The sequence below is a fragment of the Ruegeria sp. HKCCD3925 genome, assembly GCF_057221175.1.
In genome coordinates, this window is the sequence record NZ_JBWVBI010000009.1 from 110,807 (window position 1) to 165,782 (window position 54,976).

A 54,976-nucleotide genomic window follows, 5' to 3' on the forward strand; every position below is an offset into this window, starting at 1 on the left:
GACCTTTTTCGACCGATCAATCAAACGGCCATGTTTTGCGAGACGGGTGCTCATGATGCGGACCTTTCGCAGGCGGTATTTTGGATGGCTGTACAGATCATTTGTACTCTCTCCACGTCCAGCCGGGACGCTTGGCGGTGATGGCGTCCTTGATCTCTTGGGGCGGCTCGGTTGTCTGCGCCGAATAGGTGCCAAAGACCTCAAGCGTGTTCGTACAGCGCGCGGCGTGGAACCACTTGCCGCACCCATTGGCATGGCGCCAGCGTTCGAAATGGACGCCTTTGGGGTTTTCGCGCATAAAAAGGTAGTCGTGGAACTCATCATCTGACGAGCCCGGGCCATAACGCTTCAAATGCGCCTCGCCACCTGCAGCCAGTTCAGTTTCTTCGGCTTCGACGCCGCAATAAGGGCATTTCAAGATCAGCATGTGATCATCCTCTTGGCAGCAGGCGAGACGTATCTGCCTGCAAATTCTGCGTGACGGGCGTGCGAGATTTTTCGACGAAAAATCTTCATCAGTGCGCCACCCCGGCCGCGACGCTTTCGTCGATGAAGCGGCCTTCTTTGAAACGATCCAGCGAGAAGGCTTCGGTCAGTGGTGAATGCCCCGTGGCCATCAGCTGAGCCATGCCCCAGCCCGATCCCGGAATGGCCTTGAAGCCGCCGGTGCCCCAGCCCGCGTTGATAAAGCAGCCATTAAGCGGTGTTTTCGACAGGATCGGCGAGCGGTCGCCGGTCATATCCACAATACCGCCCCACTGGCGCAGCATTTTCAGGCGCGAGATCATCGGGAAAGTTTCGACCAATGCGCGTACCGTTTCCTCGATATGATGGAAGCTGCCACGCTGGGTATAGTTGTTGAACCCGTCCGTGCCACCACCAATCACCATCTCGCCCTTGTCGGACTGAGACATATAGCCGTGTACGGTGTTCGCCATCACAACGACATCCATGCAGGGTTTGATCGGCTCGGACACCAGCGCCTGCAGCGCGACGGCCTCAAGCGGCAGACGGAAGCCCGCCATCTCAGCCAACTGGCCGGAATGCCCCGCAACCACGATCCCCAGCTTGTCACAATCGATGGCCCCTTTTGTGGTATCGACCCCGACAACACGACCGTTTTCGGACCGGACGCCGGTGACTTCGCATTTCTGGATGATGTCCATACCCATGGCCGAACATGCGCGGGCATAGCCCCATGCCACCGCATCATGGCGCGCGGTCCCACCACGTTCCTGCCAAAGCCCGCCCAGAACCGGATAGCGCGGGCCTTCCAGATTAATGATCGGCACCAGCTCTTTCACGCGTTCGGGCCCAATCCATTCGGTCTGAACACCCTGCAGCGCATTCGCATGCGCAGTACGCTGATAGCCGCGAATCTCGTGCTGGGTCTGCGCCAGCATGATTACGCCACGCGGGCTGAACATGATGTTATAGTTCAGTTCCTGGCTCAGATCTTCGTAGAGACCGCGCGCCTTTTCGTAAATCGCCGCTGACGGATCCTGCAGATAGTTCGATCGGATGATGGTCGTGTTCCGACCGGTGTTGCCACCGCCCAACCAGCCTTTTTCTATTACGGCAACGTTCTGGATGCCGTAGTTCTTGCCAAGATAGTAGGCTGTTGCCAAACCGTGACCGCCGGCCCCGACGATAATGACGTCATAGCGCTTCTTAGGCTCCGGCGAACGCCATGCGCGCTCCCATCCGGTGTGATAGCGCAGCGCTTCGCGCGCTACAGCAAAGGCTGAGTAGTGTTTCATGTGCGAATCCGTCCGGTCTTCGATGATTGGGCGCAGGTATGCCGTGCCCATACATTTTAACCCTGCCGCGCAACGCCGCAATAATGCACTATTGCGACATGAGCGCCCTTCGCGGCTATTTGTCCCTTTTTTCCATGCGCCGACAGGTCTAAGTCAGGGCAACCATTTTGGAGGGACCATGCCGTTCTGGGTTCTCATCTTCTTGATCGCGCTGCTGATCGCGATTTTCCTGGGTTACACGATGCTGCGCGGTCGTCGCGGCACCGGCCCGACAGCTGCTTATGATCTGCGAGTCTATCGTGAACAGCTAGCAGGCGTTGACAAAGACTTGGCGCGCGGCGTGATCGCGAAAGCTGATGCCGAGCGTGTACGCACGGAAATCTCGCGCCGTATCCTGGCCGCAGACGCGCAGATGCGCAATGAAGACAAAGGCACCGGGCCATCACGCTTGGTTACCATAATTGCGTTCCTCGCCATGGCCGCCGTTCTGGTTGGTGGCGGGTTGGCGATGTATCGTCAGTTGGGTGCTGCCGGTTTCCCTGACATGCCCCTTTCAGTTCGTCTGGAAATGGCAGAAGACCTGCGCGAAAATCGACCCAGCCAGGCTGAGGCCGAGGGCATTGCCACACCGGTCCAGACGCCTCCGCTGGACGAAAGCTATGCAACTTTGCTGAACCGGCTGCGCGAAACTGTGGCCGAACGCCCCGATGATCTGCAAGGCCATACCCTGCTGGCACAGCATGAAACCAATGCGGGGAACTTCAAAGCAGGGTATGAGGCACAAACCCGTGTGATCGAACTGTCGGGTGACAACGCGTCGGCTCAGGCCTATTCGGATCAGGCAGAGATGATGATTTTGGCCGCTGGCGGCTACGTCTCACCGGAAGCGGAAGCCGCCTTGCGACAGGCGCTTGAGCGCAATCAGCGCTTGGGTCCTGCCCGGTATTATTGGGGGCAGATGCTGGCACAGACCGGGCGGCCTGATATGGCTTATCGCGTTTGGGTCGAAACTCTGAATGACGCCCCCGCCGGCGCGCCATGGGCGAATGCCATCCGGTCACAGATCGATGAATTGGCATTCCGCGCAGGCGTGTTTAACACACCCGACTTTTCTGCTGCATCCGGCCCCAGCCAGGACGATGTAAATGCTGCCGCCGAGATGTCGCCAGAGGAACGACAAGAAATGATCCGCGGCATGGTCGATGGCCTTTCGGACCGCCTTGCGACCGAGGGCGGGACACCCGAGGAGTGGGCTCGCCTGATTGCCGCCTTGGGCGTGCTGGGCGAAGGCCAACGCGCCATCAAAATCAGGAACGAAGCCAAGGAAGTATTTGCGGGTAACGCTGCAGCGTTGGAGATGATCGACGCTGCCGCGCTGCAGGCCGGAATCGCTCAATGATCCACGACGCGTTCGAAGACTTCGCAGCATCCCTGCCCCCAATGTCAGCCCTGATGGGGCTGGATCTGGGAGAAAAGACCATCGGCGTTTCCGTCTCGGACCGGATGCGCGGCGTGGCCACCCCGCTTGAGACGGTACGACGCAAGAAATTCACACTGGATTCCGCGCGTTTGATCGAGATTGTGACCGAGCGTGAGATCGGCGGCATTATCCTCGGACTGCCGCGCAACATGGATGGCAGCGAAGGGCCGCGCTGCCAGTCAACCCGCGCCTTCGCGCGAAACATGACCCGCTTGACCGATCTGCCCATCGGTTTCTGGGACGAACGACTAAGCACCGTTGCGGCAGAAAAAGCACTGCTTGAGGCGGATACGACACGAAAACGTCGCGGACAGGTTATTGATCACGTCGCAGCAGGTTATATTCTGCAAGGCGCGCTGGACAGACTGCGCTTTCTTTGACGGATCGGAAAACGCCCATGACGAATATGGTTTGGAAACGGGACGAGGTCGAAAGCCCTTGCATCCAAATCTGCGTCGTTCACCCGACCGAACGTATCTGCACCGGCTGCTACCGCACCATTGACGAGATCACGCGCTGGTCAAAGATGGACAGCACCGAACGGGCCGAAATCATGCAGGATCTGCCGGAACGCAAACCCCGTCTGGCAAAGCGCCGTGGTGGCCGTGCCGCCCGGCTGCAAGGGTCCTGATCCGCAAGCCTAGTATTTTGGCGACCGCGTAGGCTTAAGATCACTCAGAGATTCGTGATCCCGCAACTCAGAACCGAACAGTTCAACCAGCTCGTTCTGGGTTGTCGTCTTTGCAGGTCGCGGGCGCAACTCAGCTTCCAACTCGTGGCTTTCAGCCTGTTCGGGGGTGTCCTTCGAAAGAATGCGCTTTAGTACTGAGCGAAAAATCATTGCTCTTCCAATATGTAATAAACGACGCGCCACTGCGGGACCGTTCCGAACACCGAGGGGGAAGAGTCCGGAAGCTGTGTTTGAGTGAGTGGTGGCCCACAGCGACGCGAAACAGCTTTTTGCCTCTCCCTCTAAATCCGGGACAGGTAAGGACTTTTTAAGTTATTTGACCAACCAGTCAATAATAGCGCTAACTTAAAGTTGCATTCCGTAACGTCAACGCAAAAAAGAACAATGCCTATGATTACAAGGCATTGTTTCTGAACCATTTTTAGAGCATTTAGCCAGTCGCAAGCCAGGTTTTTGCATTCTCGTATTCCTCAGCCGGGAAATACTGGGTCCGCGTTCCCAGAACATGGCTGGCCATGCGTTGCGCCATTTTTTGCCATGTCTTGTCACCGACAATCGCTGCACGATCCAGCATCCCAATATGACCAGCCGCCAGTCTGAAATGGGCTGCCATTGCAGTCAGACCCTGCCAACCATCGAACTCGCGCAGATCGATCAACAGGCGAAACCCGTCACGTTCGCGCAACAGCGCATCAAGATCGGTTTGAGCCTGACCGTATTCCTGCGAATCCAGTTTGCCCATCAGGCTGATCTGCACGCAAGGTCCGCCCAGATCCGTCACGTGGATCGCCCCGAGAGATTCGCGCATCCAGCGACGCGCTTCCTCCACCCCATCCATTCCAAAAACGTGCACCGGGCAAGGCAGGATCGGCGCAGCCAGGCGGACGCTTGTTTGCACCCATCCCTGGTCCGCCACAACGCCAATCCGGTCGAATCCGCGCCAATGGCTGAGCCCCAACTTGGTATCAGACCATGCGGCGCCCAGATCGTATCCTTTGAACTCGGACCCAACGATCGCCAGCAGTCGTATGGCGTCGTGCTCTTCCAATGCGGCCTCAATAGCGGGAACAAGCGTGCTCGCGTAATCTGCGCTAGTGACCTCGCCCGAAAGCTCGACCTCAATAAGGGCACCATCTGCATTCGTGTGAACCGTAATCATCGAACCAACTCTCCAAAGCCAAACAATGGCAGGAGGTTACGGGGATTCGAGCCATTGCGCTACACCACCAGGCAACTGAGGGCGGAAATAGGCGATCATCCGTCCATCCGGTCCAGCGCTGGCATTCGGACCCCATGGTGCAACACCATGCAGACAGTGGCGGTGCAACAGATAGGCTTCGCCTGGGCGTGCTGGTAGTTCGAGGCGCGGACAGGTCTCGAATACTTCGCGGCGCGCAGCCTGATAGACATCTGTGATATCGGCCTCGCCCAATTCATGCCGCGGCACCTTCTTCATCGCGGACCGAAAAGCATCGCCGAGGATTTTGTGGCTTCCCTCCCACAGCACCATTGGTGCTGCGTCCACACTGGCCTCGGTAAGTGGGATACCCAATATCCAGGCATGAGGTTCATCCACCCGCCGTCGTCGATCAGGGCCAGCTGGCTTGAGCCCGTCCACATGCGCCGCATCTCGCCGCGCACGATACCGCGCCGCAGCCTCGCTTTCGCCACGCCGGGGTTGAGGGTAGCCCGGATATATTACCGACACCTGCCCTTTGTGCAGATCAATCGATCCAAACTGCTGATGTGCCAGTTCGATGGCCGCGCCCGCCAGTGCAGGCGAACCCGCGACCCTGCCCTGCGCATCATTGTCCAGTGCATCAACGCCAATGAACCACGTGCCATCGCAATCGTGCCAAGCTGCATGAGCCGGATCGCTGACGGACGCACGCGCAGTGGGAAGAGCGTGCGCCACCCAATCCGCCAACGCTCCATCATAAGGAAACTTTACCCAACCTAGCTTGTAAAACGACGCTACCACCCCAACGCCTTTCTCAGCATATTCAGGGCAACCAGGGTAAGGAATACCGCGAAGACCCGCCTGAGCGGCTTCGGATCCATCGCATGCGCCAGCTTAACGCCCCACGGGGCGGTGATCATAGTCATCGCAACGACGATACCGAAAGCCACCAGATTGACCGCGCCAATGGTCAGCGGCGGGCGATGCTCCGGAGCGATGTTGAGAAACAAAAAACCCAGCACCGACGGTACAGCGATGATCACGCCAAAGCCCGCTGCGGTCGCAACCGCCCGGTGGATCGGAGTGTTATAAAGGCTCATGAGCGGAACACCGAAACTGCCCCCGCCAATTCCCATCAGTACCGACAGAAACCCGACCGAAGGCGAAAGCACAGCGCGGCGCAATCCCTTGGGCATTGCATCCCCCAACCTCCACTCGGATTTTCCCAAACCAAGATAGACGCCGATGACCATGCCAAGCATGCCGAACAGCGCCTGCAATAACTCTGTCCTCAGAGCTGAAGCCACCAGAACACCGATCACCGCACCCACCGCTATGCCTGGCCCCCAGCCGCGCAGGATGCCCCAATCCACCGCGCCTTTCTTGTTATGGCTAAGAACCGATCGGATCGACGTTACAATGATCGTCGCCAGCGAAGTTGCGAGGCATAGCTGCATCAGCTGAGGCCCGCCATATCCAAGTGTCTGAAACGCATAGAAAAACGCAGGCACCAGAACGATTCCACCGCCAACGCCCAAAAGTCCAGCCAACACCCCGGCCAAAGCGCCGATCACAAGCAAAAGGCCCAGCATCTGGGCCAGCAACATCGTCTCGGGCATCATTCCCCCATAGCGGCTCGAAGCCGTCTTAGCCTACCTGTTCCACCTGCGATAGCGCTGCGACAGAGTCCAGAGCCTGCAGGATCACTTCTGGGCCGGCATTCTCGCGCACAGCACCTTCGGAGAGCATCCGCCGCCATCCCCGCGCACCGGGACGCCCCGCGAACAGGCCCAGCATATGCCGCGTGATCTGGTGCAATCGACCACCGTCGACAAGATGCGCCTCGACATAGGGCAGCATATTTTGCACCACTTCAATGGGATCCGCGACGCTGCCCGTTCCAAAGATCAACGGGTCCGCAGCCGCCAGAATATCTGTCGGTTGGTGATAGGCGGCACGACCGATCATGACACCATCAAGCCCAGCCTCCAGATGCTGTTGCGCCTGAGCAAGCGACGTAATGCCACCATTGATCGAGATATGCATGTCCGAAAAATCAGCCTTCATCCGATGCACCAGATCATAATCCAGTGGCGGAATATCTCTGTTTTCCTTGGGACTTAACCCCTGCAACCAAGCTTTGCGCGCATGGATCGTCACCCGCCGACAACCGGCCTTGCGAATCTGGTCGAGGAATGCAGGTAGCACTTCTGAAGGTTCCTGTTCGTCAACACCGATACGGCATTTCACCGTGACTTCGACCTTCACCGCCTCGCGCATCGCCGCAACGCATTCCGCGACCTTTTCTGGTGCGCGCATCAATACCGCACCGAATGTCCCTGATTGCACACGGTCAGACGGACACCCACAATTCAAGTTGATCTCGTCATATCCGGCTTCCGCGCCCAGCTTGGCCGCCTGCGCCAATTCCTGCGGGTCAGAACCCCCTAGCTGCAACGCAACCGGGTGCTCCTGAGGATTAAAGTCCAGCAGATGCAGTGCGCCGCCGCGCACCAAAGCAGGCGCTGTGACCATTTCAGTATAAAGCAAGGTCTCAGAACTCAGCAAACGATGCAGAAACCGGCAATTCTTGTCGGTCCAATCCATCATCGGCGCAACAGACAGTCTCGCACTTCTACGGATGTCTACAGGTTTCTTATCCGGCATATTTAGCTCATGTCATCGGAACGCAGCTTTCGCCAAGTACCGGGTATACAGAAAGACCTGCAACCGGCAAACCGTTCTTGGGTTTTGGGAGATGGTACCGCCTCCCTGGCTTGAACAGGGGACCTCTGGATCCACAATCCAGCGCTCTAACCAACTGAGCTAAGGCGGCACTTGTGAGGGGCGATTTAGCGAAGGCGTACGGGGATTGCAAGGGGATTAAAGCTGAATTCGCCAGCTTTGTTCGACCAGATCGACACCGAACGAATGCACCGACTTGCTGTCGACAAGCTCCCACCCAAACGCACGATACAGCCCACAAGCGGCGGCGTGACTCTCATGGGTCCATAGCACCATCTGGCGATATCCTGCGTCGCGGGCGAAACCCATGCAGGCAGTCAGTAGCCGCTTGCCCAGCCCCTGTCCACGAGCCTCGGGCAGCAGCAGAAACAACCGCAGCTTGGCGGTTTGATCATCCAGCCTGACACAGAAAATACTACCCAAACGATCCCCGTCGCACTCGGCGATCCAGCCTTGTTCGCAAGTTGGATCATGATCCGCGATGAATTCCGTCAGAATGCGGGCAACCAGCGGGCCGAAACTGTCATCAAACCCTTCGTCGCGGGAATAAAGCACTCCATGCTGTTCAACCAGCCACGGCGCATCCTCGGCGTGGAAAGGTCTGAGCGTTGCCGTCTCCATGCCCTATCTGAACTCATAGTCGGCTTGATTCTCAACCCATCGCGCGTTAGCACCAAAGCGCATTTCCCGGAGGCGAACATGAGCATCAATACCGAACGCGATATCGAAGCGAACCTGCAGATCGGCCCCACCGATCATGGTATGGTGCGGCTGTTCATTGAAGGTGCCGGTATTGAGATTCCAATGGATTTCGACCCCGAAGAGGCCGAAGAAATCGCCGAGGAAATCCGCGCCGCAGCCCAAGCCGCGCGCGCCATCAAAAGCTAAACCCTGGGGTCGCGCAAGGCCTGCAACCGACGTGCAGAATCCATCGCGAATTTCTGAACCATCTTTTTGCGCCGCGCCGGGGCCAGCTTGCTTTCTGGCCCCATACGGATGATTTCGGCATCATAGGCATCGGCGATGATCAAGCCTGTTTCCGCAGGCAGAAGCTCGGTCGGGAAATCCGTATCAACCGCCCAAAAGAATCGGTCACACCAGTCAAGATAGCCCTGCCATTTGGAATCCGACTGATAATCGGCGCGGCTGGATTTACACTCGACCACCCAAATCTCACCCTTTGGGCCCAACCCCATCACATCGACCCGCAGCCCTCGGGTAGGGACAAATTCTTCAATCGAAACATAGCCGTGGGTCAACAAGTGACGCGAAACACCACGGGCCAGCTTCTGTCCAGGCTGCATAATTAGTGTCATTCCGAGAATGTGAACAATTCATGAACAAAAATCAAGCAGCTTGACATAGTACCATTTGGTATCGCAATAATATGAAACCAAATGGTATCTAATAAGAGGTGCCCGATGAAGACACAGACCCAAAACGCATTTCGCGCCCTGGCGGACCCGACCCGCCGCGACATCGTTCAGATGCTAGCAGCGCAGGATATGACGATCGCTCAACTAACCGAACGTTTCGACATGACCCGCGCGGCCGTCAAAAAGCATCTGACCGTTTTGTCCGACGGAGGATTGATCACCGTCGAAGCTCGTGGACGCGAACGCATCAATCGCCTTGAACCCAAAGGAATGGCTCCGGTTCTGGACTGGCTCAGCTACTTCGACCGGTTCTGGGATGATCGCCTCGCAAATCTGAAGAAAGCTATCGAAGGGAATAAGAAATGACAGACGCAGTTTTGCAGAAAACAATCTTTCTCCGCGCTACACCAGAAATCGTTTGGGACTATTTGACTGATCCCGACCGGTTGGCCCAGTGGTTTCACAAACCCGAACGTCCCCTTGCTGCTGGACAAAAGCTTGAGATGTTCGGGACGACCAGTGGCGACCTTCTGATTTGGGGTGAAGTGCGTGAAGCGAGACGTCCAGAGTATCTTGAATATACATTCACCATAAAACCGATGGGCGGCGCCGAAAGTGTGGTCAAGTGGACGCTGGAACCCGTCGCCGGCGGTACACGCCTTGGACTGCTGCACGAGGGCTTACCTCAAGGGGCTGACGCCTTTGGCCTGATCCTTTCGCTGGATGACGGATGGGATGAACATTTCGGCAAGATGCGCACCGCATTGCACGAAACTGTTGATGCTTAACCCCTTGTGCGAACCTGCTTCAGGCCCTACTTAGGCCCGTGGCGGGTTCTGCCCTTCTTGTGACAGGTAGCATTCTGGTGGCCTTAAGCAATTCCGAGGGGGCTGGCTCTGTTCAGGTCCTGGCCTGATTACCTGGCGCCCACCTGTACATACAGGTCCTCGGGAATCAAACCGCACGGTTGACTGGTGGTCCCGCCACATATTTACCTAATAAATCAGCGCCCTGCGCGCACTTCCTGTTTGATCGGCGCAGGCTTCAAACCATGAGCAATCGGTGTTCCACCACGTGGTTTGTTCGGCTTCTCAGCCATGCTCATGATAGCATAGGCGAACTGCACACCCGCAAAGACGATCCCGTTCATGAACCAGATCATGGCCAACGCGATCAGACCAATTTCCGAACTGGTGATTAGATGCCGTAGATTGGCCACGTTGAGCGCCAGCAGCACCCCGACAAAGACGGCCGAGATCACAAAGCCCCAGATGACTTGCGTAATGTAGAGACGGACCAGTTTGGGCATGGCGAACCTCCTTGCGCTGTGATGGTGAGTCTAGCGCATGCAGGGTCGCGGTAAAGGCGTCAGAACGCCTCGGGCTGGGCTTCGCGCGCCATGTGATCCAGCACAGCGTTCACGAATTTGGGCTCTTTGCCTTCCGGGAAGAACGCACGTGCGACATCGACGAATTCGGTGATCACGACCTTTGGCGGCGTGTCGCTCTGGGTCAACTCAGCCCCGGCCGCGCGAAACACAGCGCGCAGGGTCGGATCGATGCGCGCAATAGGCCATTTGGCGACCAATGCACGATCGGTCATCTGGTCGATGGTGGCCTGATAGTTCACGGCGTCATCCACCAACTTGCGGAAGACACTAATATCGCCATCCAGCATCTCATCCCCCTCGTAGACCGCGCCAAACCGATGATCCAGAAACTCATTCACAACCTGTTCAGTCGTCTGGCCCGACTGCTCCATCTGGAACAGTGCCTGCACGGCATAAAGCCGGGCGGCGGATTTCATAAGGCGTTTCTGGTTGGCCGGTTTCGGCGCGTCTGTCTGGGTCATGCTGTCGTGGGTCCGTTGCTGTCGCCCGCCACAAGGATGGACTCGGACGGTGGCTTGAAGCCCACGCCCTTTTTGGAAGAGCCCCACTTACGGCTGAGCGCGATCAGATGCAAGGCCGCAGCCGCCGCTCCACCGCCTTTATTCATCTTTTCGGGGTTTGCACGTACCTCGGCCTGTTCGTCGTTTTCGACAGTCAGGATGCCATTTCCGATCAGCAGGCCCTGCAGGCCCATCAACTGGATTGCACGGCTAGAGTCGTTGCAGACGGTTTCATAATGCGTCGTCTCGCCCCGAATGACACAGCCCAACGCGACATAGCCGTCGTAGTTACACTGGCGGTCGGCCATGGCGATAGTGGTTGGGATTTCCAGCGCACCGGGCACTTCGACCACGTCGCAGGTTCCGCCTGCGGCCTCGATCTCGGCCTTGGCACCAGCGACCATGTTGTCAGCGATGGCACGGTAGAACGGAGCCACCACCAGCAGCAGTTTCACCGGCTTGCCGAAGCTTGGAGTCGGCAGAATGCCATGTTTGTCTTTTTCAGCCATTATCAGTCTTCCTTGAGGATCGAGCGGGTGCCGACGATTGACAGTCCAAACGCGTCGAGCCCCAGATACACGGTTTCAGGCGAGTCTGTCAGCAGCACCAGTTCCTGAATACCCATCTTGGACAGGATCTGCGCACCCAGACCGGTTTGCTTGATCGTGCGCGGGCCTTCGTCGTCTGCGGCATACAGCGAATTTCGCGGCTGACGGAAAAGGCAAACGACGCCGCGCCCCTCTTCGGCGATCTTTTCCATCGCGCGGGGCAGCTCTCGCGAAGATTTCGGGCCAAGACCCAGAATATCGGGCGCTTCATGCAGGGCGTGGGTCCGGGTCAGGACCGGCTCGGGCGTTGTGATGTCGCCCTTGATCATGACAACGTGTTCAATACCGTGGGTCTGGTCGGTGAAAATCCGCATCTCCCATTCGCCACCGTATTCGGAATTCACTGTCTCGCGCGAAGTTTCAACCACCAGATTGTCGTTACGCGAGCGATAGGCGATCAGATCACTGATCGTGCCGATCTTCATTTCATGCTCTTCGGCGAAGGCGACCAGATCAGGCAGGCGCGCCATTGTGCCATCGGGCTTCATGATCTCGCAGATCACGCCCGAGGGGTTCAGCCCGGCCAGACGCGAGATATCAACGGCGGCTTCGGTATGCCCTGCACGCACCAATACACCGCCCCTTTTGGCGCGCAAGGGGAAGACATGGCCTGGGGTCGCTATGTGAGCCATAGTGTTTTGCTCGTTGATCGCGGTCGCCACCGTTAGTGCGCGATCAGCGGCCGATATTCCCGTCGAAACTCCCTCGCGCGCTTCTATCGACACGGTGAAGGCTGTCTCATGACGCGACGAGTTGTTCACCGCCATCATCGGCAGGCCCAGGCTATCGATCCGTTCCGCTGTCATCGGCAGGCAGATCAACCCGCGCCCATGGGTCGCCATGAAATTGATCGCCTCTGCGTCAGCGAACTCAGCCGCGATCACCAGATCACCCTCATTCTCGCGGTCCTCATGATCCACAAGAATGTACATCCGGCCCTTTCGGGCCTCGTCGATGATTTCTTCGATCGGACTGATCGCCTCGCGCAATTGGGCCTCTACCGGTCCGGGGGTCTCAAAACTCATAGGGCAGCCTTTCGCACAACGGGTTTGAATGGCGGGATAGACCAGAGTGGACGCAAAGACCAGCCTGTAAGCACTGCGAGATAGATTGATATGCCCAGCGCTATAGGGCCAGCGATGAAATCTGGTGCCAACTCAGTTTACCAATCCTATGCGCCAGTTTTGACTTAGGCCTTTTCCGCGCATTGTCGCCAATAGCTGAACCTTTAGGCCGGTTGCGTGAACTTTGTCCACAAATTGCCCCAATTGGGCCCTTGGATCGCCTGATATCCTGGGCACCAGTCATTGTATAATGTCCTAGCTAGACGAGAATTTGAGCCCAGTGTCTAAGACCGCTGATCTGCCCGCTGCAAATTTCGTGCGTTTAAGCGCCCTTCGGCGAAACAGGCTGCTGCTATCACTCATTGCACTGCAGATGGTCTATGCCATTGCCGTTAGCATCTATGTAGGACGGTCATATTGGGATTTTTCGACCTCTTCCCTGATTGTCATCTCAGTTCGTCTGCTTGGTTTCATGTTCGCAAATTTCGTTCTTTGGCGACTTGGCGTTGCCATGTTCGTCGTGCGACCCAAAAAGCCAATTCAATGGATGTTGCAAGATCTGCGATCCAAGATGGCAGATGTTGGAAAAGCGACCGATGCGGTTATCTGCTTTCTCAGCATCGTCGCTCTTATCCTGACCTATACCTTCCTGAAGAACGAAATACATGCTGTGAATCCGACACTCTGGGATGAGCAATTCGTGCAATGGGACCGGTTTCTGCACGGCGGCGTCGATCCGTGGACCTTGCTATGGCCCATTTTGGGATCCCCGATCGTAACCACTGCGATAAATGGCGCCTATCACATCTGGTTTCCCATGATTTACATCGCGGTTTGCGTCGCCTGTCTGGACCGCAGTGACCCGAACCGCAGCACCGTTTTTCTGGTAGCGTTTGCTCTGTGCTGGTTTGTAGGCGGCAATGTGATTGCAACCATCTTTGCCTCGGTTGGTCCCGTTTACTACGAACCCTTCAATCTTGGCTCTGACTTCGTTCCGCAGATGGAGTTGTTACGCAAATCACACGAAATCAGCCCGGTCTGGGCGCTGAATGTGCATGAAATGCTGTTGGATGGTTATCGGAATAATGGGCTAGCAGGCGGAATCTCGGCGATGCCCAGCATGCATGTTGCCTCTACTGTGCTGCTGGCGTTCTACGGCTTCACCTATTCGCGTTGGCTCGGCTGGGCGCTGTCGGTGTTTGCCTTCATCATCTTATTAGGCTCGGTTCACCTCGCCTGGCACTACGCCATCGACGGGTATGTCTCAATCCTGCTGGCTTCATGCTTCTGGTGGCTGTCCAAGAGGCTGACGGCCAAATTTGGACCTTCCACCTGAAGGTCAGGACATCTCGGCCAGTCGCGCGACGTATCGGGCCAGAGTATCGATCTCAAGGTTCACGCGATCACCAACCGAGACGTCACCCCATGTGGTGACCTCTTTGGTGTGGGGAATGAAGTTGATACCAAAGTCACACCCGTCCACATCATTAACCGTCAGCGATGTGCCGTTCAGCGCGACGGACCCTTTCGGAGCGATAAACCGGGCCAGATTGGCCGGCGCCCGCAATGTCACCCGCGTGCTGTCACCCTCGTCTATCACAGAGACCACCTCTGCCACGCCATCCACGTGGCCCGAGACGATGTGCCCTCCCAATTCATCCCCGACTTTCAAGGCACGTTCCAGATTGACGCGCTTGCCCACCTGCCAACTGTCCAGATTGGTTTTCGAAACCGTCTCAGCGCTGATCTGCACATCATACCAATCATCGCCCAACGCGATGACGGTTAGGCAGACGCCATCACTTGCGATTGAAGCGCCAATATCAATGCCCGCCGTTTCATAGCTTGTCTTGATCCGTGCCCGCAGGTCGCCCTGCTGGTCCAGTTCGGTAACGGTGCCAATATCGGTGACGATCCCTGTGAACATATCATTAACCCTCTGAACCTAGCTTCAATAGCCGAGGTAAAGGCACGCAGCTCTACCGGCAAGCCCTGCCTTGCCGTGAAAACGACAAAGAGGCATAATTTTATACAAACGCACCACAAGGCCACTAGACGAGCAGATTGCATGGCACCCTTGACCGCTTGCCCCGACCAGCGTGTGTTCCTGTTTCTACAGGGACCGCATGGTCCGTTCTTTAACGCGCTTGGTCGGATGCTGCGGGCTGCGGGTGCTCAGGTCTGGCGGGTCGGCTTCAACGCGGGCGATCAGGCTTTCTGGGGCGACAAATCCAGTTACATTCCATATCGCGGCGCGCCAGATGATTGGCCGGAGACCTTAAGCGAATTGCTCACCCACTATGATGTGACCGATATCGTGCTCTATGGCGACACCCGGCCCGTGCATGCACGAGCAGTTGAGATTGCCAAAGCACACGGGATCACGGTTCATGTGTTTGAAGAAGGCTACCTGCGCCCATGGTGGGTGACGTATGAACGAAACGGGTCGAACGGAAACTCACGCCTGATGGAACTGGATGTGGCGCAGATGCGGACGGCGCTGGAACAGTCCGAAGGGCACGCACCCCCACCGCCTTCCCATTGGGGCGATATGCGCCAGCACATCTTTTACGGTGCCCTCTATCACTGGTTTGTGCTGTTTCTGAACCGCAGATATCAGAAATTCCGACCCCATCGAGAGCTGCCGGTCTCGAAAGAGTTTCGTCTATACTTCAAACGCCTGACACTGATGCCCATTCACAGGCTACAGCGGGGCTGGGCCACAGCTCAGGTCAGGTGGAGCGGTTTTCCCTATCACCTTGTGCTGTTGCAATTGGGGCATGACAGCTCGGTCCAATATCACTCGGATTTTTCCGGTATGTCCGATTTTCTCGAACAAGTGATCGCCGGATTCGCCAAAGGCGCCCCTGCGCATCACCACCTTGTCATCAAGGAACACCCGCTTGAGAACCACCGTGAACCGCTGCGGCTGCGGGCGCGCCAGCTTGCAGCACAGCACGGCATCACAAACCGAATTCACTATGTGCCCGGTGGTAAGCTGGCCAGGTTGCTAGACGATGCAAAATCCGCCGTGACGGTGAATTCCACGGCAGGCCAGCAGGTTCTATGGCGTGGCATACCTTTGCGAATTTTTGGGCAGTCGGTTTATGACAAGCCCGAATTCGTATCTCGGCAATCGATTGAGGCATTCTTTGCCCAGCCAGATGCCCCGGGCGGCAAGGCCTATCGGGCCTATCGCCAATTTCTTCTGGAAACCTGCCAAGTCCCCGGGGGGTTCTATTCTCGCCAAGGGCGTCGTCAATTGCTGCGGCGGGCGGCTGACATGATGCTATCGGCTCAGGACCCCTATCAAGGGTTGCTCTCCGATAAAGAGGCCACAACGCCACAGTTGCGCGTTGTTGAATGATCGCGGGCAACCTGCTGCTGGATGTTTCGAAGCGATGCGGGTAACCTTCACAAAACAAAGACGATTGAGGTAAATCGGCAGTGCAGCGCTTTCCTACCCGATGGATCCGGGGGGTTTCCCTTGTGGCGACCCTTGGCCTGCTGGCAGCATGCCAGCTTCCCAAATCCGGGCCGAACAAAAACGAAATTCTAGCCGGGTCGGTCGAAAACGGGGGTAACGCCTTTGTGGTTGAGGTCGACGACCGTGTTGCGCGGGCCACATCGGTGATTCCGCAATACGGGTTTTCGAAATCCTTCCGCAGCGCGCAAAGCGTCGCATCCGATACCGTACGCCCCGGCGATATTCTGAGTCTCAGCATCTGGGAAAATGTCGAGGATGGGTTGCTAAGTTCCGCAGCCGGTGGCGCAACCGTTCTGGATCAGGTGCAGGTCGACAGCGAAGGTTACATATTTGTTCCTTATGCAGGGCGGCTGCGTGCAGCGGGCAATACGCCCGAACAGCTCCGCACGTTGATTTCCTCGAAGCTGGAAGAACAGACTCCGGATCCGCAGGTCCAAGTGTCGCGTACTCCGGGCGATGGGTCGACCGTTTCTCTGACCGGAACTATCGGCGCGCCGGGAATCTATCCGATTGAGCGACCAACTGGCTCGTTGTCGACCATGCTCGCGCAAGCAGGCGGGGTGGCAGTTGCATCCGATATCGCATTGGTCACTGTGATCAGGGGCAAGCAAAGAGGAACCATCTGGTACGACGATCTGTTCCGCAACCCGGAAACCGATATCGCCCTGCGCGGCGGCGATCGCATTCTGGTCGAACAGGACAGCCGCTCATACATCGCGCTGGGCTCGACCGGTGGACAGTCCCGCGTGGCCTTTGAAAGTCAGGACTTATCTGCCCTTGAAGCGCTGGCACAGGTCGGAGGCTTACAGCCGCTATCCTCAGACCCGACCGGTATTTTTGTCCTGCGTGAGGAAAGACAGGACGTGGCGCGCAATGTCATGGGACGTCCGGAGTTGAACGGCGACCAGCGCATGATCTACGTGCTGAACCTAACCGCGCCCAACGGCCTGTTCGTCGCCCGCGATTTCGTGATCCGCGACGATGACACGATATACGTTACCGAGGCCCCGTATGCACAGTGGAGCAAATCTGTCTCCCTGATTGCCGGTGGTTTGACGCCATTTGCGAACGTGGCGACACTTACGGGTAACTGATTGGATGCTCTCTGAATCGGAGAACACGGCCGGGGGCGAACGCTCCCGGCTTTTTGTTTACAACGGTGGGTTCCTGACACAGCGGCGCGTGCGGCGCATATTGTCGCTGGCTGGATATGATATTCGGCTTGGACTGCCACAGCCTGATGATCTGGTCGGGGTCTGGGGCAACAGCCCAACAGCCCATCGTGGCTTGGGTATCGCGCAGAAACGCAATGTTCCCGTCCTGAGGGTCGAAGACTCGTTCCTGAGGTCACTGCACCCTGGACGGAACGGCGAAGCACCAATGGGGCTGCTGCTGGATCGATCGGGCCTGCATTTTGACCCGAGCTCACCTTCGGATCTGGAAACTCTGTTGGCCATGTATCCGCTGGATGACACCGCCCTGCTGGATCGTGCGCGAGGCGCAATCGCGCGCATCAGAGAACTGCATCTAAGCAAATACTCGGCCTTTGACCTTGACCTGACGCCTCCCGATCCGGGCTACGTTATGGTAATCGATCAGACGCAGGGAGATGCAGCCGTCACCGCAAGCAACGGCGACTATGCACGGTTCCGCGAGATGCTGGTCATCGCGCAAGAGGAAAACCCCGGTGCGCGCATCCTCATCAAAAGCCATCCTGAAACCACGGCAGGCCACCGCAAAGGCTATTTTTCCGATCAAGACCTGAGTAACAGGGTGTCGATCCTGGACAGCCCCATCAGCCCATGGTCGCTGCTTGAAGGGGCGATCGGGGTTTACACGCTGTCCTCGCAGATGGGATTTGAGGCGATATTGGCCGGGCACAAACCTCGCGTGTTCGGGCAACCATTCTACGCTGGGTGGGGGCTGACGCAAGATGATGCACCCCTGCTCCGTCGCCAACGGAATCTTACGCGGGCGCAGCTTTTTGCAGCTGCGATGATCTTGTATCCGCGTTGGTATGATCCCTACCATGATCGCCTGTGCGAATTGGAATGCGTGCTCGATACGCTTGAGGCGCAAACCCGGGCCTGGCGGCAGGACCACAAAGGCTGGACCGCCTCCGGGATGCGGGTATGGAAACGCCGCCACCTGCAACGCATTTTCGGCCAGCACCATAAGGTGCGTTTCGTGGCCGAGCAGCCAGAGAACACCAAACAACCCCATATGGTCTGGGCCAGCCGGGCCGGTGAGACGCTGAATGCAACCCGGATTGAGGATGGCTTTTTACGATCCCGTGGGTTGGGCGCGGAGCTGGTTCCACCGCTGTCGCTGGTGACCGATGATATCGGCATCTACTACGATCCAACGCATCCCAGCCGCCTGGAAGAATGGATCACCACGCGCGAAACCTTGCGCCCTGATCAGAGGCTCCGCGCCGAGCGGCTGACAGCCCGGCTGCTGACCGAGGGCCTAAGCAAGTACAACATCGGCCACCCCGCCCCGGACCTACCGACGGGGCATCGTATTCTGGTGCCAGGTCAGGTAGAAGATGACGCCTCGATCCGGCTGGGAGCAAGCAATATCCGCACCAATCTGGACCTGCTGCGCGCGGCGCGCGAGGCCAATCCCTACGCGGTTTTGATCTATAAACCGCACCCGGATGTCGAAGCTGGTCTGCGCGACGGCAAGATCGAAACCGATCTGGCCGATGTCATTGTAGAAGGCACCGATCCTGCCACCCTGCTTGGACAGGTGGATGAGGTCTGGACTATGACCTCTCTGCTGGGGTTCGAGGCTTTGCTGCGTGGCGTCCGGGTCACCACTCTCGGTGCGCCGTTCTATGCCGGTTGGGGGCTGACGAATGATCTGGGGGCGGTGCCTGCGCGACGTGGCGCGCGGCCTTCGTTGATGGGATTGGTGCACGCAACGCTGATCGACTACCCGCGCTATCTCGATCCGGTGACAGGACAGAACTGCCCCGTCGAAATCGCGGTCGAACGGCTTGCGCAAGGTACGCCATCCCCTACCGGACCCGTAAATCGCATCTTGTCCAAATTTCAGGGCGCACTGGCGACGCATGCGCATTGGTGGCGCTGAAGGCTAGTGCGTCACGCGCGCCCAGCGATGTAGGATATCGCCGCCAACGACCTGTGTTTCGATCAGATCAAATCGGGGGGCAGTATCCAGAGTATCAAGCCTCAGTGCGCCGATCGCGGACAGACCTTCGGCCCCGATGGTCAGCCCCGCTGTAAAACCGACCAACTCATCGACCAGATCGCCCTTTAGCAAAGATGCAGCCAATGCTGATCCGCCTTCGCAAAAGACACGCGTCAATCCGGCCTGCCCAAGCTGTTGCAACAGATCAGCCGCATCCACGTGATGACCATCCAGCGCACAAGGGATCAGACGGGCACCCAACCCCTCCCACGCACGCGCACGCTCGGGGTCTGGGTGGGGGCCGTGACAGAGCCAGACAGGGATATCGGACGCGGTTCGCGCAAGTTGCCCCATCAAGGGCAAATCCAGATGGCGCGAGACCACCACGCGCACCGGCTGATGCTGCACGCCGAGATCACGAACCGTCAGCGACGGGTCATCGGCGCGCGCTGTCCCTGCCCCAACCATCACCGCATCGTGGCGCGCACGCATCGCATGCACCGCGCGGCGAGCATTTAGACCTGTGATCCACTGACTGTGCCCGGTTTCCGTGGCAATCCGTCCATCAAAGCTGCTGGCCATTTTCAAAGTCACAAACGGGCGGCCTTGCTCGGTTTTCAGAAAAAACCCTGCGTGATCGCGGGCCGCCTGTTCCGCCAGAACGCCGGTGGTGACCTCAATCCCGGCCTCGCGCAACATGGCAAACCCTTGCCCAGCGACCCGAGGATCGCTGTCTTCGATCGCCGAGACCACACGGGTAACACCGGCCGCAATCAGCGCTTCGGCACAGGGCGGCGTCTTTCCGTAGTGTGAACAGGGTTCAAGCGAGACATAAGCGGTGGCACCTCGCGCGGCCTTACCCGCCTGCGTCAGAGCCATAGGTTCTGCATGCGGACGACCCCCGGGCTGCGTCCAGCCGCGACCAACGATGCGTCCATCGCGCACGACGACACACCCGACGGACGGATTCGGCCAGCAGGTGCCTTGGCCGCGCCGCCCCAATGATAGGGCCAGCGCCATATATCGCTTATCTGTATCGCTCACTCATCCGTCGAAGGTTGCGGCGGGCGCAACTCGTGGACAAACTCCTCGAAATCATCGGCCGCCTGGAAATTCTTGTACACACTCGCAAAGCGAACATATGCGACCGTATCAATCCGGGCCAGCGCTTCCATTACAATTTCACCGATTTTATTCGAAGGGATATCGGTTTCCCCCATGCTTTCAAGACGGCGCACGATACCGGAGATCATCTGATCAATCCGATCGGGATCAATGGGCCGCTTCTGCATCGAAATACGGATCGAGCGTTCCAGCTTGTCGCGGTCGAAGTCTTCGCGCTTACCGTTGGTTTTGATGACGACCAGATCACGCAGTTGCACGCGTTCATAGGTGGTGAACCGTCCGCCGCAGGCCGGGCAGAACCGCCGTCTACGGATCGCGACGTGATCCTCTGCCGGGCGTGAATCTTTGACCTGAGTATCGATATTTCCGCAAAACGGGCAGCGCATCCGCCGTCTCCTCGTCCCTAGCTGGCCACTTTTTGTAAGCGCTGCGGCTTACTTATCCACAACTATAGGACAGCCTCTAGGGTTTGGGTAGTCGGAATTTTCCACCCCAATATAAAGCGTCACCCAAAATGCGCAGCGACCTTTCTTTCATGCGGCGCGTTGCGGTGTTCAAACAGATATATCCCCTGCCATGTGCCCAGCGCAGGTACCCCATCTGACACCGGTATCGACAGCGATACAGGCATCATCGCGGCCTTGATATGGGCTGGCATGTCGTCCGGCCCCTCATAGGTGTGGCGCAGATAAGCCATCGACGGATGATCCGATTGCGGCACCAGCCGTTCAAAGAATGCGCGCAGATCAGTCTGCACCTCGGGGTCGGCGTTTTCCTGAATAAGCAGCGAACAAGAAGTGTGGCGCACAAAGAGCGTCAGCAAACCGTCCGAAACCGGCCTCAGCCAACTGCGCACAGGGGCGGTAATCTCATAGAGCCCCACGCCCTGTGTCTGGATCGAGAATTCTGTCTGCATCGCAGGTCAATTGATAAACGGACGGACGCCGCACCGTGCATTTGCGCCCTGTACCGACATGCTGTCACCCGGCTGGAACCCGGCTGTGACCGAAAAGCTGCCTTTCTGCGGGACATTGGCGGGTTGTTTCAGTGTGAACTGTACCGCCGTCCGGCGTCCCGTTGTCACGCTGGGGCCGTAGCCGCGCAGAACGTAGATTTGTTGCTGCCACCCAGCACCCAATTTCCGGCGGGCAAAATCAGCAGCGGCGCACCAATATCCATCAGTATCCTGACGTGTCCTTGGAATGACCTCGAAGTCTGTGCCGCTCATCGGTTCTGTTCGATAACCGTTCGGCGCTGCATCGACGACGCCCGCAGAGCTGGTCATAAGCATTGCTGCAAATGCGCAAAGTATAATCTGTTTCATCGTGACCATCTTCCTGTTTCCATGTGAAATATAGACTAGTGCGTCGCCATCGTCAGCACAGCGAACTAACGATCATGTCAGCTTGACCCACGTGGTTCGTGAACAGGCTCTAACCATCCCTGATAGCGGATCAGGTGTCCCAATCCCGGTGCTGTCGCCGAAATGTCAAAGCGAAACCTCAATTGTACGTCCTCAGCCTCGGTCGATCCGGAACGTGGCAAAAGAAACCCCGGACACGGAATACCAAACAAAGCGAGGCGGCGGATCTCAATGGTCAGCCCCTTATCAGTTCTCACCGGCTGCAACCATATTGTCAGCCCGCCGATCTGTTCCCGCACCATGCCACACAGCGGATCAAAAGTGATCCGTGAACGCGTTTTGTGGCCTGCGAAATCCCGTTCCCATTGCCAATATGCGCCGGGCTTTCGGATCGTAAGGGTGACCGGCAAATCTTCGCCCGCAGGTGGAAATCGCCCGATGCGAAGTGCCAGAGCGACCAAAACGCCTCGGCCACGCTGAATGCTGCATCGACCAGAGTAGCGACCTTCCCCGCTGTGCAAATCCCTGACCAATCCAGGCACAGCTTCATCTATACCCAGCGCCTGCAGGAATGGATCACGATCAGAATCCATCTTGGGCAAACCGCGATCGGAGAGAAGGATCAGGAACTAGGCACTCATCCCGCCGCCCAAATAGCGCATATCTGTTACGGGCAATCATCCGGTACAGCGGGTTCTTCAGAAACCTCGGCAGGTATCGACACAAGGACAATACCCGCCACGGAACATATAATGCATGCATCGCAGCGGCAAATGCGTCGAGATTTTGGTGCACCTTTCCTTTGACGATCACCAAATTGGTTTCAAATTCGTCTGTCGGCAGGTTCAGGAGAGTATAAAGCTGCTGCCCAAGCGGTGACTGCGCGGTTGCAAATAGAAATTTCTGATCTCGATCATGGCGCAACATGAAGTGAAAAAACCCTGAACACAGCACGCATTCACCGTCGAAGACGATCAAATCTGTATCGATGGAAAGATCATCAGCCACGAGAGATCAAGAAATAACAAAAGGTTCCCCGTGATGCTGTCACGTCGAATGCGCCGCAGCAATGCGACATGACTGACCAGAAGAATGAGAGGGGCGTGCCGGGGAACCCGTTGAAACGGCTTGGTGGACCGCTCGCTCAGGCTCTGACCTTTTCCCCAAAAGGCGCTGACCCGACAACACCGGTCATGTAGCTATTGGCCAAGGCTACGGACATGGCCATTTCTGCCATATCTTTGCGAGTTGCGGTCAATTCCTGGGTATCAGCACCGAGGCTGGCGCATTGCCACGGTTTGCCGCTAGGGTAACGGTATTACAGTAACGCGTTTTTTGGGCTGGGTGATGGACGTCGACATTTCACGCATTCAATTGCTGACACGGACCCTTGAGGATCACGCAAGCGCGACCGTGGTGGAACAAGTCCTGAGTGACTGCGCATTGACCCGCAGCGATATTGAACCGCCTGCCAAAAGGTACAGCGCCCACAAAGAAGCGCTGTTTGTCCGACACGCCTGCGATGCACTTGGCGATATCACCTTTGGCGCACGGGCGGGTCTGGAATTCAGTTCTTCTTCCAGCATTACGGCCTATATCAGCAAGTACTCTCGTGATCTGAAGCAGGTGATCGAGAATACGGCGCGGTTTCATGGCATTATCGACCCGGCCCTGGCCTTCAATCTGCGCCTTTCAGGTAACGCTGCCTCGCTTGAGGCCGATTGGAAAGACCCGAGCTTTTCTCGCTATCATCGGCGGACCGAGTTCCTGCTGTTTGGCGCGATCGCCCGGATGCGGGCGTTGACTCAGTTGAATCTGAATCCGATTGAGATACGGTTTCAGCACACAGTTGGGCAACACCAAGCCACCTACCAGAAGATCGGAGGTTTCCCAGTTACCTTCGGGGCCGAACGCTTGGAAATCATCCTGTCGCTACCCTCGCTGGAAACACCGATCCCAACTTACGACCCTAGCCTGCGCGCGCATTTGGTTGAATTTGGTGAACGCCTGCTGGCCGAAAGACAGTCGCCAAGACAGAAAACCCGAGCACAGATCGAAGGGTTGATCACAGATGCGATGCCGGGGGGAATTGTACAGGTGGACGACGCCGCCACCCAGCTCGGCCTAAGCCCTCGAACACTGGCTCGCCGCCTGGCTGACGAAGGCACTTCATATCGCGAGATTGTTGAAGATTTACGATGTGACCTGGCGCAGACCTTCATCAAGAACGGTATGCATCTGTCCGAAATCTCGTATTCGCTCGGTTATTCCGATCAGGCTGCGTTTTCCACCGCCTTCAAACGTTGGACGGGTCAGGCCCCGACTGCTTTTCGCAAACGTGTCTCTCATCCGCTTTCATGAAGCTACAACGTGGCCGGGGGTCATCAGCCCAATCACCTCGCCCCGGCCTGTCCATGAGTGGACAGCGGCGATATAAAGATGGCATCGCCGGACTCCTTGCGAATTCCCGCCAATTTGATTTGAAGTTCAGTCATTGTGAGCGGGCGAAAGAAAAAAGCGCCTCGGGATGAGGCGCCTTTCGATTTACTGATCTAGGAAGGACCGCAATTTACGCGACCTACTCGGGTGTTTCAGCTTACGCAGCGCCTTCGCCTCGATCTGGCGGATACGTTCGCGCGTCACGCTGAACTGCTGACCGACCTCTTCCAGCGTGTGGTCGGTGTTCATGCCGATGCCAAAGCGCATCCGCAGAACCCGTTCCTCACGCGGGGTGAGAGAGGCCAGAACCCGTGTGGTGGTCTCCTTGAGGTTTTCCTGAATGGCGCTGTCCAGCGGCAGCACGGCATTCTTGTCTTCGATGAAATCGCCCAGCTGGCTGTCTTCCTCGTCACCGATTGGTGTCTCAAGGCTGATCGGCTCCTTGGCGATTTTCATCACCTTGCGCACCTTCTCAAGCGGCATTTGCAGCTTTTCGGCCAGTTCTTCCGGCGTTGGCTCGCGGCCGATTTCGTGCAGCATCTGACGACCTGTCCGGACCAGCTTGTTGATCGTTTCGATCATATGCACCGGGATACGGATCGTGCGCGCCTGATCCGCGATCGAACGCGTGATCGCCTGACGGATCCACCAGGTTGCATAGGTCGAGAACTTATAGCCCCGGCGGTATTCGAACTTGTCCACCGCCTTCATCAGGCCGATGTTACCTTCCTGAATAAGATCAAGGAATTGCAGGCCGCGGTTCGTGTACTTTTTGGCAATCGAGATCACCAGACGCAGGTTGGCCTCGACCATTTCCTTCTTGGCTTGCCGCGCCTCTTTCTCACCCTTCTGAACCTGCTGCACGATGCGGCGGAATTCAGGGATATCGAGACCGACATATTGGCCGACTTGGGCCATGTCGTTGCGCAGTTCCTCAACCTTTTCGGTCGAGCGTTCGATGAACATCTGCCAACCCCGACCCGGCTTTTCAGCCATTTCAGCCAACCAGTTCGGATCCAGCTCGCGCCCACGATAAGCATCAATGAACTCGCGACGGTTGATGCGAGCCTGGTCAGCCAGTTTCACCATCGAGCTGTCCAGTGACATAATCCGGCGATTGATGCCATAAAGCTGGTCGATCAGAGCTTCGATCCGGTTGTTGTGCAGGTGAAGACCGTTCACCAGTTCAACAATCTCAGCGCGCAGCTTCTGATAGGTTTCTTCGTCCTTCGCGCTGAAAGTGCCATCCTCGTTCAGCGTCGCAGAAATCCGGCTGTCCTGCATTTCGGACAGCATCGCGAAGTCGGTCGAGATGCGTTCCAGCGTGGTCAGAACCTGATCCTTCAGCGCCGCTTCCATCGCGGCCAGGGACATGTTGGCCTGATCGTCGTCATCATCGTCATCATCATTGGCAATCGGGTTGCCGTCAGCGTCAAGCTCCGGCCCCTCATCCTTGGCAGGCTTGGCCGCCTGCACCGATGAGGTATCGACAACCGGCTCTTCAACCTCGCCGTCTTCATCCATCTGGTTGCCGAAAGTGGTTTCCAGATCGATGACGTCCCGCAGCAGAATGTCTTCGGACAAAAGTTCGTCATGCCAGATGGTGATCGCTTGGAAGGTCAGCGGGCTTTCGCACAGACCAGCGATCATGGTGTTCCGACCGGCTTCGATCCGCTTGGCGATAGCAATCTCGCCCTCGCGGCTCAGCAGTTCGACTGAACCCATCTCACGCAGATACATGCGTACGGGGTCATCGGTGCGATCCAGCTTTTCGGTTGCAGCACCAGCCAGCGCAACCTCGCGCGGACCTTCGGTGGTGACCAGTTCGGTCGAGCCTTTGTTTTCTTCTTCTTCGGCTTCTTCATCTTCGATGATGTTGATGCCCATCTCGGACAGCATCGACATAACATCTTCGATCTGTTCCGAGCTGACCTGATCAGGCGGCAGAACCTGATTGAGCTGGTCGTAGGTGATGTAACCTTTCTCGCGAGCCTCGGCGATCATCTTCTTGACCTGGGCCTGGCTCATGTCCAGCGAGATTTCCTGTTCCTGCTCGTCGGATTTGCGGTCTTCGTTCGTATCCTTGGCGGCCATTCAATGCTCCTGCAGGGATGGGTGATTCGTTTGAACCGAATCATTAGCGCGTAGAAGTGATTCGGCCACCCGTTTACCCGTTTTTCTTTTCCAGTGCCTTACGAAAACACCACTTCATCGATGTTTCCGTTCGAATTTGATGCCAGACGTGATGGCCTCAAACGCGTCTTTCTCATCGCGGTTGATTCGCGCACCATTGTCGGCGATGTCGAAAACGGCCCTGTCTTCGTTCTGGCTGCGGCTTGTACGGTTGCGCTCTTCGGCGGCTTGCGCCAGCCGATATGTCAGCGCCTCATCGGCCAGATCAGACAATTCCTCTGCCGCTTCGGCAATCTCAGCATCCAACCCCCGGAGCGCTTTGATCTTTGCGAGTTCCTCGGCCAGCGTCATCTCGGCCTTTTCAACGTCGCCCGGTTTGTACACACAGGGGATCACTGCGACATGGCGAAGGGCCAGCAGGTTTTCAAGGGGTTCCGGTCCCAAAGTTTGCATGATGTGATCCTGCAGATTGTCCGGATCGTCGATGGCATGGCGCAGGATTGCTCCCCGCAAGGCCGCATGATCAGGGTCGTGGCAATCCATTTCTTCCAGCTGAGTTTCGAATTGCACGACAACTTGTGGATTCAGGATGACAATCGCGAGAATTGCCGCTTCGCGCAGTTGAATATCCGCATTCTCAGCCGAGGCCAGAAATGACGCCCGTGCGCCTGGCGTGGCAGGCTGTGCCTGCGGCTGCCATTTTCCGCGCGGTTGCCACGGACGATTTTGCGATTGTCGCTGTGGGCGAAACAATTGCCAGCGCAGGTCCTTAATTTCCTGCCCGTAGTGCGATCGGATCGAGGGGTCGCGGATCAGCTTGATCTTCTCTCGCAGGGATTTATCCAGCGCCGCTTTGCGTTCGGGGCTGTCAAAGACCTTGCCTTCCGTCTCGCGTTGCCAGAGCAGTTTGACCATCGGGATTGCAGCATCCAGCACACCCTGCACCGCTCCCGAACCTTCGGCGCGCAGCAAATCGTCGGGGTCCTTGCCTTCGGGCATCAGTGCAAAGCGCAAGGATTTGCCCGCTTCCAGCAACGGCAGCGCCAAGTCGACCGCCCGCATCGCCGCGCGCAGCCCTGCCGTATCGCCATCCAAAGCGATGATCGGCTCGTCAGAGATGCGCCAAAGTAGTTGCAACTGATGCTCGGTGATCGCAGTCCCCAATGGCGCAACCGACGCGCCAAACCCGGCCTCAGCCAAAGCGATCACGTCCATGTAGCCCTCGGCCACAACCAAAGGCTGCCCTTTGCCTGCCGCCTGTCGTGCGGGGCCATGGTTGTAGAGGCTGCGGCCTTTGTCGAACAGATCGGTCTCGGGCGAGTTCAGGTATTTGGCGTTGTCATTGGGATCCATCGCCCGGCCACCAAACGCAATGCACCGCCCGCGCGGGTCGCGGATCGGGTACATGATGCGGTTGCGGAATGTATCATAGGGTTTCTTACCCTTGTTCGACGGCTTGGCCAGCCCGGCCCCAAGGATCAGGTCCTCGGAGACATTCTTACCGGTTAGATGATCCCACAGAGCCTGCCAGCCCTCGGGTGCGAAACCGATTTCCCAACGGTCCAGCGCCTTCGCGTCAAGACCGCGACGTGTCAAATAATCACGTGCCGCCGCCCCTGCCCCAGTCTTGAGTTGCAAACGAAAGAACTGCACAGCCTGTTCCATCACCTCGGCCAGCTGTGAACGGCGGTCATGCTTTTCCTGCGCCTTGGGATCACGCGCGGGCATCGGCATCCCGGCCTCGCGCGCCAGAATTTCCACGGCTTCTATGAAAGAGACATTCTCGGTCTCTTTCACAAAACTGATCGCGTCCCCTTTGGCGTGGCAGCCAAAGCAATAATAGAATCCCTTTTGGTCATCGACGTGGAACGAGGCGGTCTTTTCGTGATGAAAGGGACAAGGCGCCCACATATCCCCCTTGCCCTGATTGGATTTGCGCTGGTCCCACATGACCTTACGCCCAACAACCTGAGACAGGCTGAGGCGCGTTCGCAGTTCATCCAGAAATCCGGGGGGCAAAGACATGGGTCAAACCTGCCAGAAATGAAAACGCGCGCCAAGGGGATGGCGCGCGGTTGTCCACAGAGAAATGATCTGACTGTGGATTATTGTTGTAAACACAACTCCAGCCACGCAGCTCCGAGATCCTTCTTACGCACGTCGCGCATCTTCTGCTCATATACCCAAGGCGTGATCAGCGGAACAGCGGCATTGTAGTTCTCGGGCCAGGTAGGACCACTGTCGGCCACCGCCTGCGCCACATCGCGTTCCTTGACCCGGTCAAGTCGTGCTTTCTGTATCGCTGCAACAACGTCGGCCTGATACTTGCAGCTCTGTTCCTTGGTTTCCTGTGCAACCACTGGCGTGGCCAGCACGGCCGCAACGATAGCGATACGCAACATGGGGATCTCCGAAGATTCGTTTCTTTCAGCGCAGCTTACCCGCGCGCGGCGATGCCTTCCATCGCCCTTTTCAAATCGTGAACCAGTGTCTCAGCCATGGATCGGAAGACCATGATCTGAAACGTGTTCTCCCCAACGCGCGTGATCGAAGCGGTCATGTGGAACAGCAGGGTCCGGGCGGAGTGGCCGCGCTTGAAGTTCGCCTTACGCAGATCAATAGGCACTACGCGCGCCAGTACGTCTTCGACATCAGCACCCTCTAACCGGACCACAGCCCAGGCATCTGATTGGTCCACAATGGCCGCATTCTTGGTCAGGGTCGCATCAGGAGACGGCCCGATCAGCATCGCATGCGCCGGGCCGAACCAGATCGCCCGCGCGCCAGCCTTACCCGTTGCGCGATTGGCCGATGGATAGGCCATCCCGTGCGCTGCTTTCAAAGCTTCGGATAGCGCCTTTTGCTTACCCTTGAAAGGTGAGATCGAATGGATCGCCCCTACATCCTCTTCGCTGAGCGTTACTGAGCCGATAGTCAAAGGCAGCAACCCGTCGCAGGGTGTTTTGGCGGTCAGATTATCCACGGACGCGCCCTCCTTCGGGGTCAAAGAAAACCGGGTTCACCACTTCACACAGGGTTGTCACGCCGCGCAGATGATCGACCATTTTCACGATTTCTCCATACCTCTCAGGCCCGTCCGCCAGGAAGCCCAAGCCCAACATCGTTTCCAGCGTCGGGGAATAACACACGGAGGTCAGATAGCCCTGATCATTGGTACGCACCGGCTCGGCCTCTTCCCGATACAGATGCGCGCCCGCAAGCAATTCCCTGCTTTCGCCAATGGGCTTGAGTCCGACTAACCGCTCGCGCCCCGGCTCTTCAAGGCCCGGACGTTGCGACGTGGTTTTGCCGATGCAATCCTTCTTCTGCGACACCATCCGACCCATGCCGATATCATAGGCAGTCGTCCGTCCGTGGATCTCGGAATGCGTAATAAAGCCCTTTTCGATGCGAAGAACGTTCAGCGCTTCCATCCCATAAAGACCACCGCCCAGCGCTTCAGCCCGCTCGGTCAAAATATCGAACAGGCTCGCGCCATAGCGCGCAGGCACGGCGATTTCATATGCATGCTCGCCCGAGAACGAGATCCGGAACAAACGCCCCTGCACACCCAGCACCGAGATCGATCCGCAAGCCATGAAGGGCCAGCTTTCTTCATCAAGAGGTGCGCCCAGCAGATCGTTCAACAATTCACGCGATTTTGGTCCGGCCACGGCAAACTGTGCCCACTGTTCAGTGACCGAGATGAACGAGACATCCAGATCAGGGCGCAGGCCCTGATGAACGAACTCCAGATGCTTCATTACATCGCCAGCACCTGCCGTGGTGGTGGTCATCAAGTAATGCGTCTCTCCCAGCCGCGCGGTGGTGCCATCATCCATGACGAATCCATCCTCACGCAACATCAGGCCATATCGCGTTCGGCCAACTTTGAGGGTCGAGAACATGTTCGTATAAACGAAGTCCAGAAACGCCCCCGCATCCGGCCCCTGTATGTCAATCTTGCCAAGCGTCGAGACATCGCACACCCCGACGGCCTGACGCACCATGTTGACCTCACGGTCACAGGATTGCCGCCACGTGGTTTCTTCATCCTTTGGGAAATAGCTGGGGCGATACCACAGCCCGGCCTCAACCAACGGAGCTTTCCGCGCTACGGTCGCTTTGTGCGAAGTGATAAAGCGTTGCGGCTTGAAACCCTTGCCTTCAGCCCCAGCACCCAACGCGGCAATGGCGATAGGAGAATACGGAGGGCGGAACGTCGTGGTTCCGGTTTCGGGTATCGCGCGCCCGGTGACGTCCGCTAGAATGGCCAACGCCGCCACGTTCGAATTCTTGCCCTGATCCGTCGCCATACCTTGCGTCGTATAGCGCTTCATGTGCTCGACTGACCGGAAGTTCTCAGTCGCGGCCTGTTTGACGTCTTTCACTGTAACATCGTTCTGGAAATCCAGCCACGCGCGCCCTTTGCCGGGAACGGCCCAAAGCTGCGTGATCTCGTATGGCGTATCCTCGGCCTGCGGTGGCACAGTCTTCGAGGCCTTGTAGCCAAGATCGCCAAGCACGCCTTTGGCTGCCTCAATCCCTTCACGAAGGCAGGCTGTAGTTGAGAAAGATCCGTTGCACGCACCCGCTGTCACCATGCCCGGCACGGCCCCTGGCCTTGGCACAAAGGCTTCGATCTCACGCTTCCAGATCGGGCGGCTATTCATATGACACGTTAGATGAACCGAAGGATTCCAGCCCCCTGTCATGGCAAGGCAATCCGTGTGTATCCGTTCTTCTCCACTGGCGCGGCGCACTGTAATCGCCTCCAGCCCTTTACGGCCCGAACTGTTACAAACTTGCGCCCCGCGTAGAACCTCGTAATCGTCAGACAAGGGCGCGTCATGGCGGCTATCGATCACAGCCGCCACATGGACACCAGCATCCAACAAATCACGCGCAGTGCGATGGATATCGTCAGTATTTCCGAAGATCGTCACATTGCGGCCCGGGCTGACACCCCATCGATTTAGATACGCCCGCACCGCGCCAGCGGTCATGATCCCCGGGCGATCATTGTTGCGGAATGCGACCGGGCGCTCCAGCGCGCCTGCCGCCAGAACTGACCGCTTGGCCACGATCCGCCAATAGGTTTCCAACGGCGCCCCGTTCGGGCGTTGATCCGTATGGTGAAAAACGCGTTCCAACGCCGCAAAGGTACCTTGGTCATAGGCACCTGCGATCGTGGTCCGGGTCATGATGCGGACATTGTCCATCGCGGCTAACTCGGCCAGCACTTCGTCAACCCAATCGGGACCCGGTTTTCCGTCGACCTCATAGGTCTCGGCCAGCAGACGCCCACCCACGCGACTGTTTTCGTCGGCCAGAATGACGTCCGCGCCGGCACGACCAGCGACCAGTGCGGCCATCAGCCCCGCAGGCCCTGCCCCGATAATCAGCAGATCGCAAAAGGCATAAGCGCTTTCGTACTTGTCGGCATTGTCTTCGCCCGACAGTGCTCCCAATCCGGCGGCACGTCGAATGATCGGCTCGTATAGCTTTTCCCAGAAGCTTTTCGGCCACATGAAGGTTTTGTAGTAAAAACCCGCGCCCAAAAACGGGGAAGCCAGATCGTTGATCCCCATCAAATCGAAACTCAGGCTGGGCCAGCGATTCTGGCTGCGCGCTTCAAGTCCCGGATAGATCTCTTGCATCGTGGCGCGAATATTTGGTTCTTGACCTGCGCCTGCCCCCAAGGTCATCAGCGCATTCGGCTCTTCGCTGCCTGCGCTCAGCACACCCCTAGGCCGGTGGTACTTGAACGAACGCCCCATCAGTCGCACGCCATTCGCCAAAAGCGCTGAGGCCAGGGTGTCGCCCGCATAGCCGCTATAACTGGCACCATCGAATACAAACGGAATCGACTGCGTACGATCGATAAGACCCTTTCCATCGATCCTCATGCCCGCTCCTCCGATGCCGGCTGCGCGTCGATCATCTCATGCGTGACCGTGTTTCGTGTGACCACGATCCATGCACCGCACCCGCCTTCGTGATACCAAAGCTCTCGTGTCGGCCCTGCCGGGTTTTCCCGTTGGTAGACAAAATCATCCCAAGCCGCCTCACCGGCATCCGGGGCCGGTCGGTCCAGATCCACTGCCGCCCCGCGATAGTAGAATTCGCGCCGATCCCGCTCGCCGCAATATGGACAGGTGATCCTCATAGCCGCGCGCCCTTCTTGATCTTTTCAATAATACCCAAATCCAACATCGCGCCCCTCAATGCAGATTGTGCTGAGAGCCCTTGCCCTCTTCATCGATAATCCCACGCCCGGTGCGGAAACGATCCAGTCGGAAGCCGGTGGCATTCTCGTGATACCGATCCGTCGCAATCAGATGCGCAAACACATTCCCCGAACCTGGAACCGCCTTGAAGCCACCATAGTTCCAGCCGCAATTGAGATAGAGCCCATCAATATCCGTTCGGTCTATGATCGGAGAGCCATCGGGCGACATATCCATGATCCCGCCCCAGGATCGCAGCACCCGCGCCTTGCCGATCATCGGCATCAGCGCCATCCCGGCCTCCATCACGCTTTCGACGGTAGGTAAATTACCTCGCGCCGCATAGGAGGCGTAAAAATCCAGATCACCGCCAAAGACCAGACCGCCCTTATCTGACTGGCTGATATAGAAATGCCCCATGCCAAACGTCACCACATGATCGATGCAGGGCTTCAGACCCTCGGTCACGAAGGCCTGCAAGACATGGCTTTCAATCGGCAGCCTCATTCCAGCCATCGCCGCCACCTGACCTGAACGCCCGGCAGCAACCATCGCCACCTTCTTGGCCCGGATCGGCCCGCGCGAGGTCTGAACACCGCGCACCACGCCATTCTCGATATCAATACCGGTCACTTCGCAGTTCTGGATCAGATCCACGCCGCGCTGGTCCGCTCCGCGCGCATAGCCCCAGGCCACTGCATCGTGTCGCGCTGTACCTCCGCGCGGGTGGTAGAGACCGCCATACAGAGGGAACCTAAGGTCATCGAAATTCAGATAGGGCACCATCCGCCTCAATTCATCGCGATTGAGAAGGATAGCATCGTCACCCTGACTGATCATCATGTTGCCCCGGCGCGCAGCGGCATCACGCTGCCCGTCCGAATGGAACAGGTTGATGATCCCGCGTTGCGAGTGCATGACATTGTAGTTCAGATCCTGCTCAAGACCTTCCCACAGCTTCAATGAGTGCGAGTAGAACTCAGAATTGCCCTGCAAAAAGTAGTTCGCGCGCACAATGGTGGTGTTGCGCCCGACATTGCCCCCACCGATATAGCCCTTTTCCAGAACAGCGATATTGGTCAGACCATGTTCCTTGGCCAGATAATAGGCCGTGCTCAACCCATGACCTCCGCCGCCGATAATGACGATGTCATATTCGGATTTCGGTTCAGGCTCGCGCCAGTGCGGCGTCCAGCCTTTGTTGCCGGTCAGGCCCTCTTTCAGGACACGTAAGCCGGAGAAACGCATTCAGAACTCCCTACAGGTGTGTCGGCATCAAACCAACTTCACCCAGCAGTAACAACGCCGGAATCCGGTTCCACTCCTGTTTTCGACGAAAACTTGTCGCTGGGCGACCAATCCACACACTCTGACGACTTCGACCTAAATGAAAAATGGCCAACCCGATGGTTGGCCACTCAAGAATCTTCTGTTGTCTGTGCGCTCAGAGGCCCTTGGCGCGATAGCTTTTTGAGACGCGGTCGATCGCAACGATATAGGCCGCCGTGCGCAGATCGTCGACATCCGCGCGATCATGCCAGACTTCGCTCATCGACTGATAGGCAATGCGCATCGTGTCATCGAGACCAGAACGCACCAGCTCCAACTCGCCAGCGCCCTTTAGGTACTTGGCCTTGAAATCCGGAGACATCGACCAAGCGTCACCCAGATACCGATCCAACCGTTCCAGTTCGCTGACGATCAACTCATGCCGGGCTTCTTCCTGACGCCGTTGCATCCGGCCAAATCGGATGTGGCTGAGGTTCTTGACCCATTCGAAATAGGACACGGTCACACCACCAGCGTTTGCATACATGTCAGGGATGATCACCGTACCTTTCTTGCGCAGAATCTCATCCGCACCCGCCGTGACAGGTCCGTTGGCGGCCTCGATGATCAGCGGTGCTTTGATACGTTCGGCGTTGGACAGGTTTATTACCCCCTCCAGCGCCGCCGGGATCAGGATGTCACACTCTGCCTCAAGCACAGCTCCACCCTCGGCGGAATGCGTGGCGTCAGGATAGTCTTTCACGCCGCCATGCTTGACGATCCACTGCCGCACGGCTTCTACGTCAATGCCGTCGGGATTATACAATGCACCATCCCATTCGATGATGCCGACCACACGCGACCCGTCTTCCTCGCTGAGGAATTTAGCTGCGTGATATCCAACGTTACCCAAGCCCTGTACGACGACGCGCTTCCCATCAAGCGAGCCTGACATGTTCGCCTTCTTGACGTCTTTCGGGTTTCGGAAGAATTCGCGCAAAGCGTATTGGATGCCGCGCCCGGTTGCTTCGACCCTGCCCGCGATGCCACCGGCGTTCAAAGGTTTCCCCGTCACGCAGGCTCGCGCGTTGATATCGGTCGTATTCATCCGCGCATATTGGTCAGCCATCCACGCCATTTCGCGCTCGCCTGTTCCCATATCGGGCGCAGGCACGTTCTGTGAGGGGTTGATCAGATCGCGCTTTGCCAGCTCATAGGCAAAACGACGGGTGATCTGTTCCATCTCATGTTCTTCATACTGGCGAGGATCAATGCAAAGTCCCCCTTTCGAGCCACCAAAGGGCGCTTCGACCAGTGCACACTTGTAAGTCATGAGCGCAGCGAGCGCCTCGACCTCATCCTGGTTCACCGCCAAGGCATAGCGAATGCCACCCTTTACCGGCTCCATATGTTCCGAATGAACCGAACGATATCCGGTAAAGGTGTGGATCTGCCCCCGCAGACGCACCCCGAACCGAACGGTGTAGGTGGCATTACAAACCCGTATCTTCTCTTCTAGCCCGGGCGGCAAATCCATCAGAGACGCCGCTCTGTTGAACATCAAATCAACACTCTCACGAAAGCTGGGTTCTTTAATGCCGGTCATAAAATCCTCCGTGCCGGTAGACGAGATACGTCATGACTTTTTGTCGCACTGCTTGCCAAATACCGCAATCAGTAACTGCACGTATTTTCATCAGTTTGTGAACTTTACTTTTGAGCTCCATTGGTGAGTCGGGCGTTAACGAAAGCCGCGCGATTGTCCAAAGGCGCGAAACAAAACCACCAATAACACCGGGAATAAAGCTGAATCTCGTTAAAAACGAGCAGCATAGTGTCCACTGCGCCCAAATCTCGCCACGATCCGTGAGTAAATTATTAAAGTTGCGAAGTGCTGGCATCAGTGTGTCTGATCGACCGAGGAACCAATTATGCGCAAGTTTGATTTGAAGGCCCAATTCAACCGTCTCTGCCGCGAAAACAGTTGTTCGCGGCACTTGCGGCACTTTGTTTCTTCGACAGAAGGCACGATGACGATCCTTGCCCTTTTCCTGATCGTGATAGTCTTCACCGTGGCCGGGTTCGCGGTCGACGTCATGCGGTATGATCGCGAAAGGGTAAGGCTACAATACGCACTGGACCGCGCGGTCCTTGCCGCAGCTGACCTGGACCAAGAGCTTTGCCCACGGGTCGTGGTGAATGATTACATTCGCAAAGAAGGTTTCGATACGAATATCATCAAAAATATCAAGGTCGAGCCCGAGACATGCACGACAAACGACGACGGAACCGTGACTCAGGTTGCAGAACTTGAAGGAAAACGGAAAGTCGAAGCCAGCGCCGACATGAGCATTGAGACACACTTCATGAAATGGAGTGGCGTCGATTACATTGATACAACCGCCACCAGCATCGCCGAAGAATCGATTGGTAACGTCGAAATTTCGTTGGTTCTGGACGTGTCGGGTTCGATGCGCGGGACAAAGCTGACCAACCTCAAAAGTGCCGCTGAGGACTTTATCGATGAGATGATCCTGAAATCTGAGGATGGTAGATTGTCGATCTCAATTGTGCCCTACTCGGAACAGGTGTCGGTGCCTGACTACCTTATGAATGCTTTGAACACGATCGGGGCTAACGAAAGGGCCAATTGCATCGATTTCCAGGCTTCGGACTACACAACGACCGATTTCAACTATTACGACATCGTGGACGACGAAGGAAACATCATCACAAAAGGTGACTATGTCCCGCAAACTCTTCATTTCAAGGATAATGGCTCCAGCGACAAAAGGTTCAGCGACACGTTGGTAACCAGCAATACGTGCCGTCTTGAAACCACCACAGATCGGCGAGAGATGACGGTAATCCAGAATGATCCTGACATTCTGAAAGGTCAGATCCAGAATCTTGTGGCAAGCGGCTGGACTTCGATCGATGTGGGCCTCAAGTGGGGTCTTACTTTGCTTGACGATAGTATCCAACCGCTGATCGCTCAGATTGCGGACAGTTCAGAAATTCCGGACTCGTTCGCAATTCGGCCAGCCCCTAACAAGACCACGGACACCCTCAAGGTTCTGGTGCTGATGACGGATGGCGAAAACACTTATCAGCACAAAGTGAATCCGCCTTATAATGACGGCCCCTCGGACATCTATTGGAATGAAGATGCCGAAACGTATTCTATCTACGATGAAGAGTATGACCGCTGGGCTTGGCCTAATGTCGCCACAACTGTAAGGGACAGTTCGTATAGGCGCTGGACCCGCGACAAATACCAAGATCATGCCCATGGCAATGGGACTTATATGCGCTACCGCTGTACGGATTACTACAACGGCACCTGCTATTCGATGGATCGATCGCAAACACGCGAGGACTCTGAAGGGCTTTCAACAGATTCCGATCCGGTAGAACTGGAATGGCCCGATGTCTGGGCGCATACTGAAAAATACGCAATTCGGAATATGTTGCGTCACGCTTATGGCTGGGATCGCGGCGAAGAATTTGCAGCTGACTCCACGACCGAAATTGGTCCTTCGACCAAAAATCCAAATGTTGTAGATCTCTGCGAAGAAGCTGAAGAAGATAATGTCATCATCTTCTCGATCGCTTTTGAGGCACCCTACGGTGTTAAGCAGATGCTGAAAGACTGCGCGATCAAACCTGCCCGTTACTATGAAGCGACCGGCAATCAGATTGAACGCGTCTTCGATTCAATCAGCACCTCCATTCAAAACCTGAGGCTGACCCAATGACAAAGACACTGCGGAATCGGCTTCGGAGATTTCGAAAGAATGAGGATGGAAACTCGTCTATCGAGTTTATCTTCTGGTTTCCATTCTTCCTGTATGTCGCTTATTCAGGCATGGATCTGGGATTGCAGTCCTTCCACCATGCCGATCTTGAACGATCTCTGGATATGACAATTCGGGAAGTCCGGCTTAATCGCCTCCCCGAAGGAGAAGATGAATGGGATCACGCGCTGCTGAAGAAAATGATCTGTGACGAAGCGCTGATAACCAATTGCTCGGAAAACCTTGCGCTCGAGATGAAGTCTATTGATCCGCGGGTCGGCAATCAGTTGGATCCAACCCCCTATTGCGTCGACACTCCGGAGACAATTCGTAAGCCGGACGAAGTTGTTTTTGAACAAGGGACTTCAAATGAGCTTATGATTATCCGCGCCTGTCTTGAGGTTTCACCTGTTTTTGGGCTTTCGATGCTGAGCGGCATTGCGAAGCAGGACAACGACGGCCAATGGGAATTACAGGCGACGACCGTATTTGTTCATGAACCATTTGGTGGTTCATCAGCTGATCCTGACGATTCATCTGACACAACAGTGGATGTGGCCGATGCCTCGAATTAACAAAGAAAATCGCAACCTTCCCAAGGCACTGCTGAACCGCTTTCTCAAACGAGAAGACGGTGCCTTATCGGTCGAGGCAATGCTGATATTGCCGCTGCTGTTCTGGTCAATGTTTGCGTCATACACCTATTATGACAGCTATCGCCAAAGCGCGATCAACATCAAAGGAGCCTACGCAGTTGCGGATGTACTCTCACGCGAAGCTGAAGATGTTAACGCCGCGTATATCAACACTATGTACGACCTTCTGGAAAACATGGTTGATACCAGAGCACCGGTCTCGATGCGTGTGACCTATCTGACCTATGATGGTGATAACGATCTCCACGATGTTCTATGGTCCTGCGTGCGGGGCACTGGATATCAGAAATGGACCGACGCAGAGATCGTGAAAATCAAACAACGGCTTCCGGTAATGCCTGATAACGGCTCAATGATACTGGTCGAAACCAACAATACATACAAAGCGCCATTCCAGATGGCATTCAAATTTGCTGACTTTGAAATGGATAATCTGGTCTTCACACACCCGCGTGTTTTCGACCAGATCGTCAATACCGACCCTGCTTGCTTGGGTGTCTAACTCTTTTCAGCAAGCATCGCCGACAGCATTTCCGACATGTATTTGGTCTCGGCGGCGGCTGTCATGCCGCCTATGCCAATCCTTCGTCCGACACGCCACCAAAGACCGGGCGCCCACTGGTTTGAGCTTCGTGCATGAGTGATTACCAAGAAGCCATTTGATGGCTTAAATGCGAACACGCCCCGGTCTACGCCTTCGACATCCTCGATATTGCAGATCACCTGCCCCGAGCCTGTGCGCAATTGGGATTGGGTCAGCTCGATCCTGTCTTCGGTCGCGTACCACATGCGACGGGCCAACCAGAACGCGGCTGCCCCGGAAACCAGTAAGAAGACCTGCCAGCCTAACTCAGGCGGCGATGCCAACGCGACGTAAATGACCAACGCCCCGACCGTGACCAGCATCCCTACCCCAGTCCAGCGCCGCGGTGCCGAGGCCGCGACCGTGGCCAGCACTTCTTCTTGCATGTTGTTCTCCTGATTGTCTGCTCGCTTTAACCGCTTTGATACGCAAAGGACAGCACCGCGTCACCTGTCTGAGCATCTTCGCACAGCTTCAGTGTTCCTGCGCAAATTGACTGCCTCAGGCCGACGCATAAGTTCCGGTCAAAGGATCAGGAGGCGTTTATGTCACTCAGACCAACTTTGGAATTCCGCAAGGCGGTCCCGACAATGGAAGGCGCGGGCGTCAAACTGCACCGGGCGTTCGGGTTTCAGGACCCGTCGGAACTGGACCCGTTCCTGCTGTTTGATGATTTCCGGAATGACAACCCATTGGACTATATGGCCGGTTTTCCGTGGCATCCGCATCGGGGCATCGAAACGATCACTTATGTCCTGTCCGGTACAGTCGAACACAGCGACTCGCTAGGCAATAGCGGCACGCTGGGTGCCGGAGATGTCCAGTGGATGACCGCCGGGTCGGGTATCCTGCATCAGGAAATGCCCAAGGGGTCGGCCAGCGGTCAGATGCATGGGTTCCAGCTGTGGGGCAATCTGCCATCAGATCAGAAAATGGCCGCCCCGCGCTATCAGGACGTTCAAAGCACTGATATTCCAGAAATCATCGATGATGATGGGACAAAGGTCCGTGTGATTGTCGGTACATTCTGGGGACGTACGGGCCCAGTGGACGGTATCGCTGCCGATCCGCAATACCTGGATATCAGCATACCGGCAGGGGTGAAAAAAACCATTCCGATCGACACATACCGCCGGGCCTTCGCCTATATCTTTGAAGGCAGCGCTGCCTTTGCGGATGCGTCTCAGCCAACTGGAATTCTTCTAGAGAAAGAGATCGCCGGGCAAGAGGTCAACATCCGCGACATGTCAGGAGACAGGACGTTGGTTCGGTTCGGGACCGGAGACGAAATCACGGTTCAGGCCGGGCCCGAGGGTGTACGGTTTCTTTTGATCTCGGGCGCTCCGATCGATGAACCCGTGGCGTGGCATGGCCCGATCGTGATGAATACGCAGGCAGAATTACAGCAAGCGTTTCGGGAGTTGCGGAACGGCACTTTCATCCGACCTGCCCACTAAGGGCGGGTCAGGCGGTGACTGCTTTGCGGACCATGTCCCAGTATACCTGCTCGACCTCATCCAGCGACAGGCGGCCACCGCTACGATACCAAGTGATCACACCATTCAGCATGGCAATCACCGCTAATGTGGCGATCTTGGTATCGGTGACCGAAAATTGACCCGATTGCTGCCCGTTACGCAGAATATGCTCTAACGAGTCCTCGTAACGGCGGCGCAGGGCCTCGATTTCGGCAAAATTTTCGGGGTTCAGATTGCGCAGCTCCATATAAGCGATGAACACCTCGTCGGGACGCTGCAGGTGAAATCGGATGTGGAACCCGACAAACTGACGCAACGCATCTTGTGGATTATCAAACCTGTCGAGATCGTCATAGGCGGCCATCAGATCCTGCATGTGATCGCGCATCAGCCGAAACAGAAGGCTCTGCTTGTCGGGCGTGTAATTATAGAGTGCCCCAGCCTGCACCCCCACCTCGCCTGCGATCTGCCGCATTGAAACCGCAGCATAGCCATGACGGGCAAACAGCCCCAGTGCGGCCTCGCGAATGCGGGGGCCGGTTATATCGGAATGAGAACCTTGTGTACGCGCCATGCTTCGATCGTATCTGAACAGACGTTCAGATAGAACCCCGCTTGAACCATTCCGACAAAACGTGCATCACGGGATACACGCTGCGACCCGAAGGACTGCGATGAAGCTTTTGCTGCCCATTCTCTTTGTGCTGGCCACCGCCGGCTGCGCAAATATCCCAGAGTTGGAAGGCAGCGAAACCGCCGCATTGCGCAAGGCACCCTACCCCAAGCTTATTGCTTTGGATCCCGCCCTCGGCCCTCCGACCGATCCAATCAGCGAAGCGGAAGAGGTAGAAGAAGACCTGACAGCACGCAGCGAAGCGTTGGCGGAAAAGGCCGAAGCGCTACAGAATGCCGAGATTAACTAGGATTTCGGTCACGTCACTAGCTCCAAAAGATTAGACGGATTGCACCCCTGCCTCGAACCCGCTAAGGCAGCCCGCAAAGGACACTTCGCCATCGCGGGCGGTATTGCGAGCAGAAAGGACCCAAGGGAATGACACAGGCGCTGAGGCTTGGAATTGCCGGATTGGGAACCGTTGGCGTGGGTGTGGTCAAAATTGTGCGTCGTCATGCCGATTTGTTGCACGCCCGCACCGGGCGTCGCATCGAGATCACCGCAGTTTCGGCCCGTGATGCCAGCAAGGACCGTGGCGTAAACCTCTCGGATTATGCATGGGAAACCGATCCCGTTGCATTGGCCAAACGCGAAGACATCGATGTTTTTGTCGAACTGATGGGCGGCGAGAACGGCCCCGCGAAAGCTTCGGTCGAGGCGGCGCTGAACAGTGGCAAGGATGTCGTCACCGCAAACAAGGCGCTGCTGGCGATTCACGGGCAGGAATTGGCGGAATTGGCTGAGGCCGCAGGGCGTGTAATTCGCTTCGAAGCGGCTGTCGCGGGTGGTATCCCGGTAATCAAATCTCTGACCGAAGGACTGGCGGGTAACGAGATCACGCGTGTCATGGGCGTCATGAACGGTACCTGCAACTATATTCTGACCCGGATGCAATCGCAGGAGTTGGGCTATAACGCCCTGTTCGAGGAATGCGCGCAGCTTGGCTATCTTGAAGCTGATCCCAATCTGGATGTTGGCGGCATCGACGCGGCGCACAAACTGGCGCTGCTGTCTTCGATTGCCTTTGGCACCAAGCCGAATTTCGATGGGATCGAGATCGAGGGCATTCAGCATATTAGCCTCGATGACATCCATCAGGCCCACGACATGGGGTATCGCATCAAGCTGTTGGGTGTAGCACAGCGAACGGCGCGCGGACTGGAACAGCGGATGCAACCCTGTCTAGTGCCGAGCAATTCTCCGCTAGGTCAGTTGGAAGGCGGAACAAACATGGTTGTGCTGGATGGGGACGCAGTTGAACAAATCGTTCTGCGCGGCCCCGGTGCCGGTGAAGGTCCCACTGCCAGCGCGGTGATGGGCGACGTTTGCGATCTGGCGCGAGGCTTGCATATACCGACATTTGGCCGCCCCGCGACGACCCTGCAAGACGCAGCCTCCGCCGTTACTGGCTTACCTGCACCCTACTATCTGCGGCTCGGTCTTCTGGACAAACCCGGCGCTCTGGCAAAGGTCGCGGCGATTCTGGGCGATGCTGGAGTCTCGATCGACCGGATGCGGCAGTATGGGCACACAGAAAGCACAGCGCCCGTGCTGATCGTGACCCACAAAACCACGCGGGCGACGCTGGACCATGCGCTGGATGGCCTGCGCGCCACCGATGTGGTGGCCGGAGAACCCGTCGCCCTGCGTATCGAACAAGTCTGACCCCTTGCGGCCTATGCTGCGCGCAGGCTATGCCGGATAAAACGCCTTAGCTGACCAAAGGATATGCGAAGATGAACGCTGCCAAGATCGATTTCAACGACCGCCTGCTGTCTCTGGGCCTTGCACGGGTGGCAGAACAGGCCGCGCTGGCGTCCGCCTCTCTGGTTGGCCGGGGTGATGAGAAAGCTGCCGATCAGGCTGCCGTCAACGCTATGCGTGAACAACTGAACCTTCTGGACATTGAGGGTGTCGTTGTCATTGGTGAGGGCGAGCGTGATGAAGCGCCAATGCTCTATATCGGCGAAGAGGTTGGCACTGGTAACGGCCCGGGCGTAGACATTGCGCTGGACCCGCTTGAAGGCACAACCCTGACCGCCAAGGATATGCCCAACGCGCTGACCGTCATTGCCATGGGCCCACGCGGCTCAATGCTACACGCTCCGGACGTATACATGGACAAACTGGCCATTGGTCCGGGCTTTCCCGAAGGTGTCGTAAGCTTGGACATGAGCCCGCGCGAGCGAGTTGAAGCGCTGGCCAAGGCCAAAGGCTGTGAGCCTGCGGATATTACCGTATGCATATTGGAGCGTCCTCGCCACGAAGCGATGATTGCTGAAGTCCGCGATACCGGTGCGTCGATCCGCCTGATCACAGATGGCGACGTCGCAGGTGTGATGCATTGCGCCGAAAGCGAAGTGACCGGCATCGACATGTATATGGGTCAAGGTGGTGCGCCCGAGGGTGTGCTTGCCGCAGCCGCGCTGAAATGCATGGGCGGTCAGATCTTTGGCCGCCTGTTGTTCCGTAATGACGACGAACGTGGCCGGGCGGCCAAGGCGGGCATCACCGATCTGGACCGTGTTTATGCGCGCGACGAGATGGTAACGGCGGATGTCATCTTTGCCGCTACTGGGGTCACCGGAGGCTCACTGCTGCCGCGCATCAAGCGGGAACCGGGTTGGGTTGAAACAACGACGCTGCTCATGCGATCAAAAACGGGCTCGGTGCGGCGGATGTCCTACCGCACGCCGATGTGGCCACACAACGAAGCATAGCGGCTTGCGCCAGCGCCTTCAGCAAGAGTATTCATAAAAGACCAAGAGGCCGGATCCGCAGGGGTCCGGCCTTAGTGCATGAGGTGAGATGTGGCATTTCTGGGCGTAGAGCAATCTCTGACGGGGCGACGCTGGATCGGACCGGGGATTGAGGTCGAGCGGTCAGCAGAAATGATGGCGCAGCAGACAGATCTGCCTCGCGCCGTCTGTCAGGTTTTGGCACGGCGTGGTGTTCCGGTGATGGAGGCCGCCGGTTTCCTGGAACCTAAGTTGAAGGAACTGCTGCCCGATCCGCGATCGATGAAAGATATGGAAGTCGCTGCGGCCCGGTTTCTACAGGCTGTGCGCAAGCGCCAAAAGATCGCAGTGTTTGCTGACTATGATGTGGACGGGGGCAGTTCGGCTGCGTTGTTGTTGGTGTGGCTGCGCCAGATGGGGCTTGACGCGACGCTTTATGTGCCCGACCGGATTGATGAAGGCTATGGGCCAAATGTGCCTGCAATGCAGGAACTTGCGGCTAGCCATGACCTGATCATCTGCGTGGATTGCGGAACGCTGAGCCACGAACCTATCGCGGCGGCGAAGGGTGCGGATGTGATCGTTTTGGATCACCATTTGGGTGCAGAAACCCTGCCGGATTGCGTCGCCGTGGTGAACCCGAACCGACAGGACGAAAGCGGCGATCTGGGCTATCTCTGCGCTGCTGCGGTGGTGTTCCTGATGCTGGTCGAGGCGGGTCGTCAGTTGCGTGAGGCCGGGGCCAAGGGGCCGGATTTGATGGCAATGCTCGATCTGGTGGCGCTGGCCACGGTGGCGGACGTTGCGCCGTTGATCGACGCCAACCGGGCGCTGGTTCGACAGGGCCTGAAAGTGATGACCCAAAGGCAAAGGCCTGGTTTGGTCGCGTTGTCAGACGTGGCGCGCATGGATACCGCGCCCAATAGCTATCATCTGGGGTTTCTTCTGGGACCGCGCGTCAATGCAGGCGGCCGCATTGGTCAGGCTGATCTTGGCGCGCGGCTGCTGAGCACGGACTCGATCACTGAGGCCGAAGCCTTATCCGAGCGGCTGGATGCCCTGAATTCGGAACGGCGCGAGATCGAAAACGCGGTCCGCGCGGCGGCCTTGGCGCAAGCCGAGGACCGTGGGCTGGATGCGCCGCTGGTCTGGGCCGCAGGCGACGGTTGGCATCCCGGCGTGGTAGGTATCGTTGCTTCGCGGCTGAAAGAGTCGGCAAACCGGCCCGCTATCGTGATCGGGTTCGACGGGGATGAGGGCAAAGGTTCAGGCAGGTCGATCTCGGGCGTTGATCTGGGCGCGTCGATCCAGCGACTGGCTGCCGAAGGGCTGCTGGTCAAGGGTGGTGGCCACAAGATGGCGGCCGGTCTGACGGTGATGCGTGATCAGTTGGAGCCTGCAATGTCGCGCCTGTCCGAGCTTCTGGCCAAACAAGGCGCAGGCCAAGGCGGTCCCGCCGACTTGAAGCTGGACGGGGCGCTGATGCCCGGGGCCGCGACAGTCGATCTGATCGAACAGGTAGAGAAAGCGGGTCCTTTCGGGGCCGGTGCCCCTGCCCCGCGCTATGCGCTGCCTGATCTGCAAGTGCGCTTTGCTAAACGCGTGGGCGAAACACATTTGAAGCTGTCACTTTCGGATGGAATGTCTGGCGGACTGGATGCCATCGCCTTTGGCGCGTTCGACGGTCCGTTGGGGGATCGCCTGTCTAATCACGGCGGTGCGCGGTTCCATTTCGCGGGTCGGCTTGAGGTGAATACCTGGGGTGGACGACAGAGCGTGCAGCTGCGGCTGGAAGACGCGGCAGAAGCTGTCTGACAACCGTTTCAACGCCGCTCGGGAACGGCCAAAAAAGTTTCACAGCCTTGCGTTTTTCGTCTTGCGGGGGGGGAAGGTAAACCGTAAAAGGCCCTCCACAAGCCAGCGTGGCCCGTTCGTCTATCGGTTAGGACGCCAGGTTTTCAACCTGGAAAGAGGGGTTCGATTCCCCTACGGGCTACCACTTGTGCTTGTCTGGTCTAAATGGCCCGTTCGTCTATCGGTTAGGACGCCAGGTTTTCAACCTGGAAAGAGGGGTTCGATTCCCCTACGGGCTACCATTTTCTTCAATGCTACAATCGTTCCCGGCGACGTATTCTTACAGCATCGTGTTTAGCACGAAACCTGCGCGCCCCGTTTTGAAGACGCGAAATGCGGTTGAAGGCACGCCTGTCAATGGCTGCCCCGGACCGAGTTCACCAGCATTTGGTATTTGCCATTCCATCACCAAGCCTGCACAGTTTTGGCCAACAACAGATATGATTTGGATTCCCAATGGATTACCTCAAAGAACGCAAAGACTTCGCGATCGCGATCTGCAAGGAAGCTGGCACAATCGCCTCCAGGTATTTCTCCGACCGGGGCGGTTTGATCGTCAATCAAAAAGGCGCACAGGATTGGGTCAGCGAGGCAGACCGGAATGTCGAAACCTTCATCCGCCAGAGGATCGCCGAGGCTTGGCCCAACGATGGCATATTTGGCGAAGAGCATGGTGAAACACAAGGCTCAAGCGGATTTGACTGGGTGATCGATCCAATTGATGGCACCACGAATTTCGTCAATGGCATTCCGGCCTGGACCATCGTTCTGGCGGGCGTCGCTGAGGAAAATACCGAGATCGGAGTAATCCATGACCCAAATATCAATGAGACCTTCGTAGCCTCGCGCGGAGGCGGGGCAACATTGAATTATGCGCCAATGAGGGTCGCTTCGGGTGTTGCGCTGCATCAAGGAACGGTGGCAGTGGGTTATTCGAACCGGGTGGATAACCGTAACATTGTTCCAATCGTCGCGAACCTGATTGAGCGCGGGGCCATGTTTCACAGAAACGCCAGTGGCGCGCTGTCATTGGCCTATGTCGCGGCGGGCCGGCTGCTTGGCTATGTCGAAGAACATATGAACGCCTGGGATTGTCTGGCTGGTCAATTGATGATCGCGGAAGCAGGCGGCGTGGTTGAAGATCAGGACGCAGGTGTAATGATCCGCAACGGCGGTCGGGTGATCGCTGGTACTCCGGATGTGTTTGATACTTTGCGTGAAATCTCGGAGAACGCGTGGCAGGCCTGACAATCTAGTCGATTGAGCGCCATCCGCTCAGCGGTTTAAGGTCCGTTAGATCGGCTTGCCAATAATGGCCTTGCCCGGGCTGATCATACCTCCGATCAATGGGGCGGCCCGACAAGGAGCACCACAGAAGGGTCCCGACGGCCCCATGGGTAACGATGGCGAGGTCACTGCCATCATGCGTTTCGATAATTGAAGTTACTGCTTGGTTTATACGCCGCTGGGCGGCAACGGCAGTTTCCCAGCCGCGAAAACTGGTGTTGGGGTGGGCAAAGAATGCGTCAGCGGCAGCTTCGAACCGGTCACGCGGCAGAAAACCGGTGGCGCTTCGATCATTCTCGCCAAGTGCGGCATCTTGTTTTATCCGCAGGCTTCGGGGCGCGGCCAGGATGTCGGCCGTCTCGCGGGCCTTTTGCTCGGTGCTGGCCCATAGGTGGGTAACTTCTGCAAAAATTCCGCTGGTTGCGAAGGCCGCAGCGCGGCGGCGGCCTTCCGCGCTAAGCCCCCAGTCCTGAATGGGGGTGTTCGGGTCAATGATAACCTCGGGGTGCGTGATGATTAGAAGACAGGGCATCTATTCGGGCAAAAGCACCGGACCTTTCTCGGCGAAGGCCATCTGTACTTCTGTACCCGGCTCTAGCGGCGCATCGACATCGTCATGGACTGCAAAGACCTGGCCGAACGCACCGGTCAGAGTGTACTCCATTCGGACACCCACATAGGTGGCTTTGGAGACGGTCGCCGCAACTCCTTGCGCGGCCCCGATCACAAGTCGAGAAGGCCGGATGGCGACGGTCGCAGGCCCTTCGGTCAAGCCACGGGATGCCAAGGTATGGTGGTAGCCTTCGATCTCGATGGTGGCCATGTCGCCGTCGACCGAGATGATCTGGCAGGCAAGCAGATTGGCCTCACCAATAAAATCCGCAACGAAGCGATCATTTGGGGCGTCATAAAGCTGGCGAGGCGTGCCAATCTGGGCAATCGCGGCATTCCGCATCACGACGATTTCGTCCGATACTGCCAGAGCCTCTTCCTGATCGTGTGTCACGTAGACGACGGTCAGGCCAAGGTCTTGCTGAATGGCCCGGATGTCCTCACGCACCTGGCGGCGTAATTTCGCGTCGAGGTTCGAAAGCGGTTCATCAAACAACAGCACCTGTGGTTCCAACACTAAAGCCCGCGCTACAGCGACGCGCTGCTGTTGGCCACCAGACAGTTCTGACGGGAGACGGCCGTCAAAACCTTTCAGGCCAACCAGCTCTAAACCGTCCAACGCGCGGCGGCGGGCCTCGTCTTTAGCAAAGCCCGAGAACGTGAGGCCATACATCACGTTCTCAAGCACGCTCATATGAGGAAACAGTGCGTAGGACTGGAACACCATGGATACGTCGCGGTCCGTCGCGGGCAGTTTGGTCACATCGCGATCCCCGATAGTGATCTTTCCTGAGGTGGCCATTTCGAGCCCTGCGATCATCCTCAGCGTCGTCGTCTTGCCGCAGCCTGACGGGCCCAACAGCGTGACCAGTTTTCCTGCATCGACATTCAGGTCAATATTGTCGACGGCAACGACATCCTTGCCAAACATCTTTGTGACGGACTCGAACCGAACCGGCGCGGCTTTGGACTGCAGGCTCATGTCAAACTCTCCTAAACATTTGTCCGCGACTGCGTCATTCGTCGCCCGATCTTGGTCCGGCCCACGATCAACTGCATGAGGGCAACCACTGACAGCATCACAAAGATCAGAGTGGTGGAATAGGCGATGGCGAGACCATAGTCGTTATTCTCGACCCGCCCGATGATATAGCTGGTCGCCATGTCATATTCCGCGCTGACCAGAAAGATCACTGCCGAAATCGCCGTCATGGCCCGCACGAAGCTGTACACAAGCGCCGCAAGAATTGCCGGGCGCAGTAGTGGCAGGATGATCCGCCGGAAAGTCTGCCACGAATTTGCACCAAGTGTCAGCGAGGACTCGTCAAGGCTGCGATCCAGTTGCGACATGCTGGCGATGCCGGCTCGGACACCGACCGGCATATTGCGGAAGATGAAACTGACAACAAGGATGACACCCGTGCCCGTGATCTCGATCGGTGGCACGTTGAAGGCGAGAATGTAGCTGACACCGATCACGGTACCGGGGATGGCAAAGGACAGCATGGTGCCGAACTCAAAAGCGTCTTTGCCTGCGAAACTCTGCCGGGTTAGTAGATAGGCCGTCACGAGCCCAACTGCAGCCGTAAGCGGCGCGGCGATTGCGGCGATTGTTATGGTGGTCCAGAAACTGTCCCATGCGGCCCCTGTCCAGCGAATTCCTTCCGACTCGAACCGAACCGAGAAGGCAGTGACGTAGTGCTTGAACGTCAGGGAATTATTGACTCCCCACAGTTCAACCACGCTGCCGTAGACGATCATGGCGTAGACGACGATGGTAAACACCGCCCAGCCAAGGGCGACGGTTAGCACCGGGATGGAAAGGCCGGTTGGCATCAATGGATGTACGCCAGCGTCACCTTTGCCCGTGACTGTGGTGTAGCTTTTCTTACCCAGCCAGGCTCGCTGCGCGTAGAAGGCTGAAAGCGTGAAGAACAGAAGCACCATGGCCAGAACCGCAGCGCGGCCTTGATCATATTGCGCACCAACAATTGCAAAGAAAATCTCGGTCGACAGCACATCGAAATTGCCACCTAGCACAAGTGGGTTGCCGAAATCGGCCATGCTTTCGATGAAGCCCAGAAGGAAAGCATTAGCAAGGCCCGGGCGCATCAACGGCAGGGACACAGTTTTGAACGTCTGCCACCTGCTGGCGCGCAGTGTCTGTGCCGCTTCTTCCATCGAGGGAGACACCCCTTCAACGACGCCAATCAGTACAAGGAAGGCGATGGGTGTAAATGCCAACGTCTGCGCAATCAGAACACCCGGCATGCCATACAGCCAGCGAGTGGGTTGGGTGCCGAACAATTCGGCAAAGAACTGCGTTACTGAACCCGACAATCCAAACAGCAGGATCAGCGCTAGGCCGATCACGAACGGTGGCGTGATAATCGGCAGAACCGTCAGTGCGCGCAACGCGCGCTTGTACCGAAAGCCCGAGCGGGTCACGACAAGCGCAAAGCACAAGCCGAGCGCAGTGGTGATGAAGCCGACGAGGATGGCCAGAAACAGTGAGTTCCATGCCGCCCCGCATCGTGCGCCCCAGAAACATCCCAGCCCCCAAAGCCGGTCGTCAAAGAATTTCGAGAAGAACACTGCGATGGAGTACGCGCCCTCTTCCGTCACAAAGGCAGCGAACAGCATCTTGGCGATAGGAAAGAATACAAACGCGGTGACGATGGTGATCACACCACCGATGGCGCTGACCACGAAGACGTCTCCGTTAATCGCCCCACGTGCGGCGACACCCTGGGTCAGAAGGAACAGAAAACTCGACGCGCAGATCATCGCGCCATAGCCCATGCCGAACTGCCGATCACCGAGCTCGCCAAACAGGGTTTCGAGCCAGTCGAAGTTGTAGCCTCGGATTCCGATGCTGAACCCTTGTGCGATCAGCCAGCCGAAGCCCAGCGCCCCTGACAGGATCAAAATTCGGGCATAAAGCGGATCTGATTTGGCGCGTCTTAACACCAGAAGTGGCAGCAGGAGTGCAATAAGAAGCGGAGCAAGCCACAGCTTTTCACCCTGCCCGATTAGAAAGGCAGCAGGCGCATAATCTTCGTCGAAAGGGTAGCCGTCCAGCAGCCACTCGAACGACCACAGGCCACCGTCAACCATGTACCACGGCAGCAGGCAGAATCCGACCCACCCGGCGATGACCCAGAAGATCAGAACCGGATGGGTCGTTTTTGTCGTGTCGTCAGTCATTTACTGCGGCAGTACCGAAACCTCTTCGTCCCATTTCTGCAGCAAGCGCTTGCGCTCATCCGACGAGCCGTATTTCTTGAAGTCATAGTCGATCAGCTTGATCTGGCTCATGTCAGGCGCGCTTTCCGAAGTTTCAGCACCTTTGTTTGACGGCACTTGGAAGGCATTTACCTGAAGGGCGAGGTTCTGCGCCTCGGGCGACAATGCCCAGTCATAGAACTTTTTGGCCTCATCTTCGTTGCGCGCGCCTTCGATGATCGACATCGAACCGATCTCGTAACCAGTACCTTCACATGGCGCGACGACTTTGATCGGGAAACCCGATACCGCCTGCTTTACTGCGTCATGCATGAAAACGATACCAATTGTATTCTCGCCTCGACCAGCAGCCTTGATCGGTGCCGAGCCCGACTTGGTGTATTGGTTGATGTTCGAATGCAGCCCCTTCATGAACTCAAACCCTTCGTCCTCGCCGAAGATTTGCACCATCGAGGCCAGGGTCGTGTAGGCCGTACCTGATGAGTTCGGGTTCGCCATCTGAACGTGCCCCTTGTACTCGGGCTTCAGAAGGTCCTTCCAGCAAGCAGGTTCGGGAAGGTTGTTCGCGGCGACAAGATCGGCATTGTAGCCGTAACCAAGCGCACCTGAATAGATGCCGATGGTCTTGTTACCCGCGCTTTCCGCCTGAGAAATCGCCCAATCATGAAGCTGGTCACGCATCGGCGACATGTATTCCATCGTCAGGCCCTCTTCTGCGGCCTGTAGATGTGGATCACCGGTACCGCCCCACCAGACATCACCCTTGGGGTTGGAGCTTTCTGCACGGATCTGAGCAAATGTCTCACCCGAGGATTTACGTGTCATATTGACGTCAATGCCAGTCGCATCTTCGAAACTGCGCGCCATAAGCTGGCACCAATCCTCTTGCGCAGAACAATAAAGTGTCAACTTGTCAGCCTGTGCCGCTGACATCGATGCGGCAAGGGCAATAAGCGATCCCAACGTTGTGGATGTAAATTTCTTCATTGATTTCTCTCCCTTTAAGTTCACTGCGTCCGGATTTCCCGGCTCTTATATGCCCTTCCTCATGCGGCCTTTCGCAATTTCTCGATAACAGCCAACGTCTCTTGATTATCTGACAGGCTCTTTAAAAAACGCGCCAGTTCTTTCTCTTCGACAAGCTTTGCGGCCTTGGCAGGTGAGAACCAGTGGCGCTTGCGTTCGTCCCGTTCCTTCCAACGGCGTTTGAGCCGTTCCACAATCAACGGATAAAGCGTTACGCGGCAAGGCACGCTGCTTTTACCCTCGTATCGCTTGTCATAGTGAAAGCACCCGATCGATTTCTTGGAGATAAAGCCAACAGCTCCGGCCTCTTCCAAAGCTTCGATTTCAGCGGCATGCCAAGGCTTCTTACCATCCATCATCCAACCTTTGGGGATGACCCACCGCCCCCGGTCACGCGAAGTGACCATGAGAACCCGCAGCTTGTCGGACTTGTCCCATCGCACAGGAAGCGCACCGATCTGATCTGTGAATTCGGTCTTGCTCATGCGCGCGCCCTTAGCTCTGGCACTACGCAAAGGGCAATCGCAACACATACGTGCTGTTGAACAAGGTGGCCACATCCAGAACGCCGGTGCACTTCGATTGCTACGCCTCGAAATAGAAACAGTTCTTTGAAGTCTCACAATGAATCGTGGGCTTTGCAACAGAAATTGTTGCAAAACGACTGAAACGCCACAAAAGTGAGATTGAAACCGAGTCGGATTGCCAGATGCCCAAAGCGGAAACGCGCGATAAGAAAACCAACAAGGGCCAGAGTCGGTTCAAGAAATCCGACCGCCGCCGTGAGATATTGTTGGAGTTGAAGCTTCGCCCGCACGTCCGGATCAGCGAATTGGCGCAGCGTTTCAATGTTTCGGCGGAAACGGTGCGCAGGGATTTTGATGCCCTAGCTGATGATGGGCTGATCTCGCGGGCGCATGGCGGTGCCTCTGCCCCGATACAAGGACGTTATCCAAGTCTGGATGAGCGCACCCACGCCCGCCTTGATGAGCGTGAGAAGATCGGCAAATGCGCAGCCGACCTGATTCAGGAAGGCGAGACGGTGATGATCGATTCCGGCTCAACCACGATCGAGATGGCCCGTATGTTGGCGTATCGGGGCATTCACTGCACGGCAATTACGAATTCGATACCGGTGGCCATGACCCTTGGTCACGCACCCGTTGAAGTCATTCTATGCCCAGGCGAATATCTGACCGCCGAGTCCGCCACGATCGGGACAGATACACTGGATTTCCTGTCTCGTTTCAACGTCGATCGTTGCATGATTGGCGCGTCCGGCCTGTCAGAAGAAGGACCGTCAGAGACCGTGCGCGGTTTCGCAACCGTCAAGCGGATGATGCTGGCACGCGCCGCGACGCGACATCTTCTGATCGGGTCCGAGAAATTCGACCGCAAAGGTTTGACCCGTGTGGGCGACCTTGACGGGCTGAATTCAATCGTAACTGATACCCAACCAACAGGGGATTTGCTTGGCGCGATCAACGACGCCGGGGTGAAGATTCTTGTCGCTGAGCAGTCCTTACAAAGAACGACAAACCGTGGACAGAAAAGCCACGCATGACTGGGAGGAAGAAATGAAATTTGATATCAAACTACTGATCGGAGCTTCCGCAATCGCGCTCTTGTCACTGTCGGGCACGGCTTCGGCGCAAGACTGCCCGCGCGGTGATCTGGATGCGCGGTTCTGTGATGCCGATGGCGATCTGATCGCGGATATCCCCGCTGATCCTGCCGATCAGATTGATCCTGATACTCTGATCTTTGCCTACACCCCGGTTGAAGACCCTGCCGTATACAAAACTGCTTGGTCAGACTTTCTTGATCATCTGAAAGCGGAAACTGGCAAAGACGTTGTTTTCTTTCCAGTTCAGAACAACGCGGCCCAGATTGAGGCCATGCGTTCGGGGCGTCTGCATATTGCGGGCTTCAATACCGGTTCAAACCCGTTGGCCGTGAACTGCGCCGGGTTCAGGCCCTTCACGATCATGGCGTCGAAAGACGGAAACTTCGGATACGAGATGGAGATCATCACCTATCCCGGTTCAGGCATCGAAAAGGTTGAGGATATCAAGGGCAAGCAATTGGCCTTTACTTCTCCTACTTCGAACTCGGGCTTCAAAGCGCCCTCGGCGATCCTGAAAAGCGATTTTGATCTGCTTCCCGAACGCGATTTTGAGCCGGTTTATTCGGGCAAACACGACAACTCGATCCTGGGTGTCGCAAACAAGGACTATTTGGCTGCCTCGATCGCTAATTCGGTCAAATCGCGGATGATCTCGCGCGATGTGATCAACGAAGACGACGTCATCACGATCTACAAGTCGCAGACCTTCCCGACGACAGGCTTTGGAACCGTGTACAACCTGACGCCGGAGCTACAGGAGAAAATCCGCAATGCCTTCTTCAGCTTCGACTGGGAGGGAACGACGCTTGAGGCTGAGTTCTCGAAATCGAATGAAGGTCAGTTCCTTGAGATGACCTATCAGGAGTTCTGGGACGTCATCCGCAAGATCGACGCGGCTAACGGCGTTTCCTACGCCTGCCAGTAATCGATACTACATCCAACGGGCCCTGCGGGGCCCGTTACCACCCGAACCGGGGGCATAAATGCTGCGGCTTCAAAAGCTTACAAAAACTTATAAAACCGGCGATCAGGCCCTGAAGGCGATCGATCTAGATGTGCCAAAGGGCCAGGTTCTGGCGCTGATCGGGCCTTCTGGTGCTGGCAAATCCACCATGATCCGCTGCATTAACCGTTTGGTTGAACCCACAAGTGGCGAGGTTCTGCTGGACGACGTGGACCTGGTCAAACTCGGCTCGGGCGCGCTGCGGAAAGCACGTCGTGAAATGGGGATGATCTTTCAGGAATACGCACTGGTTGAACGCCTGACTGTCATGGAAAATGTACTGTCGGGACGGCTGGGATATGTTGGGTTTTGGCGGAGCTTCCTGCGACGTTACCCCCAGTCTGACGTGGATGATGCATTCCGCCTGCTGGATCGCGTGGGTCTGTTGCATATGGCCGAC

Annotated in this window: 61 protein-coding genes and 3 tRNA genes (2 of these 64 cut by a window edge); 26 read left to right on the top strand and 38 right to left on the bottom strand. The window is 56.9% G+C overall.

Annotation, left to right across the window (positions count from 1 at the left end; genetic code table 11):
- The 3 genes from AC2TEM_RS19425 to AC2TEM_RS19435 all read right to left on the bottom strand — a co-directional run.
- Positions 1-54, bottom strand: partial view of a sarcosine oxidase subunit alpha family protein gene (locus AC2TEM_RS19425; RefSeq protein WP_480856369.1) — the 5' end (the start) only. 2,961 nt of this gene lie to the left of the window's left edge; only the first 54 of its 3,015 coding nucleotides appear in the window; it begins with the start codon at positions 52-54; the stop codon falls past the left edge of the window.
- A 43-nt stretch (positions 55-97) separates the two neighbouring features.
- A complete protein-coding gene (locus tag AC2TEM_RS19430) occupies positions 98-427 on the bottom strand; it encodes a sarcosine oxidase subunit delta (RefSeq protein ID WP_170422295.1) in 330 nt (109 codons plus the stop codon).
- Between the two features lie 88 nt (positions 428-515).
- Positions 516-1,760, bottom strand: coding sequence for a sarcosine oxidase subunit beta family protein (locus AC2TEM_RS19435; protein WP_170422297.1), 1,245 nt, complete (start codon positions 1,758-1,760; stop codon positions 516-518).
- A 178-nt stretch (positions 1,761-1,938) separates the two neighbouring features.
- On the opposite strand from AC2TEM_RS19435, the gene ccmI reads away from it, so the two are divergent.
- From ccmI to AC2TEM_RS19450, 3 genes are read left to right on the top strand one after another with little or no spacing between them, the layout of a single operon-like run.
- Entirely contained in the window at positions 1,939-3,159 is a 1,221-nt protein-coding gene (gene ccmI / locus AC2TEM_RS19440) for a c-type cytochrome biogenesis protein CcmI (protein WP_170422299.1), read from the top strand.
- The gene (ruvX, locus tag AC2TEM_RS19445; protein ID WP_170403288.1) at positions 3,156-3,620 is read left to right on the top strand and encodes a Holliday junction resolvase RuvX; all 465 of its coding nucleotides are present in this window, start codon (positions 3,156-3,158) and stop codon (positions 3,618-3,620) included. The genes ccmI and ruvX overlap by 4 nt, the downstream gene beginning before the upstream one ends.
- A 17-nt stretch (positions 3,621-3,637) precedes the next feature.
- Positions 3,638-3,871 (top strand): DUF1289 domain-containing protein, encoded by a 234-nt coding sequence (locus AC2TEM_RS19450; protein ID WP_170396339.1) that lies wholly within the window; start codon positions 3,638-3,640, stop codon positions 3,869-3,871.
- A 9-nt stretch (positions 3,872-3,880) separates the two neighbouring features.
- On the opposite strand, the gene AC2TEM_RS19455 is transcribed toward AC2TEM_RS19450, so the two are convergent.
- From AC2TEM_RS19455 to AC2TEM_RS19485, 7 genes are all read right to left on the bottom strand, one after another.
- The gene (locus AC2TEM_RS19455; protein ID WP_170422301.1) at positions 3,881-4,081 is read right to left on the bottom strand and encodes a hypothetical protein; all 201 of its coding nucleotides are present in this window, start codon (positions 4,079-4,081) and stop codon (positions 3,881-3,883) included.
- Between the two features lie 280 nt (positions 4,082-4,361).
- Complete coding sequence (locus AC2TEM_RS19460) at positions 4,362-5,090, bottom strand: SpoIIAA family protein (protein ID WP_170422303.1); 729 nt, start codon at positions 5,088-5,090, stop codon at positions 4,362-4,364.
- A gap of 36 nt (positions 5,091-5,126) precedes the next feature.
- Positions 5,127-5,912, bottom strand: a complete 786-nt coding sequence (locus AC2TEM_RS19465; protein ID WP_170422305.1) for a hypothetical protein — start codon at positions 5,910-5,912, stop codon at positions 5,127-5,129.
- Complete coding sequence (locus AC2TEM_RS19470; protein ID WP_170422307.1) at positions 5,906-6,730, bottom strand: sulfite exporter TauE/SafE family protein; 825 nt, start codon at positions 6,728-6,730, stop codon at positions 5,906-5,908. The genes AC2TEM_RS19465 and AC2TEM_RS19470 overlap by 7 nt, the downstream gene beginning before the upstream one ends.
- Positions 6,731-6,758: 28 nt before the next feature.
- The gene (gene dusA, locus AC2TEM_RS19475; protein ID WP_170422308.1) at positions 6,759-7,778 is read right to left on the bottom strand and encodes a tRNA dihydrouridine(20/20a) synthase DusA; all 1,020 of its coding nucleotides are present in this window, start codon (positions 7,776-7,778) and stop codon (positions 6,759-6,761) included.
- Between the two features lie 92 nt (positions 7,779-7,870).
- Positions 7,871-7,947, bottom strand: a tRNA-His gene (locus tag AC2TEM_RS19480).
- A 47-nt stretch (positions 7,948-7,994) separates the two neighbouring features.
- Positions 7,995-8,477, bottom strand: a complete 483-nt coding sequence (locus AC2TEM_RS19485) for a GNAT family N-acetyltransferase (RefSeq protein WP_170422310.1) — start codon at positions 8,475-8,477, stop codon at positions 7,995-7,997.
- A gap of 78 nt (positions 8,478-8,555) precedes the next feature.
- Between AC2TEM_RS19485 and AC2TEM_RS19490 the strand changes: the two genes are divergently transcribed.
- Entirely contained in the window at positions 8,556-8,744 is a 189-nt protein-coding gene (locus AC2TEM_RS19490; protein WP_170396325.1) for a DUF6324 family protein, read from the top strand.
- Here the strand turns inward: AC2TEM_RS19490 and AC2TEM_RS19495 are convergent.
- A complete protein-coding gene (locus AC2TEM_RS19495; RefSeq protein ID WP_170396323.1) occupies positions 8,741-9,172 on the bottom strand; it encodes an MmcB family DNA repair protein in 432 nt (143 codons plus the stop codon). The genes AC2TEM_RS19490 and AC2TEM_RS19495 overlap by 4 nt on opposite strands.
- A 105-nt stretch (positions 9,173-9,277) precedes the next feature.
- On the opposite strand from AC2TEM_RS19495, the gene AC2TEM_RS19500 reads away from it, so the two are divergent.
- Positions 9,278-9,598 (top strand): metalloregulator ArsR/SmtB family transcription factor, encoded by a 321-nt coding sequence (locus AC2TEM_RS19500; protein WP_170422312.1) that lies wholly within the window; start codon positions 9,278-9,280, stop codon positions 9,596-9,598.
- A complete protein-coding gene (locus AC2TEM_RS19505; RefSeq protein ID WP_170422314.1) occupies positions 9,595-10,020 on the top strand; it encodes an SRPBCC family protein in 426 nt (141 codons plus the stop codon). The genes AC2TEM_RS19500 and AC2TEM_RS19505 overlap by 4 nt, the downstream gene beginning before the upstream one ends.
- A 215-nt stretch (positions 10,021-10,235) precedes the next feature.
- On the opposite strand, the gene AC2TEM_RS19510 is transcribed toward AC2TEM_RS19505, so the two are convergent.
- From AC2TEM_RS19510 to ribB, 4 genes are read right to left on the bottom strand one after another with little or no spacing between them, the layout of a single operon-like run.
- Positions 10,236-10,541 (bottom strand): hypothetical protein, encoded by a 306-nt coding sequence (locus AC2TEM_RS19510; protein WP_170403312.1) that lies wholly within the window; start codon positions 10,539-10,541, stop codon positions 10,236-10,238.
- A gap of 59 nt (positions 10,542-10,600) precedes the next feature.
- Positions 10,601-11,083 (bottom strand): transcription antitermination factor NusB, encoded by a 483-nt coding sequence (gene nusB / locus AC2TEM_RS19515; protein ID WP_170396315.1) that lies wholly within the window; start codon positions 11,081-11,083, stop codon positions 10,601-10,603.
- Positions 11,080-11,631 (bottom strand): 6,7-dimethyl-8-ribityllumazine synthase, encoded by a 552-nt coding sequence (locus AC2TEM_RS19520; RefSeq protein WP_170422316.1) that lies wholly within the window; start codon positions 11,629-11,631, stop codon positions 11,080-11,082. The genes nusB and AC2TEM_RS19520 overlap by 4 nt, the downstream gene beginning before the upstream one ends.
- Before the next feature lie 2 nt (positions 11,632-11,633).
- The gene (ribB, locus tag AC2TEM_RS19525; protein ID WP_170422318.1) at positions 11,634-12,755 is read right to left on the bottom strand and encodes a 3,4-dihydroxy-2-butanone-4-phosphate synthase; all 1,122 of its coding nucleotides are present in this window, start codon (positions 12,753-12,755) and stop codon (positions 11,634-11,636) included.
- 319 nt (positions 12,756-13,074) lie between these two features.
- Here ribB and AC2TEM_RS19530 point away from each other — a divergent pair, with 319 nt between their 5' ends.
- Positions 13,075-14,130 carry a phosphatase PAP2 family protein gene (locus AC2TEM_RS19530; RefSeq protein WP_480790361.1) on the top strand — a complete coding sequence of 352 codons (1,056 nt, stop codon included), beginning with the start codon at positions 13,075-13,077 and terminating at the stop codon, positions 14,128-14,130.
- A 3-nt stretch (positions 14,131-14,133) separates the two neighbouring features.
- Here the strand turns inward: AC2TEM_RS19530 and AC2TEM_RS19535 are convergent, their stop codons facing one another.
- Positions 14,134-14,721 (bottom strand): riboflavin synthase, encoded by a 588-nt coding sequence (locus tag AC2TEM_RS19535; protein ID WP_170396310.1) that lies wholly within the window; start codon positions 14,719-14,721, stop codon positions 14,134-14,136.
- 141 nt (positions 14,722-14,862) lie between these two features.
- On the opposite strand from AC2TEM_RS19535, the gene AC2TEM_RS19540 reads away from it, so the two are divergent.
- From AC2TEM_RS19540 to AC2TEM_RS19550, 3 genes are all read left to right on the top strand, one after another.
- Positions 14,863-16,161 (top strand): capsular biosynthesis protein, encoded by a 1,299-nt coding sequence (locus AC2TEM_RS19540; RefSeq protein WP_170608903.1) that lies wholly within the window; start codon positions 14,863-14,865, stop codon positions 16,159-16,161.
- 80 nt (positions 16,162-16,241) lie between these two features.
- On the top strand, positions 16,242-17,375 hold the full coding sequence (locus AC2TEM_RS19545) for a polysaccharide biosynthesis/export family protein (RefSeq protein ID WP_170608905.1): 1,134 nt from the start codon (positions 16,242-16,244) through the stop codon (positions 17,373-17,375).
- 4 nt (positions 17,376-17,379) lie between these two features.
- A complete protein-coding gene (locus tag AC2TEM_RS19550) occupies positions 17,380-19,377 on the top strand; it encodes a capsular polysaccharide biosynthesis protein (RefSeq protein WP_480856371.1) in 1,998 nt (665 codons plus the stop codon).
- A gap of 3 nt (positions 19,378-19,380) precedes the next feature.
- Here the strand turns inward: AC2TEM_RS19550 and ribD are convergent, their stop codons facing one another.
- The 6 genes from ribD to AC2TEM_RS19580 form a co-directional block, all read right to left on the bottom strand.
- On the bottom strand, positions 19,381-20,481 hold the full coding sequence (gene ribD / locus AC2TEM_RS19555; RefSeq protein ID WP_480570357.1) for a bifunctional diaminohydroxyphosphoribosylaminopyrimidine deaminase/5-amino-6-(5-phosphoribosylamino)uracil reductase RibD: 1,101 nt from the start codon (positions 20,479-20,481) through the stop codon (positions 19,381-19,383).
- Positions 20,478-20,948, bottom strand: coding sequence for a transcriptional regulator NrdR (gene nrdR, locus AC2TEM_RS19560; protein WP_039534475.1), 471 nt, complete (start codon positions 20,946-20,948; stop codon positions 20,478-20,480). The genes ribD and nrdR overlap by 4 nt, the downstream gene beginning before the upstream one ends.
- Positions 20,949-21,067: 119 nt before the next feature.
- On the bottom strand, positions 21,068-21,478 hold the full coding sequence (locus AC2TEM_RS19565; protein WP_170422324.1) for a secondary thiamine-phosphate synthase enzyme YjbQ: 411 nt from the start codon (positions 21,476-21,478) through the stop codon (positions 21,068-21,070).
- Between the two features lie 6 nt (positions 21,479-21,484).
- Positions 21,485-21,886 carry a hypothetical protein gene (locus tag AC2TEM_RS19570; protein WP_170422326.1) on the bottom strand — a complete coding sequence of 134 codons (402 nt, stop codon included), beginning with the start codon at positions 21,884-21,886 and terminating at the stop codon, positions 21,485-21,487.
- A gap of 77 nt (positions 21,887-21,963) precedes the next feature.
- A complete protein-coding gene (locus AC2TEM_RS19575; protein ID WP_170422328.1) occupies positions 21,964-22,518 on the bottom strand; it encodes a DUF4166 domain-containing protein in 555 nt (184 codons plus the stop codon).
- On the bottom strand, positions 22,508-22,933 hold the full coding sequence (locus AC2TEM_RS19580) for a DCC1-like thiol-disulfide oxidoreductase family protein (protein ID WP_170403336.1): 426 nt from the start codon (positions 22,931-22,933) through the stop codon (positions 22,508-22,510). Before AC2TEM_RS19580 ends, AC2TEM_RS19575 begins: the two co-directional genes overlap by 11 nt.
- A 68-nt stretch (positions 22,934-23,001) precedes the next feature.
- On the opposite strand from AC2TEM_RS19580, the gene AC2TEM_RS19585 reads away from it, so the two are divergent.
- Both AC2TEM_RS19585 and AC2TEM_RS19590 read left to right on the top strand, forming a co-directional pair.
- Entirely contained in the window at positions 23,002-23,124 is a 123-nt protein-coding gene (locus tag AC2TEM_RS19585; RefSeq protein WP_255612047.1) for a hypothetical protein, read from the top strand.
- Positions 23,125-23,272: 148 nt separating this feature from the next.
- Positions 23,273-24,286, top strand: a complete 1,014-nt coding sequence (locus tag AC2TEM_RS19590) for an AraC family transcriptional regulator (protein ID WP_170565787.1) — start codon at positions 23,273-23,275, stop codon at positions 24,284-24,286.
- A 183-nt stretch (positions 24,287-24,469) separates the two neighbouring features.
- Here AC2TEM_RS19590 and rpoD read toward each other — a convergent pair whose 3' ends face one another.
- The 9 genes from rpoD to AC2TEM_RS19635 form a co-directional block, all read right to left on the bottom strand.
- The gene (gene rpoD / locus AC2TEM_RS19595) at positions 24,470-26,458 is read right to left on the bottom strand and encodes an RNA polymerase sigma factor RpoD (RefSeq protein ID WP_170396291.1); all 1,989 of its coding nucleotides are present in this window, start codon (positions 26,456-26,458) and stop codon (positions 24,470-24,472) included.
- A gap of 114 nt (positions 26,459-26,572) precedes the next feature.
- Complete coding sequence (dnaG, locus tag AC2TEM_RS19600) at positions 26,573-28,522, bottom strand: DNA primase (protein WP_170422330.1); 1,950 nt, start codon at positions 28,520-28,522, stop codon at positions 26,573-26,575.
- 80 nt (positions 28,523-28,602) lie between these two features.
- On the bottom strand, positions 28,603-28,899 hold the full coding sequence (locus AC2TEM_RS19605) for a hypothetical protein (RefSeq protein WP_170396287.1): 297 nt from the start codon (positions 28,897-28,899) through the stop codon (positions 28,603-28,605).
- Between the two features lie 35 nt (positions 28,900-28,934).
- Positions 28,935-29,480, bottom strand: a complete 546-nt coding sequence (locus tag AC2TEM_RS19610; protein WP_170608909.1) for a sarcosine oxidase subunit gamma family protein — start codon at positions 29,478-29,480, stop codon at positions 28,935-28,937.
- The gene (locus AC2TEM_RS19615) at positions 29,473-32,406 is read right to left on the bottom strand and encodes a sarcosine oxidase subunit alpha family protein (protein ID WP_170422334.1); all 2,934 of its coding nucleotides are present in this window, start codon (positions 32,404-32,406) and stop codon (positions 29,473-29,475) included. The genes AC2TEM_RS19610 and AC2TEM_RS19615 overlap by 8 nt, the downstream gene beginning before the upstream one ends.
- Positions 32,403-32,666, bottom strand: coding sequence for a sarcosine oxidase subunit delta (locus tag AC2TEM_RS19620; protein ID WP_170396281.1), 264 nt, complete (start codon positions 32,664-32,666; stop codon positions 32,403-32,405). The genes AC2TEM_RS19615 and AC2TEM_RS19620 overlap by 4 nt, the downstream gene beginning before the upstream one ends.
- Positions 32,667-32,721: 55 nt before the next feature.
- A complete protein-coding gene (locus AC2TEM_RS19625) occupies positions 32,722-33,975 on the bottom strand; it encodes a sarcosine oxidase subunit beta family protein (RefSeq protein ID WP_170396279.1) in 1,254 nt (417 codons plus the stop codon).
- A gap of 196 nt (positions 33,976-34,171) precedes the next feature.
- Positions 34,172-35,602 (bottom strand): Glu/Leu/Phe/Val family dehydrogenase, encoded by a 1,431-nt coding sequence (locus tag AC2TEM_RS19630; protein WP_170422336.1) that lies wholly within the window; start codon positions 35,600-35,602, stop codon positions 34,172-34,174.
- Positions 35,589-35,897: a hypothetical protein gene (locus AC2TEM_RS19635; protein WP_170512807.1), complete on the bottom strand. Its 309-nt coding sequence runs from the start codon at positions 35,895-35,897 to the stop codon at positions 35,589-35,591. Before AC2TEM_RS19635 ends, AC2TEM_RS19630 begins: the two co-directional genes overlap by 14 nt.
- A gap of 129 nt (positions 35,898-36,026) precedes the next feature.
- Here AC2TEM_RS19635 and AC2TEM_RS19640 point away from each other — a divergent pair, with 129 nt between their 5' ends.
- The 3 genes from AC2TEM_RS19640 to AC2TEM_RS19650 all read left to right on the top strand — a co-directional run bounded on the left by AC2TEM_RS19640 (position 36,027) and on the right by AC2TEM_RS19650 (position 38,951).
- Positions 36,027-37,754, top strand: a complete 1,728-nt coding sequence (locus tag AC2TEM_RS19640) for a pilus assembly protein TadG-related protein (RefSeq protein WP_255612046.1) — start codon at positions 36,027-36,029, stop codon at positions 37,752-37,754.
- A gap of 110 nt (positions 37,755-37,864) precedes the next feature.
- Positions 37,865-38,368 (top strand): TadE/TadG family type IV pilus assembly protein, encoded by a 504-nt coding sequence (locus AC2TEM_RS19645; RefSeq protein WP_480790360.1) that lies wholly within the window; start codon positions 37,865-37,867, stop codon positions 38,366-38,368.
- Complete coding sequence (locus tag AC2TEM_RS19650) at positions 38,355-38,951, top strand: hypothetical protein (protein WP_170396270.1); 597 nt, start codon at positions 38,355-38,357, stop codon at positions 38,949-38,951. Before AC2TEM_RS19645 ends, AC2TEM_RS19650 begins: the two co-directional genes overlap by 14 nt.
- Here AC2TEM_RS19650 and AC2TEM_RS19655 read toward each other — a convergent pair.
- Positions 38,948-39,418, bottom strand: coding sequence for a hypothetical protein (locus tag AC2TEM_RS19655; RefSeq protein WP_170565779.1), 471 nt, complete (start codon positions 39,416-39,418; stop codon positions 38,948-38,950). The genes AC2TEM_RS19650 and AC2TEM_RS19655 overlap by 4 nt on opposite strands.
- Before the next feature lie 159 nt (positions 39,419-39,577).
- Between AC2TEM_RS19655 and AC2TEM_RS19660 the strand changes: the two genes are divergently transcribed.
- Positions 39,578-40,489 (top strand): pirin family protein, encoded by a 912-nt coding sequence (locus tag AC2TEM_RS19660; RefSeq protein WP_170608911.1) that lies wholly within the window; start codon positions 39,578-39,580, stop codon positions 40,487-40,489.
- Positions 40,490-40,496: 7 nt separating this feature from the next.
- Here AC2TEM_RS19660 and AC2TEM_RS19665 read toward each other — a convergent pair whose 3' ends face one another.
- Complete coding sequence (locus tag AC2TEM_RS19665) at positions 40,497-41,084, bottom strand: TetR/AcrR family transcriptional regulator (RefSeq protein WP_170422345.1); 588 nt, start codon at positions 41,082-41,084, stop codon at positions 40,497-40,499.
- Positions 41,085-41,184: 100 nt separating this feature from the next.
- Between AC2TEM_RS19665 and AC2TEM_RS19670 the strand changes: the two genes are divergently transcribed.
- The 7 genes from AC2TEM_RS19670 (at position 41,185) to AC2TEM_RS19700 (ending at position 47,023) form a co-directional block, all read left to right on the top strand.
- On the top strand, positions 41,185-41,433 hold the full coding sequence (locus AC2TEM_RS19670) for a hypothetical protein (protein WP_170396262.1): 249 nt from the start codon (positions 41,185-41,187) through the stop codon (positions 41,431-41,433).
- Between the two features lie 128 nt (positions 41,434-41,561).
- Positions 41,562-42,848, top strand: a complete 1,287-nt coding sequence (locus tag AC2TEM_RS19675; protein ID WP_170403375.1) for a homoserine dehydrogenase — start codon at positions 41,562-41,564, stop codon at positions 42,846-42,848.
- 71 nt (positions 42,849-42,919) lie between these two features.
- Complete coding sequence (gene glpX, locus AC2TEM_RS19680; RefSeq protein ID WP_170422349.1) at positions 42,920-43,903, top strand: class II fructose-bisphosphatase; 984 nt, start codon at positions 42,920-42,922, stop codon at positions 43,901-43,903.
- 90 nt (positions 43,904-43,993) lie between these two features.
- Complete coding sequence (gene recJ, locus AC2TEM_RS19685; RefSeq protein ID WP_170422351.1) at positions 43,994-45,736, top strand: single-stranded-DNA-specific exonuclease RecJ; 1,743 nt, start codon at positions 43,994-43,996, stop codon at positions 45,734-45,736.
- Positions 45,737-45,845: 109 nt separating this feature from the next.
- Positions 45,846-45,920: transfer RNA gene (locus AC2TEM_RS19690), tRNA-Glu, on the top strand.
- A 22-nt stretch (positions 45,921-45,942) separates the two neighbouring features.
- Positions 45,943-46,017 (top strand) — tRNA-Glu (locus AC2TEM_RS19695).
- 214 nt (positions 46,018-46,231) lie between these two features.
- Positions 46,232-47,023, top strand: coding sequence for an inositol monophosphatase family protein (locus AC2TEM_RS19700; RefSeq protein WP_170422353.1), 792 nt, complete (start codon positions 46,232-46,234; stop codon positions 47,021-47,023).
- Positions 47,024-47,027: 4 nt separating this feature from the next.
- On the opposite strand, the gene AC2TEM_RS19705 is transcribed toward AC2TEM_RS19700, so the two are convergent.
- From AC2TEM_RS19705 to AC2TEM_RS19725, 5 genes are read right to left on the bottom strand one after another with little or no spacing between them, the layout of a single operon-like run.
- Positions 47,028-47,594 (bottom strand): histidine phosphatase family protein, encoded by a 567-nt coding sequence (locus AC2TEM_RS19705; RefSeq protein ID WP_480856373.1) that lies wholly within the window; start codon positions 47,592-47,594, stop codon positions 47,028-47,030.
- Entirely contained in the window at positions 47,595-48,656 is a 1,062-nt protein-coding gene (locus tag AC2TEM_RS19710; protein WP_170422357.1) for an ABC transporter ATP-binding protein, read from the bottom strand.
- Positions 48,657-48,667: 11 nt separating this feature from the next.
- The gene (locus tag AC2TEM_RS19715) at positions 48,668-50,881 is read right to left on the bottom strand and encodes an ABC transporter permease (protein ID WP_170422359.1); all 2,214 of its coding nucleotides are present in this window, start codon (positions 50,879-50,881) and stop codon (positions 48,668-48,670) included.
- Positions 50,882-51,907 carry an ABC transporter substrate-binding protein gene (locus AC2TEM_RS19720; RefSeq protein ID WP_170422361.1) on the bottom strand — a complete coding sequence of 342 codons (1,026 nt, stop codon included), beginning with the start codon at positions 51,905-51,907 and terminating at the stop codon, positions 50,882-50,884.
- A gap of 59 nt (positions 51,908-51,966) precedes the next feature.
- The gene (locus AC2TEM_RS19725) at positions 51,967-52,431 is read right to left on the bottom strand and encodes an NUDIX hydrolase (RefSeq protein WP_170422363.1); all 465 of its coding nucleotides are present in this window, start codon (positions 52,429-52,431) and stop codon (positions 51,967-51,969) included.
- Between the two features lie 224 nt (positions 52,432-52,655).
- Here AC2TEM_RS19725 and AC2TEM_RS19730 point away from each other — a divergent pair, with 224 nt between their 5' ends.
- The 3 genes in view from AC2TEM_RS19730 to phnC are tightly spaced (at most 58 nt apart) and all read left to right on the top strand, a layout consistent with a single transcriptional unit that may run on beyond the window.
- Positions 52,656-53,510 (top strand): DeoR/GlpR family DNA-binding transcription regulator, encoded by an 855-nt coding sequence (locus AC2TEM_RS19730; protein WP_170422365.1) that lies wholly within the window; start codon positions 52,656-52,658, stop codon positions 53,508-53,510.
- A gap of 13 nt (positions 53,511-53,523) precedes the next feature.
- Positions 53,524-54,498: a phosphate/phosphite/phosphonate ABC transporter substrate-binding protein gene (phnD, locus tag AC2TEM_RS19735; protein ID WP_170396240.1), complete on the top strand. Its 975-nt coding sequence runs from the start codon at positions 53,524-53,526 to the stop codon at positions 54,496-54,498.
- Between the two features lie 58 nt (positions 54,499-54,556).
- Positions 54,557-54,976: the 5' portion of a phosphonate ABC transporter ATP-binding protein gene (phnC, locus tag AC2TEM_RS19740; protein ID WP_170396238.1), read on the top strand. The gene runs 375 nt beyond the window's last position; only the first 420 of its 795 coding nucleotides appear in the window; the start codon lies at positions 54,557-54,559; the stop codon falls past the right edge of the window.

Excerpts from the sequence above, each read along its gene's own strand:
- AC2TEM_RS19430 (WP_170422295.1), bottom strand. The coding sequence starts at position 427 with ATGCTGATCTTGAAATGCCCTTATTGCGGCGTCGAAGCCGAAGAAACT.
- AC2TEM_RS19435 (WP_170422297.1), bottom strand. The coding sequence starts at position 1,760 with ATGAAACACTACTCAGCCTTTGCTGTAGCGCGCGAAGCGCTGCGCTAT.
- ccmI (WP_170422299.1), top strand. The coding sequence starts at position 1,939 with ATGCCGTTCTGGGTTCTCATCTTCTTGATCGCGCTGCTGATCGCGATT.
- ruvX (WP_170403288.1), top strand. The coding sequence starts at position 3,156 with ATGATCCACGACGCGTTCGAAGACTTCGCAGCATCCCTGCCCCCAATG.
- AC2TEM_RS19450 (WP_170396339.1), top strand. The coding sequence starts at position 3,638 with ATGACGAATATGGTTTGGAAACGGGACGAGGTCGAAAGCCCTTGCATC.
- AC2TEM_RS19455 (WP_170422301.1), bottom strand. The coding sequence starts at position 4,081 with ATGATTTTTCGCTCAGTACTAAAGCGCATTCTTTCGAAGGACACCCCC.
- AC2TEM_RS19460 (WP_170422303.1), bottom strand. The coding sequence starts at position 5,090 with ATGATTACGGTTCACACGAATGCAGATGGTGCCCTTATTGAGGTCGAG.
- AC2TEM_RS19470 (WP_170422307.1), bottom strand. The coding sequence starts at position 6,730 with ATGCCCGAGACGATGTTGCTGGCCCAGATGCTGGGCCTTTTGCTTGTG.
- dusA (WP_170422308.1), bottom strand. The coding sequence starts at position 7,778 with ATGCCGGATAAGAAACCTGTAGACATCCGTAGAAGTGCGAGACTGTCT.
- AC2TEM_RS19485 (WP_170422310.1), bottom strand. The coding sequence starts at position 8,477 with ATGGAGACGGCAACGCTCAGACCTTTCCACGCCGAGGATGCGCCGTGG.
- AC2TEM_RS19490 (WP_170396325.1), top strand. The coding sequence starts at position 8,556 with ATGAGCATCAATACCGAACGCGATATCGAAGCGAACCTGCAGATCGGC.
- AC2TEM_RS19495 (WP_170396323.1), bottom strand. The coding sequence starts at position 9,172 with ATGACACTAATTATGCAGCCTGGACAGAAGCTGGCCCGTGGTGTTTCG.
- AC2TEM_RS19500 (WP_170422312.1), top strand. The coding sequence starts at position 9,278 with ATGAAGACACAGACCCAAAACGCATTTCGCGCCCTGGCGGACCCGACC.
- AC2TEM_RS19505 (WP_170422314.1), top strand. The coding sequence starts at position 9,595 with ATGACAGACGCAGTTTTGCAGAAAACAATCTTTCTCCGCGCTACACCA.
- AC2TEM_RS19510 (WP_170403312.1), bottom strand. The coding sequence starts at position 10,541 with ATGCCCAAACTGGTCCGTCTCTACATTACGCAAGTCATCTGGGGCTTT.
- nusB (WP_170396315.1), bottom strand. The coding sequence starts at position 11,083 with ATGACCCAGACAGACGCGCCGAAACCGGCCAACCAGAAACGCCTTATG.
- AC2TEM_RS19520 (WP_170422316.1), bottom strand. The coding sequence starts at position 11,631 with ATGGCTGAAAAAGACAAACATGGCATTCTGCCGACTCCAAGCTTCGGC.
- ribB (WP_170422318.1), bottom strand. The coding sequence starts at position 12,755 with ATGAGTTTTGAGACCCCCGGACCGGTAGAGGCCCAATTGCGCGAGGCG.
- AC2TEM_RS19535 (WP_170396310.1), bottom strand. The coding sequence starts at position 14,721 with ATGTTCACAGGGATCGTCACCGATATTGGCACCGTTACCGAACTGGAC.
- AC2TEM_RS19540 (WP_170608903.1), top strand. The coding sequence starts at position 14,863 with ATGGCACCCTTGACCGCTTGCCCCGACCAGCGTGTGTTCCTGTTTCTA.
- AC2TEM_RS19550 (WP_480856371.1), top strand. The coding sequence starts at position 17,380 with ATGCTCTCTGAATCGGAGAACACGGCCGGGGGCGAACGCTCCCGGCTT.
- nrdR (WP_039534475.1), bottom strand. The coding sequence starts at position 20,948 with ATGCGCTGCCCGTTTTGCGGAAATATCGATACTCAGGTCAAAGATTCA.
- AC2TEM_RS19565 (WP_170422324.1), bottom strand. The coding sequence starts at position 21,478 with ATGCAGACAGAATTCTCGATCCAGACACAGGGCGTGGGGCTCTATGAG.
- AC2TEM_RS19570 (WP_170422326.1), bottom strand. The coding sequence starts at position 21,886 with ATGAAACAGATTATACTTTGCGCATTTGCAGCAATGCTTATGACCAGC.
- AC2TEM_RS19575 (WP_170422328.1), bottom strand. The coding sequence starts at position 22,518 with ATGGATTCTGATCGTGATCCATTCCTGCAGGCGCTGGGTATAGATGAA.
- AC2TEM_RS19585 (WP_255612047.1), top strand. The coding sequence starts at position 23,002 with ATGACTGACCAGAAGAATGAGAGGGGCGTGCCGGGGAACCCGTTGAAA.
- AC2TEM_RS19590 (WP_170565787.1), top strand. The coding sequence starts at position 23,273 with ATGGACGTCGACATTTCACGCATTCAATTGCTGACACGGACCCTTGAG.
- rpoD (WP_170396291.1), bottom strand. The coding sequence starts at position 26,458 with ATGGCCGCCAAGGATACGAACGAAGACCGCAAATCCGACGAGCAGGAA.
- dnaG (WP_170422330.1), bottom strand. The coding sequence starts at position 28,522 with ATGTCTTTGCCCCCCGGATTTCTGGATGAACTGCGAACGCGCCTCAGC.
- AC2TEM_RS19605 (WP_170396287.1), bottom strand. The coding sequence starts at position 28,899 with ATGTTGCGTATCGCTATCGTTGCGGCCGTGCTGGCCACGCCAGTGGTT.
- AC2TEM_RS19615 (WP_170422334.1), bottom strand. The coding sequence starts at position 32,406 with ATGAGGATCGATGGAAAGGGTCTTATCGATCGTACGCAGTCGATTCCG.
- AC2TEM_RS19620 (WP_170396281.1), bottom strand. The coding sequence starts at position 32,666 with ATGAGGATCACCTGTCCATATTGCGGCGAGCGGGATCGGCGCGAATTC.
- AC2TEM_RS19625 (WP_170396279.1), bottom strand. The coding sequence starts at position 33,975 with ATGCGTTTCTCCGGCTTACGTGTCCTGAAAGAGGGCCTGACCGGCAAC.
- AC2TEM_RS19630 (WP_170422336.1), bottom strand. The coding sequence starts at position 35,602 with ATGACCGGCATTAAAGAACCCAGCTTTCGTGAGAGTGTTGATTTGATG.
- AC2TEM_RS19635 (WP_170512807.1), bottom strand. The coding sequence starts at position 35,897 with ATGCCAGCACTTCGCAACTTTAATAATTTACTCACGGATCGTGGCGAG.
- AC2TEM_RS19640 (WP_255612046.1), top strand. The coding sequence starts at position 36,027 with ATGACGATCCTTGCCCTTTTCCTGATCGTGATAGTCTTCACCGTGGCC.
- AC2TEM_RS19645 (WP_480790360.1), top strand. The coding sequence starts at position 37,865 with ATGGATCTGGGATTGCAGTCCTTCCACCATGCCGATCTTGAACGATCT.
- AC2TEM_RS19650 (WP_170396270.1), top strand. The coding sequence starts at position 38,355 with ATGCCTCGAATTAACAAAGAAAATCGCAACCTTCCCAAGGCACTGCTG.
- AC2TEM_RS19655 (WP_170565779.1), bottom strand. The coding sequence starts at position 39,418 with ATGCAAGAAGAAGTGCTGGCCACGGTCGCGGCCTCGGCACCGCGGCGC.
- AC2TEM_RS19660 (WP_170608911.1), top strand. The coding sequence starts at position 39,578 with ATGTCACTCAGACCAACTTTGGAATTCCGCAAGGCGGTCCCGACAATG.
- AC2TEM_RS19665 (WP_170422345.1), bottom strand. The coding sequence starts at position 41,084 with ATGGCGCGTACACAAGGTTCTCATTCCGATATAACCGGCCCCCGCATT.
- AC2TEM_RS19670 (WP_170396262.1), top strand. The coding sequence starts at position 41,185 with ATGAAGCTTTTGCTGCCCATTCTCTTTGTGCTGGCCACCGCCGGCTGC.
- AC2TEM_RS19675 (WP_170403375.1), top strand. The coding sequence starts at position 41,562 with ATGACACAGGCGCTGAGGCTTGGAATTGCCGGATTGGGAACCGTTGGC.
- glpX (WP_170422349.1), top strand. The coding sequence starts at position 42,920 with ATGAACGCTGCCAAGATCGATTTCAACGACCGCCTGCTGTCTCTGGGC.
- AC2TEM_RS19700 (WP_170422353.1), top strand. The coding sequence starts at position 46,232 with ATGGATTACCTCAAAGAACGCAAAGACTTCGCGATCGCGATCTGCAAG.
- AC2TEM_RS19705 (WP_480856373.1), bottom strand. The coding sequence starts at position 47,594 with ATGCCCTGTCTTCTAATCATCACGCACCCCGAGGTTATCATTGACCCG.
- AC2TEM_RS19710 (WP_170422357.1), bottom strand. The coding sequence starts at position 48,656 with ATGAGCCTGCAGTCCAAAGCCGCGCCGGTTCGGTTCGAGTCCGTCACA.
- AC2TEM_RS19715 (WP_170422359.1), bottom strand. The coding sequence starts at position 50,881 with ATGACTGACGACACGACAAAAACGACCCATCCGGTTCTGATCTTCTGG.
- AC2TEM_RS19720 (WP_170422361.1), bottom strand. The coding sequence starts at position 51,907 with ATGAAGAAATTTACATCCACAACGTTGGGATCGCTTATTGCCCTTGCC.
- AC2TEM_RS19725 (WP_170422363.1), bottom strand. The coding sequence starts at position 52,431 with ATGAGCAAGACCGAATTCACAGATCAGATCGGTGCGCTTCCTGTGCGA.
- AC2TEM_RS19730 (WP_170422365.1), top strand. The coding sequence starts at position 52,656 with ATGCCCAAAGCGGAAACGCGCGATAAGAAAACCAACAAGGGCCAGAGT.
- phnD (WP_170396240.1), top strand. The coding sequence starts at position 53,524 with ATGAAATTTGATATCAAACTACTGATCGGAGCTTCCGCAATCGCGCTC.